Genomic DNA, 56,757 nt, shown 5'->3' on the forward strand with positions numbered 1-56,757 from the left:
ACACCAGACCCCGCAAGGTCTTGGACTACCGCACCCCAGCTGAAACACTCCAAGACATCATCGGTGTTGCACTGACCCCCTGAAGCCACCCCCGGATCCGGGATCGAGGGCGCGGATCTCAGGGTTGGACGCTCGTACCACCGGAACAGGGCCACAACAGCCGACGGCCCGGCACCCCATCGGGTGCCGGGCCGTCGTGCGACTGCTCGGATCAGGCCTTCTTGACGGCCTCGCGGACGATGTCCAGCTCGTCGGCGATCTCCTGGGGCAGCTTGTGACCGAAGCTCTCCAGCCAGTTCTCCAGGCGGGGCAGCTCGTCGGCCCACTCGTGCGGCACGTAGCGGGTGCACTCCTCGACGACGTCCTCGCCGATGCCCAGGCCGTCGATGTCCAGCTCGCCCTTGCCGGGGACGATGCCCACCGGGGTCTCCTGGCCCTCGACCTTGCCCTCGAGGCGGTCGATCATCCACTTCAGGACACGGCTGTTCTCGCCGAAGCCGGGCCACAGGAACTTGCCGTCGGCACCCTTGCGGAACCAGTTGGTGTAGAAGACCTTGGGCAGCTTGTCCGCCTCGGTCTTGTCGCCCATGTCCAGCCAGTGCTGCAGGTAGTCACCGACGTGGTAGCCCAGGAAGGGCAGCATGGCCATGGGGTCGCGGCGCAGCACGCCCACGGCGCCCTTGGCGGCCGCGGTGGTCTCCGAGGAACAGGTGGCACCCATGTAGACGCCGTGCTTCCAGTCGCGCGACTGGGTCACCAGCGGGATGGTGTTCTCGCGACGGCCACCGAAGATGATGATGTCGATCGGGACGCCGTTGGGGTTGTTGAAGTCCTCGGACAGGATCGGGCACTGCTCGATCGGGGTGCAGAAGCGGCTGTTCGGGTGCGCGGCCTTCTCGTCAGGACGGCCACCCTCCGGGCCGTTCTCCGGGGTCCAGGAGCGGCCCTTCCAGTCGGTGAGGTGCGGGGGCTTGACGGTGGTCATGCCCTCCCACCAGACGCCGCCGTGGTCGGTGAGGGCCACGTTGGTGAAGATGTTGTTGCCCTTCTCGATGGTGCGCATCGCGTTCGGGTTGGTGGCCGAACCGGTGCCGGGCGCCACGCCGAAGAAGCCGTTCTCCGGGTTGATGGCGTAGAGCCGGCCGTCCTGGCCGAAGCGCATCCAGGCGATGTCGTCGCCCAGGGTCTCGACCTTCCAGCCGGGGATGGTCGGGTCCAGCATGGCCAGGTTGGTCTTGCCGCAGGCGCTCGGGAAGGCGGCGGCGATGTGGTAGCTCTTGCCCTCGGGGCTGGTGAGCTTGAGGATCAGCATGTGCTCGGCCATCCAGCCCTCGTCACGACCCATCACCGAGGCGATGCGCAGGGCGTAGCACTTCTTGCCCAGCAGGGAGTTGCCGCCGTAGCCGGAGCCGTAGCTCCAGATGGTGCGCTCCTCGGGGAAGTGGACGATGTACTTGATGTCGCTGCACGGCCAGGCGACATCCTTCTGGCCGGGGCGCAGCGGCATGCCCACCGAGTGCAGGCAGGGGACGAACTTGGCCTCGCGCTTGGTCATCTCGTCCAGGGCGGCCTTGCCCATGCGGGTCATGACCTCCATGCTCAGCACGACGTAGGCGCTGTCGGAGATCTCGACGCCGAACTTGGGGTCCTCGGCGTCCAGCGGGCCCATGCAGAAGGGCATGACGTACATGGTGCGACCGCGCATGCAGCCGTCGTACAGCCCGACCATGATCTGCTTCATCTCGTCGGGGTGCATCCAGTTGTTGGTGGGACCGGCGTCCTCCTCCTTGGCGGAGCAGATGAAGGTCTGGTCCTCCACGCGGGCCACGTCGTCGGGGTCCGTGCGGGCGTAGATCGAGTTCGGCATCTCGGAGTCGTTCAGGCGGACCACGGTGCCGCCCTTCTCCAGCAGGTCGACGAGCTCGTTCCACTCGGCGTCGGAGCCGTCGCAGTAACGGATGGCCTCGGGCTGGGTGAGGGCAGCGGTCTCGTTCACCCAGTCGACGATGGACTGCAGCTTGGGGACCTCTCCATGGACGGGGATGTCCTTGACGTCCTTGCGATCGAACGTCTCGCGCTCGCCGTCCTCCTGGTAGACGACGGCGTCGGGGTTCACTCCGGGATACATGCTCACGTCTGGTGCTCTCCTTGTACTTCGGTGTACTTGGTGGCGCATCAGACCAGTAGTTCAACTGGTTCCAAATAAGACCACCGGGATGGGTTGTATCATTGCCCATCGGTGGAATTCATGTCCACTCGGGCGCCCGGGGTCGGTCGGCGGCGTCGCTGGGCTCGATTTGTGTCCCCGGCGGGGCGGGGGTAGAGTTACTACTCGCCCGCAAGGCACTGCACTCGTGGCTCAATGGATAGAGCATCTGACTACGGATCAGAAGGTTGGGGGTTCGAGTCCCTCCGAGTGCGCAACAGGATGCAGGAGGCTCGCAGCGCAAGCTGCGGGCCTCCTGTTCTGTGTTGTGGGAAATATCACAGGACCCGTTCCGCATCACGGGACGCCAGGGATCACCCCTCGACCCGCTGCTCCTCGGAGGCCGGCTGGTGCCTCGACGGCTACCCGCGCGCCGCTGCGTCCCTCCTTGTCCTCCCATCCCGCGGCTTGTTCTTCACCTCGCGCCCCGGGAAGGACGTTGCGCCGGCACTACACGCGCGACGCTGCATCCGGGGCGCGACGTTGCGCTTGGGGCGCGACGTGGCTGCCGGGGCGCAGCCAGTCGACCTGGTGCTGCCCGGGGTCCCGGATGTCCCTCGTCGACGGACGCAGCGTGCCCCCAGCGGGAGCCCACGGGGGAGTGGGCCTCTGCTGGGGGCACGGCCTGTCTGACGCGGGTTGCCGGGTACTGGCACCATCCCTGTCCCTGGGCGCCTCGTGAGCGCCGTCCGGATGTCGATCCGCCTGGCCTCGTGGGCCCGTGCGGTGGCACCAATCTCGCTCCGCGAGGGCAATCTGGGCAACAACCGGCAAAGAAATTGGTCACATTGCGCAGAATCAGGCCCAAGACCTGCGACAGACTGGTCACATCCTGTAGTCGCAGTGGTCAGGAGGACTGATGTACCAGCTCGACGAGACCGACCGTCGCATCCTCGCGGTGCTCGACGAGGACCCCCGCATGCCCGTGCTGCTGCTGGCCCAGAAGACCGGCCTGGCCCGCGGCACGGTGCAGGCCCGGCTGGAGCGCTATCGCGAGCACGGCATCCTGCGGCTGGCCTCCACCCGGATCCAGCCCGCCGCCCTGGGCTGCGGGCTGGCGGCCACCGTCTCCGCCGAACTCGACCAGCACCAGCTGGAGCGGGCCGTCGAGGCACTGCGTCGCATCCCCGAGGTGCTGGAGTGCTTCGCGCCGGCCGGCGGCACCGACCTGCTCTGCCGCGTCGTGGCGCGCGATCCCGACGACCTCTACCGGGTCAGCGAGGAGATCCGGCTGTGCCCGGGCATCCTGCGCACCTCCACCAGCGTCTTCCTGCGCGAGGTGGTGCCCTACCGGGTGCGGCCCTTGCTGGAGGCCGACCAGCCCGCTGCGGGGCGGGGCGCACCGGCGCGCCGCTCCTCCGCCCGCCAGGCGGCAACGGGAGGTTCGGCACGCAATCCGGCACCGCGTCGCCGCGGTTCGGGGCCCACCCGCACCTAGACTTGTGGGCGGGCGTCGCGGCGACGCCCCGAGCGAGGAAGTGGCCCCATGAGCACCATCATCTGGCTGGACCAGGCCGCCGAGGCAGCCCTGCTGGGAGGCAAGGGCGCCAACCTGTCCGAGCTGCTGCGGGCCGGTTTCCCAGTGCCCAACGGCTTCGTGGTCACCACCCGCGCCTACCGCGACTACCTCGATGCCCACGAGCTGGACGAACCGCTCGCGCGCGCCGTCGCGGCCGGTGACGACGAGGCCGCACGCGCCCTGTTCAGCGCGCCGTTGCCGGCCGACCTGGCCGCCCAGGTGCAGCAGGCCTGGCAGCAGCTGGGCGGCGGGCCGGTGGCCGTGCGCAGCTCCGGAACCGCCGAGGACCTGCCCCAGGCCAGCTTCGCCGGGCAGCAGGACAGCTTCCTCAATGTGCACGGCGCCGAGCAGGTCTGCGATGCGGTGCGGGCCTGTTTCGCCTCGCTGTGGACCCGGCGCGCGGTGGCCTACCGTGCCCGCCACGGCCTGGCCGAGAGCCCCGTCGCGCTGGCCGTGGTGGTGCAGAAGCTGGTCCCGGCCGAGGCCTCCGGCGTGATGTTCACCGCCAGCCCCACCACGGGAAGCCCTGACGAGGTGGTGATCCAGGCCGCCTTCGGGCTGGGGGAGAGCGTGGTCCAGGGCGGCGCTGCAGACACCCTGGTGGTGCGCGAGCGCGAGGTGGTGCAGCGCGAGACGGCGGACAAGCACTCCCAGAGCGTGGTGGCCGAGGGGCAGGGCGTCACCAGCCAGCAGCTGCCCCGGGCCCGGCGCCGTGAGGGGGTGCTGGACGACTCTGCTGCCGTCGAGCTGGCCGAGCTGGGGCGTCGCGTGGAAGGGCACTTCGGGTGCCCGCAGGACATCGAGTGGGTGCGCACCGACGGCGTCTTCGTGCTGGTGCAGTCACGCCCGGTGACCGTGCTGGCCGGCGAGGTCGGCCCGGTCCCCGAGGACTGGCCGGTCGACGACGAGAAGGCGATGTACGTGCGCGCCTCCATCGTCGAGCAGATGCCGGACCCGCTCTCGCCGCTCTTCGCGGACATGGTGCGTCCCGCCGTCGCCGAGTCGCTGCGGGAGGTGCTGGCCACCTACTTCGACGACACCACGCTGCAGCCGGGCGACATGGACCTGCCCACCATCAACGGCTATGCCTACTACCGCTACAGCCGCGAGGGAATGCTGCGACTGCTCAAGAAGAGCCCGCAGGCGATCGCCGCGGTGGCCGGGCGCAGCGAGTACAACGGCGAGAAGCTGTGGAACCAGGCGCATCCGCACTACGCCGCGCTGGTGCACGAGTGGGAGTCGAACACGCTGGACCACCTGTCCAGCCAGGAACTGCTCGACGGCGTGCAGGAGCTGCTCGACGCGGGTTGCCGCTACTACTCCAGCGTGCAGGCGCTGATCCCGCTGGCCGCCAGCGCGGAGATCCCCTTCGTGAAGCTCTACTCCACCGGCGCCCGCCATGCCGACGACCCGCCCGCCGAGGTCTTCCTGCTGGGCTTCGAGTCGCGCCCGATCCAGGCCGAGAGCTCGCTGTGGGCGCTGGCGCAGTGGACCCGCGGCCAGCAGCAGCTCGCCGACGCCCTGCGCCAGGGCCGCCCGCTGGGCCAGCTCGACGGCCTGCCCGGAGCCGAGGAGTTCGGACACCGGCTCGAGGCGCACCTGGAGCGTTACGGCCACACCGTCTACAACCTCGACTTCATGGTGCCGGTGCCGGCCGACGACCCGGCGCCGCTGCTGGAGACGCTGCGCTGGTACCTGTCGGGCCACGGCGAGGATCCGCAGGCCAGGCTGGCGCGGCAGGCCGAGGCGCGGCGGCAGGCCGAGGCCGGGGTGATCGACCGGCTGGACCCGGCCCGCAAGGCCATCCTCAAGCCCCTGCTGGACAAGGCCCAGCACCTGGCGCCGCTGCGCGAGGACGCGCTGGCCGACGTGGGTCTGGCCTGGCCGGTGATGCGCCGGATGCTCGCCGAGCTGGGCCGGCGGCTGGTCGACGTCGGCACCCTGCAGGACTCCGAGGAGGTCTACTGGCTGCACCTCGACGAGCTCACCGACCTGGTGGGGCGCCTGGACCGCTTCGAGGGCGACCAGCCCAGCCGCGCCGCCGACATCGCCGCCCGACGCGCCACCTGGCGTGGCCAGCGTGCCGCCACCCCGCCCCAGCTGCTGCCCCGCAATGCCTGGTACCGGATGTTCCACCGTTTCATGCCCGCCATGCAGGACCAGCAGGCCGGCCCCGTGATCCGGGGGCTCGGCGCCAGCCAGGGCCGGATCACCGGCCCGGTGCGCCTGCTGCGCGGCCCGGAGGACTTCGAGCGGATGGAGCCCGGCGACGTGCTGGTCAGCCCCATCACGACCCCCGCCTGGACCCCGCTGTTCGCGATGGCTGCCGCCGTGGTCACCGACGTGGGCGGCCCGCTCTCGCACAGCTCCATCGTGGCGCGCGAGTACGGGATCCCTGCCGTGCTGGGCACCGGTATCGCCACCCGGCGGCTGCGTGACGGGATGCTGGTCACCGTCGACGGTGACCGGGGCACCGTGACCCTGCCGCAGGGTGAGCAACCCATCGAGACCGGGTTCCGGCCGAAGGTGCCGTACAAGTTCGCGATCGGCGCGGCGGCGGCCGCGGCCGCCATGATTGCCCGGAGGGTGATGTGAGGCGCGGTGCCGCGGCGCTGGCCGTGCTGGTGATCGTGCTCCTGTCCGGGTGCTCCGACGAGCCGGAGCAGACCGAGCCGACGCCGAGCGGGCCCGGCCAGGTGGAGCTCGGCTACACCGTGCCCGCCGGGATGAAGGAGGTGACCGTGCCCGCCTCCAGCCCCAGCGGCGGCATGCGCTACGACATCAAGCTGTTCACCGGCTCCGACGGCTGCGAGCTGCGCGCGGTGCGCCTGCTGCTGCCCAAGGGGGACGGCACCCAGGACACCGATGCCACCTACAACATGCTGGGTGCCGTGATGGAGGCCTCCGGGGTGACGCAGTTCAAGACCGAGGGGCTGGCCGTGGCCGGCAGGCCCGGTCCGGTGCCCGCGCTGGCCATGGAGGGCAGCTCGTCGGCGCTGGACCTGCGCGCCGCCGGCCGGATGAGCAATGACTCGCTGCAGGGCTTCCAGCTGGTCTACGGCTGCCCGCGCGGCAAGCTCCAGGAGGAGACCTGGCACAACCTGCTCACCACCATGACGGTCGACGGCTTCACCGGATCCATCAAGCAGGACTGACCCCCCCACCCCTGGGGGTGGCCTGCTGCGGACCTGGTCGGGGGCGGGTGGCCGCGTGCTGTAGGAAGACACAGTGAACGTGCCCGACCTGACCTACCTGGTGGTGGGATTCGCCCTTCTGCTGGCCTCCCTGCTACCTGCCGCGCTGCGTCGGCTGCCGATGTCGGCGCCCATGGTGCTGGTGCTCTTCGGCGTCCTGCTCGGCCTGACGCCGGTGCCCGACGACTGGGTGGACCCGATGGCCCATCGCGCCGTCGTCGAGCACCTCACCGAGCTGTGCGTGCTGGTGGCCCTGATGGGCGTCGGGCTGGCCCTGGACCGCCCGATCAGCCTGCGACGCTGGCACACCTGGCGCGACTGGTCGGCCTCCTGGCGGCTGCTGCTGGTGGCGATGCCGTTGACCATCGCCGGAGTGGCCCTGGCGGGCTGGGGACTGATGGGCCTGGCCCCGGCCAGCGCGCTGCTGCTGGGTGCGGCGCTGGCGCCCACCGACCCGGTGCTGGCCAGCGACGTGCAGGTGGAGGGGCCGACGGCCGGCGTCGGTGCCGAGGAGCTGGACGAGGAGCACGAGGTGCGCTTCGGCCTCACCGCGGAGGCGGGCATGAACGACGGCCTGGCCTTCCCCTTCGTCTACGCGGCGATCGCCTGGGCCGGTGCGGGGGCCTTCGGGAGCTGGGCCTGGCACTGGCTGTGGTGGGACCTGCTGGCCCGGGTGGCGCTGGGCGTCGGTGCGGGTGTGGCCGTCGGCTGGCTGCTGGGTCGGCTGGCCTTCCGGCCCCCGCGTCGTGAGCTGCGACGGGTGCTCACCGGCGAACCGCTGCTGGCGCTGGCCTGCCTGGCGCTGTCCTACGGTGCCGCGGAGCTGGTGCACGGCTACGGCTTCCTGGCGGTCTTCTGCGCCGCGGTGACGATGCGCTGGATGGAACCCGACCATGCCCACCACCAGGCCATGCACGAGGTGACGGAGCGTCTGGAGCGGCTGCTCACCCTGCTGATGCTGCTGCTGATCGGCCTGGCCCCCACCAGCGGTGGGCTGGTCCACCTGAGCTGGTCGGGGGTGGCCGTGGGGCTGCTGCTGGTCTTCGTGATCCGTCCGCTGGCCGGTTGGCTCTCGCTGGTGGTGCGCAGCCGGCGCGAGCGCTCGGCCGGACGTCGTCTGAACCGCCGCGACATGGCGGTGACGGCCTTCTTCGGCGTGCGCGGGATCGGCACCATCTACTACCTGGCCTATGCCACCGGGCAGGCCAGCTTCGAGGGCATGGAGTCGCTGTGGACCACCGCGGCCTTCACCATCGTGCTCTCGGTGCTGGTGCACGGGGCCCTGTCCGGGCTGGCGATGGACTGGCTCGAGCGACGCAACCGCGTCGTCACCGGATGACCTCAGGCCCTCAGCCGTGGAGGGTCCGTCCCGGTCGCTGCGGGCGGGCGTCACCGCCGCGTCGGGCCAGCTCGGCCTCGGCGGCCTCGCGGCCACCGGACTCCAGCGCGGCCATCCGGGTGGTGGCCTGCCAGTGGAGCCTGCCGTCGCGACGGGCGGTCACCTGCAGCTCGCCGAGCTGGGCCTCGAGGGCACCGGGTGCCAGGCGGCCCTGCTCCACCAGCGGCACCGGCAGCACGAAGGCCTCGGCCAGCGGGCAGTACGCGTCCACCTCCAGCTGCCAGCGACGGCTGCGGCCGCGCAGCCGCCAGTGTCCGTCGGCCACCTGCGCCGTCACCGGGCTGGTGCCGGGATTGCCCAGCCGCACCTGTTCGCCGTCGGGGGTGCGCAGCACCAGGGCTGTCACCTCGGTGGTGAGCCGCGCATCACGCCCCGGCCGACCCAGGTGGATGGTGCCGCCGGCGAAGGCCAGGCAGGCGCTCGGCTCGTCGAAGCCCTGCGCCTGGCCCCACCACCAGTGCACCGGGAAACCGCCCCGGCCCCAGTTCTTCTCCGCATAGAGCTGCGAGCCCTCGAACCGCCAGTCGACGCCGGGAGCGGTGAAGCTGCCGTCCACCCGGCCGCCCAGTAGCCACGGGTGCCAGTACTGGTTCAGCCGCGGCACCAGCTGGAAGAGGCTGGAGCCGCCCAGCCGTCCCTGCCAGTCCACCTGGTCGGACAGGTCCACCCGCAGCCGGGCCTCGCCGATCCGCACGTCGAGGTGGTGACGGCTGGCGCGGAAGTGGCCCTGTTCGCCGAAGAGGTCCAGGTCCATCCCGGGGCCGGCGTGCACCCGGTCGAGCCGGGCCGTGGCCAGGGCCGTCGCCGGGTCGGCACCCATCCCGACGATCCCCCACGGCGCACCCCGCTGTGGCGTGCACAGGCCGGCCAGGGCGAAGACCACGCGTCCGGTGCCGGGGTCGGTGATCCGCCAGAACCAGCCGTCCATGCTCACCCCGCGGGCACCCACCAGGTCCCCGCCGGGCAGCTCGGCGCCGCTGGCGCGGTAGCGGCGTCGCAGGTGGTCGCCCAGGGTGCTCCAGGTGTTCACCTGGCCAGCCTAGGGTTGGCGCCAGCGCCACGGCACCCCCCGTCGCGGCGGGACAGGAATGGACGATGACGAGCATCTGGGCCCACCGGGGCGCCAGCAACCAGGCGCCGGAGAACACGCTGGCCGCGATCACACGTGCCGTCGAGCTGGGGGCCGACGGCGTGGAGATCGACGTGCAGCGCAGCGCCGACGGGCAACTGGTGGTGATCCACGACGAGACGGTGGACCGAACCACCAACGGCAGCGGGCGCGTGGTGCAGCTGGAATGGCCGGAGCTCAGCAGGCTGGATGCCAGCGGCGGGGACGAGCGCTTCACGGGGGAGCGGTTGCCCCTGCTGGAACAGGTGCTGGAGCTGCTGGCCCCCTCCGGCCTGGTGCTCAACGTCGAGCTGAAGGACTCCGTGGAGCGCTACCCGGGCCTGGACCTGCAGGTCGACGCCGCGGTGCGGGCCGCGGGCATGACCGGCAGGGTCTGGCTCAGCTCCTTCAACCACGTGGCCCTGGCCGCCACCCGCGACGCCGCGCTGGGACACCCCATCGGTCTGCTCCACGAGACCACGCTGTGGCGTCCGGAGCGCTATGCCGCCGACTTCGGCGCCCAGGCCCTCCATCCCCACCACCGCACGCTGCACGAGCCGGGGCTGGTGGACCGGATCCACGAGGCCGGGCTGCGGGTGCACCCGTGGACCGTCGACGCGCCCGAGGACCTGCGCGCGATGTTCTCGCTGGGCGTCGACGCGGTGATCACGAACCACGTGGAGCGGGCGCTGGAGCTGCGGGGCTGAGCCGCAGCGGGCAGGGGCGGGTGGATAGGTTGTCCCCATGGTCGACAACCCCTTCAAGCCCGAGCTGTGGGACGAGGTCCCCGGCTTCGGCTTCACCGACATCACCTACCATCGCGCCAAGCAGGTGCCCGCCGTCCGCGTGGCCATCAACCGGCCCGAGGTGCGCAATGCCTTCCGGCCGCACACCGTCGACGAGCTGTACACCGCGCTGGAGCATGCCCGCACCAGCGCGGATGTCGGCTGCGTGCTCCTCACCGGCAACGGCCCCAGCGCCAAGGACGGCGGCTGGGCCTTCTGCTCCGGCGGCGACCAGCGGATCCGCGGCAAGGCCGGTTACATGGCCGAGTCCGACGCCGGTGCCGCGGCCAACGACGGGTCCGCGAAGCCGTCGCCGATCGACCAGGCCAAGCTGGGCCGGCTGCACATCCTCGAGGTGCAGCGCCTGATCCGTTTCATGCCCAAGCCCGTGATCGCCCTGGTCAACGGCTGGGCGGCCGGCGGTGGTCACTCGCTGCACGTGGTCTGCGACATGACCCTGGCCAGCGCCGAGCACGCGAAGTTCAAGCAGACCGATGCCGACGTCGGCTCCTTCGACGCGGGCTTCGGCTCGGCCTACCTGGCCCGCCAGGTGGGGCAGAAGGTGGCCCGCGAGATCTTCTTCCTGGGCCAGACCTACGATGCCCAGCGCGCCTACGAGATGGGCACCGTCAACAAGGTGGTGCCGCACGCGCAGCTGGAGGACGAGGGCCTGGAGTGGGCCCGGCTGATCTGCGGCAAGTCGCCCACCGCCCAGCGCATGCTGAAGTACGCCTTCAATGCCATCGACGACGGGCTGATCGGCCAGCAGGTCTTCGCCGGCGAGACCACTCGCCTGGCCTACATGACCGACGAGGCCGTCGAGGGCCGCGACTCCTTCCTGCAGAAGCGCGATCCCGACTGGTCCGACTTCCCCTACTACTACTGAGCCGACCTTCCGCTGCGGCCCGACGAGGGCGGGTGGCGCAACAATGTCACGGTTTGGTGGGGGTACTCGCCCACCAAACCGTGACACTGTTCGCGGCGGGGGTCCTCACAGCCCCAGGAAGCGCAGCAGCGCTCCCTCGCCGCTGACCTCGACCGGATGGGGCGGGCGCACGAGGTCCTCGGGGTGGAGCACCACCCGGTGCTCCACGCGGGCCACGTCGCCGTCGGGGTGGAGGCTGCGACGGCTGCCATTGGGTCGGTAGCCCACCGCCCGGCTGACCCCCTGCGAGCGCCGGTTGCCCTCGAAGTAGCCCGAGGTCATCTCCACCGCGCCCAGCACGTCGAAGCCGAAGGCGCAGACCGCCTGGCGCATCAGCCGCCCGATGCCCCGCCCCTGGTGCTCTCGGGCCAACCAGGAGCCGGTCTCGATGGAGCGCACCACGGCGAAGTCCTTGGCGCTCATGTCCTGCACGCCCACCAGCCTCCCCTCGTGGCGCACCGCCAGCACCAGGTGCCAGGCCTCGGCGCGGCTGGAGGCGAAGCAGTCGTAGTAGAACTGCAGGGTGTTGCGGGCCAGGCGTTCGCCCTCCAGCTCGGCCCACCGGTTCAGGAAGGGCAGCTCGGCCGGCTCGTAGATGCCCGAGCGGATCAGCTCGACGATGGCGGGCACGTCCGCCTCGCGCACGTGGCGCAGCTCCAGCGGCCCGCAGCCGAGGTGCAGCCCGAAGGGCGGGTAGATCTGTTCCAGCGTCTCCATCGGCCCATCCCATCGTCCCGGAAGCGTTGGTGCCACTGCTTTTCCACGGACAAACCACCCTGTGGGGCGATGTCTGACGCGTCGAGGCTGCCTAGGGTGGCGCCATGACGCAGAACATCCAGCCCGAGCAGCCCGCCGTGGACCCGCAGCAGGCCGTCCAGGCCCTCGACGCGGACCAGGGCGTCGCGCCCGGCACCGACGCGGTCGGACGACCCTCCACCGGTGTCCCCGCCCCGGTCCAGCAGAACCCGCAGCAGGCCGACCCGGCGCAGCCGGCCGGCACCGGCCAGCAGGCCGCCGCTTCCCAGGGGCGGGCCCAGGGTGAGGTGATCGGCCAGGGCGCTCCCGGCGAGAATTCCAGCCAGATCAAGGATCCCGAGCAGTGGGCCACCGGCGACGAGCCGATGACCGACTCCCAGCGCTCCTACCTGGACAGCCTGGCCAAGCAGGCCGGCGAGACGCTGCCGGGCAACCTCACCAAGGCCCAGGCCTCGGAGCAGATCGACCGGCTGCAGCAGGCCACCGGACGCGCCCAGAACTGAGTCCGGGCCACGGCGCCGCCGCTGGTGCCGGGCACCCCGCGGGCTCAGCCGATGATGCCGGGCACCCGTCGGCCGTCCTCCAGATAGGTGCAGCTGCGCGTCTCCAGCCCCACCTTCATCCGGCGGGCGATGGCGGGGCGCAGCATCTCCATCGCCTCCGGCACGGTGACGAAGCGGTACTCGCTGATCTCGCCGCGCTTGATGCGGATGGTGGCGGCATCCTCGGCTGCCACCGTGCCGCAGTGGAAGAGCAGGCGCATGCCCATCTGGCGCCCGTCGCTGTGCGGACGGGTGTCCACCACCACCATCCGGCCGCGGCTCACCGGCAGCCCGGTCTCCTCCCGCACCTCGCGACGGCAGCACTGCCACGGGCTCTCACCGGCCCGCATCGAGCCGCCCGGGATGCTCCAGCCGGACTTGTAGCTGGGCTTGACCACCAGCAGCTTGCCCTGCCCGTCCAGCAGGATGGCGCCGCAGGAGACGGGGACCAGAGGAGAGGGGTGCCGGCTGCTGCCGTTCGGGGTGGCCACGGGCCCAGCATGCCGCACCTGAGAGCCAGCCCAAAAGCCGGTTCGGACACCGTTGTGGAGCGGTGCCGCCGGAGAGTTAGCATCAACCCTGGGCCGCCCACTGGCCCCAGAAGGAGAATCATGAACCAGCCTCGTCCTCGCGTCGTCATCGTCGGATCCGGCTTCGGCGGGCTGTTCGCGGCCAAGGCCCTGGCCGACGCCGATGTCGACATCGTGATGGTCGCCAAGACCACCCACCACCTCTTCCAGCCACTGCTCTACCAGGTGGCCACCGGCATCCTCTCGCCCGGCGAGATCGCGCCCGCCACCCGCGAGATCCTGGCCGACCAGAAGAACGTCCGGGTCCTGATGAGCGAGGTCACCGCCGTGGACCTGCCCACCCGCAAGCTGCGGGCCGAGGCGCTGGGCAATGTCACCTACATCAAGTACGACTACCTGATCGTCGCCGCCGGCGCCGGCCAGAGCTACTTCGGCAACGACCAGTTCGCCGTCTTCGCGCCGGGGATGAAGAGCATCGACGACGCGCTGGAGCTGCGCGCCCGCATCTTCGGCTCGCTCGAGGTCGCCGAGCTCACCGAGGACGCCGAGGAGCGCAAGCGCCTGCTCACCTATGTCGTCGTGGGCGCCGGCCCCACCGGCGTCGAGATGGCCGGCCAGATCCGTGAGCTGACCAGCAAGACCGTCGCCAAGGACTACCGCAACATCGACCCGCGCGAGGCCCGCGTGCTGCTGCTCGACGGCGCCGACCGCGTGCTGCCTCCCTTCGGGGAGCGACTCAGTGCCAAGGCCAAGGCACAGCTGGAGAAGATCGGCGTCGAGGTGAAGCTCGGCGGCATGGTCACCGACGTGGACGCGAACGGTCTGGAGCTCAAGTACAAGGACGGAAGCACCGAGCGCATCGAGGCCGGCTGCAAGGTCTGGGCCGCCGGCGTGCAGGCCAGCCCGCTGGGCCGGATGATCGCCGACCAGAGCGAGGCGCAGGTGGACCGCGCCGGGCGCCTCGAGGTGGAGCCCGACTGCTCCGTCCCCGGCCACCCCGAGGTCTTCGTGGTGGGCGACATGATGAGCCTCGACAAGCTGCCGGGCGTCGCCCAGGTGGCCATCCAGTCCGGCCAGTACGTGGCCCGCAAGATCGCCGGCGAGGTCTCCGGCAAGCCCGTCACCACCCCCTTCAAGTACTTCGACAAGGGTTCGATGGCGGTGATCAGCAAGTTCGGCGCCGTGGTGAAGATGGGCAAGCTGGAGCTGACCGGCTTCGTGGCCTGGGTGGCCTGGCTGGTGCTGCACCTGCTCTACATCGTCGGCTTCAAGGCCCAGGTCAGCACCCTGCTGCACTGGATCATCGCCTTCCTGACCGACTCCCGGGCGGAGCGCACCACCACGCGCCAGCAGATGGTGGGTCGCCTCGCGATCCAGCAGCTGGGCGACAACTTCAAGCCCACCATCACCGCCTCCCTGGACCCCACCCAGGTGGACCAGCGGGTGGGGGAGAAGAACCGGCGAGAGGTGCGCCCTCAGGAGCTCTGAGCACCCCGGACGCGAACAGCCCCGGACCCCGTGCAGGGGGTCCGGGGCTGTTGCCGTCTCGGGCGTCACCGCCGCCTCAGCGGGGCGGTGCCGTGCGTCAGTCGGCCAGGCCGTAGAGCCGGTCGCCGGCGTCGCCCAGGCCGGGCACGATGTAGCCGTGCTCGTTGAGCTTCTCGTCGACCGCGGCCACCACCAGGGTGCAGGGCACGTCGAGGTCCTCGACCAGCTTGCGGAAGTTCTCGATGCCCTCCGGGGCGGCGAGGATGCAGATGCAGGTGATGTGGTCCGCGCCGCGGTCCACGAGGAACTTCACGCAGCCGCCCAGCGAACCGCCGGTGGCCAGCATCGGGTCGAGCACGTAGCACTGGCGGGCGGACAGGTCCTGCGGCAGGCGCTCGGCGTAGGTGACCGGCTGCAGCGTCTCCTCGTTGCGCACCATGCCCACGAAGCCCACCTCGGCGGTCGGCATCATGTGCATCATGCCCTCGAGCATGCCCAGGCCGGCGCGCAGGATGGGCACCACCAGCGGCTGGGGCTTGCTCAGTGCCAGGCCCTTGGCCTCGGCCACGGGGGTCTGCACCGTGACCTCGTCCACGCGCACCTCCCGGGTGGCCTCGTAGCTGAGCAGGGTGACCAGTTCCTCCACCAGGGCACGGAAGGTGGGGGAGTCAGTCTTCTTGTCCCGCAGGAGGGTGAGCTTGTGGGTCACCAGGGGATGGTCGAGTACGCGCAGTTCCACGTCCCCAACTGTGGCACACCCGCGGTGGTGGGGGCAGCCAGGGGTGCCTCGGCGGGCTGGATGACCCGGCCGTTCCAGTGCTGCTCGAGGTGGTCTTGGATAGGCTGGACGGGTCTGCGAGGATGACACTGCAGCCAACGGCCAAGGAGGAATCGTGTGCCCGATCGACGATGAGGTGGACCCCTTCGAGGCTGGCGACACGACGCCGTCTCCCTACCTCGACGAGGACGTCGACGACTTCGAGATCGACGAGGTCGACGACGAGGACGACGAGTCCGACGACCTCGATGACGACGAGGACTCCGATGATGATGACGAGGACCTCGACGACTCCGACGACGACGATGATGACGACGAGGACGATGACGACGACGAGGATGATGACGACCTCGACGACGCGCTCCCGAACGAGATCGACATGGTGGTGGCCATCTACCGGGAGGACGGCGAGCCGGTGGCCGTGCCGATGGCGCTGGACCTGGCGAATGACCTGGACGAGCTGATCGACCAGCTGCGCCGCATCCCCGGTGATGCCGGGGCCACCGGCCTGGTCTCCATCGCGGGCGAGTTCTTCGTGGTCGTGCGGGTGCGCGGGCGCAATGTGCAGGTGCTGCTCAACGACTCGGTGGCCGCCAACGACTGGCCGATCGCCCGTGACGTGGCGGACTTCCTCAACGAGGACATCCCCGATCCCGACGACGACTCCGAGCTGATCGGTGACACCGGGATCCTTTCCGACCAGGGCGTCAGCGCCTTCGACATGGAGAACATCGCCGAGGACCTGGACGAGGAATCCGACGAGCTGCTGCGCCGGCTGGCGCGACGGATGAAGTTCGGGCCCCAGCTCGACAAGGCCGTCGCCGCCCAGAAGCACTGAGGGTGGCCAGCCGCTGGGACCGGGCCATGGGCCTGGCCCTGGAGCAGGCTGCCGCGGCGGCAGCCCATGACGACGTGCCGATCGGCGCCGTGGTGCTCGGCCCGGACGGCGAACTGCTCGCCCGGGCCGGCAACGAGCGCGAGCTGCACGGCGACCCCACCGCCCATGCCGAGGTGCTGGCGCTGCGTCGTGCCGCCGAGCAGGTGGGCGAGTGGCGGCTGGAGGGCTGCACCCTGGTGGTCACCCTGGAGCCCTGCACCATGTGCGCGGGGGCTGCCGTGCTCTCCCGGGTGGAGCGGATCGTCTTCGGCGCCTATGACGAGAAGGCCGGCGCGGTGGCTTCGCTCTTCGACGTGGTGCGCGATCCCCGGCTGAACCACCGCCCCCTGGTGAGCGGCGGGATCATGGCCGAGCCCTGTGCCGCGGTGCTGCGCGACTTCTTCGGCCGCCGGCCGGGCGCCTCCCCGGCCTGATCGCGGTCGGGTCTGCGGGCAGCAGCGGCATCGGGGACCGGACGACGCTCGATTGGCGTCCGCCCCGCCCACAGGTCTACGCTTGTCCACGGTGACGTGTCTGAGCGGCCGAAAGAGCTCGCCTCGAAAGCGAGTGTGGTGAAAGCCACCGAGGGTTCAAATCCCTCCGTCACCGCCAATCAGGAAGGCCCCGGAATCCACTGGATTCCGGGGCCTTTCGGCGTTCTGGGGGATCAGGCGGGGACGGCCTCGTCGGAGACGATCTCCTCACCGGAGCGCATCACGGCCAGCTGGCGCTTCAGACGGCGCAGCACCAGCGGGGCGTAGATGGCCAGGAAGACCACCGAGCCGGCCAGCAGCTCCAGGAAGGAGCGCAGCCGCAGGCTCTCCACCAGGTGCATCTTCTCGACGGTGTTCACCACCAGCCAGCAGGCCGTGGCGGCGGGGATGCAGGCCAGCACGGTGGGCACCATGGCGCCCAGCACGTCGCCCAGGCGGGCACCGGCGCGGTGCACGGCCCACAGGAAGATCGGCATGGCCACCAGCAGGGCGGTGACGATCTGCGCGCCGGCCGCACCATGGGTGCCCCAGCGCTTGGTGGCGACGTAGGTGAAGCCGAACAGCGCAGCGGTCCAGCCGATGTTGGCCCAGAGCACGCCACGGGAGTCACCGCGCGCGAACAGGTAGCCGGTGAAGGTGTCGAAGATGACGCGGATGGCGCCGTACATGCCGATGATGGCGAGCAGGGAGACCGCGGGCAGGTAGGCGGGCTTGTACAGGAAGAGAATCACCTGGCGGCTCATCACGGCCAGCATCACGCCGATCGGCAGCGAGGCCATCCAGGTGATGGAGGCGCCCAGGGTCAGCGCCGGGTCGCCCTTCCTCGGGTCGGAGCGGCTGAAGGCCGGCAGGGCGATGGAGCGCACCACGATGCCCAGCACGGAGACCGGCCAGTTGGAGATGTTGGAGGCCAGCGTGTAGTTGCCCAGCGCCACCTTGCCCTTGAGCGGGGAGACGACGATCCGGTCCACATTGCCCAGCAGCACCTGCAGCAGGTTCGCGCCGGCGACGGGCGCGCCGAAGGCCAGCACCGGGCGCACCAGCGAGCGCTCCCAGCCGAAGTCGGGGCGCCAGCGGGTGTAGTAGTACATCATCGAGATCTGGCAGGCCTGGCCCACCACGGCACCGATCGGCAGCGCCATCACGCCCATCGACGTGGTCACCAGCAGCAGCAGCGACAGCCCGTTGCTCACCACGAAGTTGACCATGTTCAGCACGAAGAGCTTCTGCTGCTCGATGTTGCGCACCAGGATCGCGTAGGGGACCATCCCGATGCCGCTGAGCAGCACCGACAGCGCGTAGACCCGGATCAGCGGGGCGCTCTCGGGCACCTTGAGGGCACCGGACAGCGGTTCGGCCAGCGCGACGATGAGCAGCGTGCCCATGGCGCAGAAGAGCAGGCCCAGCGTCGCGGTGGTGGGGATCTTGCGGCGCAGCGTCTCGTCGTCGGAGCGCACCAGGTCCGAACCCAGACCCATGTCGGCGAAGGTCAGCGTCATCTGGCCCACCATCATGGCGATGGCGAAGACGCCCAGCTGGTCCGGCGAGACCAGGTTGGCCACCACGATGCCGACCAGGAAGGTGCCGGCGCGCGAGATGACATTGCCGATCATCGACCACTTGGCGCCCTTGGTCACGGCACCGGCGAGGTCCTCCTCGACGGCGGCCGACGAGGTGGGGTCGAGCTCCTCCTGGCCAGTCTCGATGGCGCCGTCAGGGCTCACCTCGGATGGTGTCCGCTTGCCGTCCACTGCCACGCTGGTGCCTCCAGAATCGATGCTGCTGCCAGACCAGCATGCCTGACCCAAGCTGAGAGGCCGCGATGAAGATCCGCGGCGCCGGCCGTCGCAGGCCGCGCGACAAGGGGCGGAAGCCCTGCATGGCGACGGACGGGGTCTGGGATGATGGAGCGTGCCCTTCATCGACTTCACCATGCTGGTCGGTGCTGTCGTCGCGCTGGTGGCGGTCTTCGCCGCCCGGCTGGGCTCGCGGCTCGGGCTCCCGGCGCTGCTGATCTTCCTCTTCCTGGGCATGGCCATGGGCAATGCCGGCCTGGGCATCCCCTTCTCCGACGCCGATCTGGCCCACGGGCTGGGCTTCGCCGCCCTGGTGCTGATCCTGGCCGAGGGCGGCTTCACCACGAAGTGGGCCAACATCCGCCCGGCGATCGGGCTGGCCGGCATGCTGGCCACCGTCGGGATCGGCGTCAGCATCGTGCTGATGGCGCTCTTCGGGCACTTCCTGCTGCACCTGCCCTGGCCGATCGCCGTCCTGCTGGGCGCGGTCACCGCCCCCACCGACTCCGCCGCCGTCTTCGCGGTGCTGCGCGGCGTGCCCCTCCCCACCCGCGTCAAGGCGACGCTGGAGGCCGAGTCCGGCCTGAACGACGCCCCGACGGTGCTGCTGGTGGCGGCCGCCTCCGAGCTGGCGCTCGGCCATGCCCCCGAGCACGGCTACGGATGGGTGCTGCTGGAGGTGCTCTACGAGCTGGGCGGCGGCATCGCGCTGGGGCTGCTGCTGGGAGCCGTCGGCGTCTGGGTGCTGCGACGCATCGCGCTGCCCAGTTCCGGGCTGTACCCGCTGGCCGCGATGAGCTGGGCGATCGCCACCTACGGCATCGGGGTGTGGGCCCACCTGTCCGGCTTCGCCGCGGTCTACGTCTGCGCCGTGGTGCTGGGCAACGGCAAGCTGCCGCACCGCCACGCCACCCGCTCCTTCGCCGAGGGCATCGGCTGGATCGCGCAGATCGGGCTCTTCGTGATGCTGGGCCTGCTGGCCGACCCGGGCCGGATCGGCTGGCGGGCGGTGGCCACCGGCATCGCGGCCGGCCTCTTCCTGACCCTGGTGGCGCGCCCCGCCTCCGTGGTGGCCTCCACCAGCTGGTTCCGGATGCCCTGGCCGGATCAGGCCTTCCTGAGCTGGGCCGGCCTGCGCGGGGCGGTGCCGATCATCCTGGCCACGGTGCCGCTCAGCGCGCGGGTGCCCAATGCGGACCTGCTCTTCGACGTGGTGCTGGTCTTCGTCATCGTCTTCACCAGCCTGCAGGCACCCACGCTGCCCTGGGTGGGCCGCCGGCTCGGCCTGACCGACCCCAACGGCGCCTCCGACGTGGACATCGAGGCGGCACCGCTGGACAAGATCTCGGCCGACCTGCTGCAGATCCGCATCCCGGAAGGCTCCCACCTGTCCGGTGTTCGGGTGCGGGAGCTGCGCATGCCGCGCAATGCCGTGGTCTCGCTGGTGATCCGCGAGGGCAATTCCTTCGCCCCGCATGGCGAGAGCCGGCTGCGCTCCGGCGACGAGCTGCTGATCGTGACCCCTGGTGCACTGCGCGTCGAGGTGGAGCGTCGCCTCACCGAGATCGGCCGAGGCGGCCGGCTGGCCCGCTGGAACGACGGCCTGGACTGACGGGCGGGCCGGGCCCGCTCCTCGGCAACAGCCAGTGGGCACTAGCCTTCCGCCCATGGCTAGCACCCCCACGCGCCGCGGCGCCCCCATGACCCTGATCACCCTGGCCGGGGTGCTGGCGCTCTGCGCCTGCGGTGGGATGACACCGCCGATGCCGGAGCCCACCCCCGACCCCGACGCGCTCGTCGCGGTGACCAGCCAGGGCAACCAGGGTGCCGTGCGTGAGGTACTGGTGAGGCAGTCGGGCGAGGCCAGCTGGCGGCTGGAGTGCGGTGGGCGCGGGGAGCTGGCCTGGTCGATCGGGGTGGAGCGCGGCACGATCGACGGCCAGGGTGGCGAGATGACCTGTCCCGGCACCACGGTGGGAAGAACCTCCAGCTGGCTGCGGGGGACCAGGTGACCCTGTCGCTCACCGTCACCGATGGAGAGCCGAAGGCATTGCTGGAAGTGGTGAAGAAGAAGTAGCCCGGAGGGGCGGATCAGCTGGCGGGGGTGGCGATCGCCGAGGGCGAGGGCAGGCAGACCGTCGGGCTGGTGACCGCGATCTGGTGCGGTGCCTTCGGGTTGAAACCGGTGGCGGCATTGCCCACCCGCACCTCGACGGTGTGGTCGGCGCGGCCGTCGGCGGTCACCTTCGCGCCCTTGAAGAAGCCGGCCACCAGCTTGACCTCGGGATTGTTCACGTCGGCGCCGATGATCTGGGTGGCGCCCACCTCGACCTCGGTGTTGCCGGTCTTGGCGATGGTGAAGCCGGCGCCCCGCAGCTGGGTGGCGACGATCTTGGCCAGGCCGGACTTGGAACCGCCGTTGTAGACCTGGACCGTGACCTGCTTGGTGGTCAGTGCCTTGCCGACGTTCTGGTCCACGCACGGCACCAGCGGCGGCGGGGGCGGCGGGGCCACGACGTTGCGGTAGCCCCAGCGGGCCCCGAGGATGAGGATCGCGAGCAGCGCGAGCAGCGTGATGGGAGTGCCGAACATCCGCACGTACCGCTGCACTGGTTCTCCTCGGGTCTTGCCTGGTGGGCCTGTTGGGCTGCTCCCCGTGGGGGAGTGATCGGGTGAAGCCTACTTGAGTTCGAGGACGCGGGCGTGCATGGTCTGGCGCTGCTGCAGCGCGGCGCGCAGGGCCCGGTGCAGCCCGTCCTCCAGGTAGAGCTCGCCCCGGAAGCTGACGACATGGGCGAACAGGTCGCCGTAGAAGGTGGAGTCGTCCTCGAGCAGCGCCTCGAGGTCGAGGGTGCGCTTGGTGGTCACCAACTCGTCCAGCCGCACCTGGTGCGGGGCGATGGCGGCCCACTGCTTCTGCACGTAGCCGTGGTCCGGGTATGGCCGGGAGTCGCCCACTCGTTTGAAGATCACGGCTCGAGCCTAGCCTGAGCAGGACCCGCTGCCCGGCTTTGGGGCGCAAGGCGATGGCGTGGTGGACAAAGGTTCAGCCCTCCGCCGCCCCGCTCCCCGCCACGCGGGGCCGTGCTCGCCGCCCGGCAGCCCCGGCCGTGTGACAACCTTGGGGGCATGACTGAAGCAGCAAGCGAGGCCGTCGCCCAGATCACGGCCGGCTACACCTTCGACGAGCCCGCCATCGAGCTGGGCGTGCTGGTGGAGGGCGGGTCCCCCGTCCCCGAGGCGAAGGTGCGCATCCCGCTGGGGATGCTGAACCGCCACGGCCTGGTGGCCGGCGCCACCGGTACCGGCAAGACCAAGACCCTGCAGCTGATGGCCGAGCAGATCAGCAATGCCGGCGTGCCGGTCTTCGCCGCCGACATCAAGGGCGACCTGTCCGGGCTGGCCAGCGCCGGAACCAGCTCCGACAAGCTGCTGGAGCGCACCGGTGCGATCGGCCAGGACTGGCAGGGCGTCGCCAACCCGGTCGAGTTCTACTCGCTGGGCGGCCAGGGCCACGGCGTGCCGCTGCGCGCCACCGTCACCAGCTTCGGGCCGCTGCTGCTCAGCAAGGTGCTGGGCCTCAACCCCACCCAGGAGTCCTCGCTCGGACTGGTCTTCCACTATGCCGACACCAAGGGCCTGCTGCTGCTGGACCTGGAGGACCTGCAGGCGCTGCTCACCTTCCTCACCAGCGACGAGGGCAAGGCGGAGCTGAAGGGCATCGGCGGGCTGTCCAGCGCCACCGTCGGCGTCATCCTGCGCGAGATCATCACCCTGTCCGACCAAGGTGCCGAGGCCTTCTTCGGCGAGCCCGAGTTCGAGACCGCGGACCTGCTGCGTACCGCCCAGGACGGTCGCGGCATCATCTCGCTGCTGGAGCTGCCCAACCTGGTGGACCGTCCCGCCATGTTCTCCACCTTCCTGATGTGGCTGCTGGCCGAGCTCTTCCACGACCTGCCCGAGGTGGGCGACGTGGACCAGCCCCGCCTGGTCTTCTTCTTCGACGAGGCCCACCTGCTCTTCGACGGCGCCTCCAAGGAGTTCCTGGACTCCATCGCGCAGACCGTGCGGCTGATCCGCTCCAAGGGCGTCGGCGTCTTCTTCGTCACCCAGACCCCCAAGGACGTGCCCGACGACGTCCTGGCCCAGCTCGGCTCGCGGGTGCAGCACCAGCTGCGGGCCCACACCCCGAACGATGCCAAGGCGCTCAAGCAGACCGTCGCCACCTTCCCGAAGAGCCACTACGACCTGGCCGAGACCCTGCAGCAGCTGGGCATCGGCGAGGCCATCGTGACCGTGATGGATCCCGACGGTGCCCCCACCCCGGTGGCCTGGACCCGGATGCGCGCCCCGCAGTCGCTGATGGCGCCCACCCCCGACGACCAGCTCGACGCCGCGGTGAAGGCCAGCAGCCTGCAGGCCAAGTACGGCACCGAGGTGAACCGGGAGTCCGCCTACGAGGTGCTCAATGCCAAGATCCAGGCCAGCGCGGAGGCTGCCGCCGCGGAGGCCGCCGCCAAGGAGCAGGCCAAGGTGGAGAAGGCCCAGCAGGCCGCCGAGCGCGCCAGCGCGCCACGCGGCCGCGCCCGCGAGGAGAAGGGGATCGTGCAGGAGGTGGTGGGCTCCAGCGCCTTCAAGCAGTTCGCCCGCTCCGCCGGCCGCGAGATCGTCCGCTCCCTGTTCGGCACCCGCCGCCGCTGACCCGGCGGCGCCCCACGGGGTGCCACCGCCGGCCCGCACCAGCGAGGAGGCCACGACCCGTTCGGGTCGTGGCCTCCTGCCGTTCGTGGCCTCAGTGCTTGCGGTGGGGCAGCACCATCACCGGACAGATGGACTGGCGCACCACCTGGCGGGCGGTGGAGCCCAGCAGCACGCCGGCCAGCCCGTTCGCGCCGCGCGAGCCCACCACCACCAGTTCGGCCTCGTGGGAGGCGTGCACCAGCACCTCACCGGGCCGCCCGACGCTGACCCGGGTCTCCACGGCCACGTCGTCGCCGGTGCGGGAGACCTCGCGGGCCACCATCTCGCGCAGGTCCTCGTCGAAGGCCTTGGTCATCGGCTGGTACATCGACGTGTCCAGGGCCGGCAGGCCGGCCGAGAGCGCCGGGTCGTACTCCCAGGTGTGGATGGCCAGCAGCGTGCCATCGATGCGCCGGGCCTCGGCCAGTGCGGCGCGCAGCGTCTCGGTGGACTGCGTCGCGTCCTCGATGCCCACCACGACGGTGCCGCGTGCCCGGTCGTCCTCGGCGATGCCGGTCTCGGGGACCACCACCACCGGGCCACGGGCCTGCGCCACCAGGTGCGCCGAGACCGAGCCCATCGCCATCGCCCGGGCCGCCCCCAGGCCGCGGGTGCCCACCACCACCAGCTCGGCCTGCTCGCTGGCCCGCACCAGCTCCAGGGCGGGCTCGGAGTCGTCGACCATCACGGTCTCCAGGTCCAGCTCCCCGAACTCCTCGCGGACCACGGCCTCCGCCTCGGCCAGGTTCTTGCGGGCGGCCTCGGTGACCTGGCGGGTGAATTCGTCGACGCCCTGCCGCATGGCGGCGAAGACGCTGCCGCCGCGGCCCGGGACGCGCAGCGGGGGAGTGACGAGCAGGACGGTCAACCCGACCCCGGTGGTCTGGGCTCGTCGAGCGGCCCAGCGGGCCGCCACGTGGGACTGTGCGGAACCGTCGATGCCCACCACGATCCGGCCGGCGGTCCTGTAGCTGTCAGTGCTCATCGCGCGCTCCTCTGCGTCCGTCGTGGGCGCTGCCGGAGGGCCTCGCCCTTCGCCTCCATCGTAGTCCCGAGGAGCGCTTGAGGGGCAGGAAAAGACTGTCCTCAGCGGGGGAGGCCAGCGCTCAGGAGGGCAGCTTGCGCTGCGATGCGTCGGCGCGCACCAAGTCGCTGATCCGCTGCGACTCACGGGTCAGTGTCGCCACGTCCATATCCCCTTCCAGGAAGGCATTCCACAGCGCCTGGTGGTCATGGTTGGTGCCGTAGCAGTGGGTGAAGCGCCAGGAGTAGACCTGTTGCCCGGCGGCGGCCAGTGCCTCCAGCTGGGCGGCCAGGCCGGGGCGTGGATCGGCGGGCACCGCATCGCGCACCACGCTCACCAGCTGGTTGACGGCCGAGTAGCGGGTGGCCCAGCTGCGGCTGAACAGCTGGCGCAGCATCTCCCGTGCTGCTGCCGGATCCTCGCAGCGTCCGGGCAGGATCCACGGGTCACCGGGGCCGGCATGGAGGGCGGTGGCGGGCATCGCGGCACCGGGGCCCAGGGCAGGATCGGGCACCAGGCCCAGGTCGAAGCCGTCGGCCAGGTCCAGGCGGGCCAGCAGGGCACCGGCGGCCGGCACCAGCAGCACCTCGGAGTCCTGGGACCAGGCCCGGACCGCCTGCTCCCACGGACGGGACGAACCGCCCGGCTTCAGGAAGCCCTCCTGGACGCAGCTGCGCAGGCAGTGCAGGGCGTCCTGGACGCCCTCCTGGGCCCAGCCGTCGCTCTGCAGCTACTCCAGCCGGGCGAGCAGGCCGGTGCCGTGCTGGCGGGTGGCGGCCGAGATGGCCAGCCGCTGGAACCAGGTGGCGACGTCGCGTCCCCAGGTGAACAGGTACTTGCCCTGGGTACGCGCTGCCGCGCCCAGGCTCAGCAGCTCCTCGCAGGTGGTGGGCGGATGCCAGCCGTGCTGGCGGAAGAGTGCCCGTGAGTACCACAGGCCGTGCACCTGCCAGGTGGCCGCCAGGCCGCGCACCTGGCCGTCGGCATCGGTCTGCACGGTGCCGGGACGCAGCGACTCCCGCAGGGTGCGCTGGTCCACGCGCGCGGCGAGCACCGGTGCCAGATCCGCCAGCTGGCTGCCGAGCTGGCCCAGCCCGAGCTCGTCGGGGCCGGTGTTCAGCACCAGGCCGGGTGGGACGGCGTCGGCACGGAAGCGGGAGGTCAGCTGCCCGGCCAGCTCGGCCGTGCTGGTGGCGCGCAGCTGCAGCGAGGGGGTGGAGCGCCCCGCCGCGGTACCCAGCCCGTCCAGCCAGCTGGGAGAGAACTGGTCGTCCACCCACAGCTCCACCCGGGAGCCGGAAGGTACTCCGAAGGGGTTCTGCGCGGTGCTGGCGACGCTGGAGGGGGTGGCCGGGCCCACCGGCCCGGGGCCGGGCTCCCGGCGGCAACCGTTCAGGCCACCAGCCAGCGTCACCGCGCCCAGACCGGCCAGCAGCTGGCGTCGGCTGGCCCTCACCACTTCCAGCTGATCCCGTGGAAACGGCCCAGGGCTGGCTTGTCGACGATCAGGGCGCAGGTGCCGTTCGGGTGCGGGGCCACCATCCGGGTGGGATCGGGCTGGTCGACGCTGGGATCCTCCGCGTCGGCGACCGGACCGATGCCCCAGACCTGACGCGGCCGGGGGCCCAGGAAGTTGAGCGAGAGGGTGACCCGGCCGGTGGGCCGGGTGAACTTCACCAGCAGGCAGTCACCCGGCTCGTCGTGGGAGACCCAGGAGCGGGTGCAGAACTCGTGCACCTCGCCGCGGCGCAGGGTCCGGTCGAAGTGGAAGCGGGTGAGGTGGGCGTTGCGGTCCTCGGCGAGACGGCGGTGGTGCTGCTCGATCCAACCGCCCCACAGCGCCTCGGTGTCCAGGTCGAAGGTGCCGGAATTGTTGCTGAGCTGCAGGCCGTAGCCGTCGCAGCCGTCCACCAGGGCGCGCACCCGGCGCACCAGCAGGATCTCCTCCGGGGCGCGGTGCTCCCGGAAGGTGTAGGCATAGGTTGCCTCGAGGATCTCGTAGGGTCCCGACAGCTCGAAGGGCGGGTGCGCCCCCGGCCGCCCACCGCGGCGGTACCAGGGCTCCAGGTGAGGGACCCACTCCGGCAGCTTCTCGTTGATGGCCGCCCAGAGCCGTGCCGAGGGGTTCTCGCGGCCGACCTCGACATTGGCCAGCGTGGAGCGGGCGATCACACGGTCCAGGCTGTCCACCAGGTCCTGCTGGCGCATGCCGGCCGCCACTCGCTGGTGGCGCAGTGCCTGTCCGAAACCCTCCACCCAAGCCATGCTCGCATGCGGCGGGGGTCAGGCGTCAGTCCCGATGGGACCGTCTTGTTCAGTTGGTCGGTGGGCCACCGCGGGTGGTTGTCTGACCAATCAAGGCAAACAAGGGTTGACGAGAACAATCCCGCAAATTTGTGTTCAACGCATGATGTATTAGTGTTGTCAGTCGGTCCAAACGCAAAAAGTATTGAACAAGGAGTGCCTGTGAGCGTGCTGTCGGCGGCGACGCTGCTGTGGTTGGTGATGGACCCGCTCGGCAACGTGCCCTTCTTCATGACCGCGGTCAAGAAGGTGGCTCCTGAGCGACGCCAGTGGGTGATCGCGCGGGAGCTGCTGATCGCCCTGGTGGTGATGATCGGTTTCCTGTTCGCCGGCAAGGGCCTGCTCTCCGTGCTGCACGTCAGCCCGGAGGCGCTGACCGCCGCCGGCGGGGTGATCCTGCTGCTGATCGCCCTGCGGATGGTCTTCCCGACCCCCGAGAACACGCTCGAGGAGGTCGGTCTGGGCGACGAGCCCTTCATCGTGCCGCTGGCCGTCCCCTACACCGCCGGCCCCTCGCTGCTGGCCATCGAGATCCTGCTGATGAGCCAGGAGCCGGAGCGCTGGCCCGCCTGGCTGCTGGCCCTGCTGCTGGCCTGGGCCGGCAGCGCGGTGATCCTCTACCTGTCCGGTTACCTGGAGCGAATCCTGGGTGACCGGGTGCTGCTGGCCATGGAGCGGCTGATGGGCATGATCCTGGTGATGATCGCCATCCAGATGCTCTTCAGCGGCATCCAGGAGTTCTTCAAGCTCTGAGCCCCGGCTCAGAGGTGGCCCGCCAGCACCTGGCGCGAGCTGGTGCCCGGCAGGGTGATGGTGACCTCGTAGCCGCCCTGCTGGTGGCGCACCGCGAGGGTGCGTCGCGTGAAGGGCGCCAGCGTGATGCTGCGGTCAGTCTGGACCCCGTCGGCCACCAGCGCCCGCAGCTCGAAGCGGTGGGGGTTGAACAGGGTGGCACGCCCGCCGCGACGCGATGCGCGCAGCCGGACCTCCAGCTGGGGTTCCCCGTGGCGGCCCTCGATGTGGCGGTAGCCGCCGAAGGGGCCGTGCAGGCTCAGGTCGAAGCCCTCGGGGCACTGCCAGGCGGCCTTCAGCTCCCGGTGCGGCCCGACCGTGTGGGTCGAGGGGGTGGACTCCAGCGTGAAGGAGCGGGCGTGCACGGTCAGTGGCACGTCGTCGTGGTTGGCCAGCGAGGCCACCAGCGTGTGCCCCTGCAGCGCCAGGTCGATGTGGCTGCCGGCGGACGGCCGGACGGTGCCCTGGCTGCCGAGCACGGACGGAATGATCGTGAGAACGGACATGTTTTCTCCCCCGAGTGAGACTGCCTCCCACTGTGGAGCGTAGAGATGGTGGGGGCCGGTCTCCAGGGTGAACCGGATGCGTCCGCCGGGTGAACTCAGGGCTTCGTCAGGCTGGGCAACGGTCGGTCAGGCGGTCAGGTCGGGCTGGGCCGGCACCGGCTCGGCGAACTCCTCGGTGCGGCGTCGGGCCAGGAAACCGGCGAGCAGCACGATCATCAGGGTGGCCAGCGGCATCACGGTGAGTGCGGCGCGGAAGCTCAGGTGGTCGGACAGGGTGCCCACCAGTGGCGGCCCGACGAAGAAGGTGAGCCGCAGCATCCAGTTGACGATGGTCAGCCCCGACCCGGCGGGCAGCCCGGGCAGGTGGTGCGCGGTGTAGTAGACCGCCGGCACCAGCGTCGCCACGCCCCAGCCGGCGCAGGCGAAGCCCAGCAGGGTCAGCGGGACCGACGGGAAGGCCAGCGCCAGGCCCATGCCCACCGTCGCGATGGTGCAGCCCAGTCGCGCGGTGTTGCGGTCGCCCAGCGCGTCGACCATCCGGTCGCCGGCGAAGCGTCCGACGGTCTGCGCGCCCACCAGGCAGACGATGCCCAGGCCTGCCACGGCAGGGGTGGCGTGCAGCGAGTCGCGCAGGTAGAGCGCGCTCCAGGTGAAGCCGGAGTCCTCGATGCTGGCGGCGAAGGCGCCGATCGCGCCCAGCGCCAGCAAGTGCAGCATCAGCTGGCGGGGGATGCGGGAGCCGGCCGCGGCCGGCTCGTGCTCCTCGACGACCGCCGGGTCCGGTCCCTTGAGCAGGAAGGGGCGCAGCGACAGGTTGACCGCCAGCATGATGGCCGCCGCCACCAGGGCGTGCCAGGGCAGTGCCAGGTGGATCCCGGCGAACCAGGCGCCCAGCAGGCCGCCGCACACCGCGCCCAGGCTCCACCAGGCGTGGAAGGAGTTGTTGATGGAGCGCCCGTAGAGGGTCTGCACCCGCATGCCGTGGGCATTCATGGCGATGTCGGTGTAGACGTCGGTGGCACTCATCGCCACCAGAGCGAGGGCGAAGAGCCAGGCGTGCGGGGCGTTGAGCACGCAGCAGAAGAGCAGGATCTGCATCACCTGGGCCCAGGTGGCCACCCGGGCCGAGGTGGAGGCGCGCATCACGCGGGCGGTGAAGATGCCGGCCAGCAGGCCGCCGGCCGGCCCCATGGCCACGGCCAGGCCGAAGAAGGTGTTGGTCAGGTCCAGGTTGTCGCGGATCTCCGGGTAGCGCGGCATCATCGACGACAGCGTGGCGCCGTTCAGCCAGAAGAGGGCCGCGACGGCCCAGCGGGCGCGGCGTACCGGCATGGCGGGTGTGGTGGGCATGGGGTCCTTCGGCGGCGGTGACGAGAGCTGCGACCATGGTAACTGACCGGGTGGTAGCTGCTCGGGGAGCGGGTGGCCTCCGCTTCAGCGGCCAACCTGTTGTTCGACTGAGCGATCTGCTGATTTCCCTTGTCCCGCGGGGATCTCGGGGTTTACTTCTGCGTGCAAGCACAGCACGACGAAATGCCGGTCCGCCGGCATCCACGGTCCGCAAGGACCCCTTCTCGGGGGAGGAGGAGCCGCACGGGCGGCTCGCAGGAACCCCGCCCGAGTCGTTCGTCGCCCGCTCCCTCGGCCGATCTGCGGATGGCAGGCGGTCCGACGACTTGCCGCCAGGCGTCCCCGGACGCCGGGGCTGCCAGGCCCTTGATCCTGCACGACCATGTTTCGGCCCGCCGTCACCCCGGCGGGCCGAAACTCGTCCGGCCGCCGTTGGGCGGGTGTGCTGGACTGGAGGCAGGAGGTTTCCCATGGCATCACCGCTCGAGAAGGTCCGCACCCACGCCGCGGACTTCCTGCGCGCCCGCGTCGCAGGCCCCGACGCGCAGGAGCGCGCCCACCGGATCTGGGGCGTGGCCGGTGAGCGCCGCTTCAGCCCCGCGGACCCGATCTGGCAGGTGAACCAGGACCCTGCCATGTATGCCGGCGGCGTCTGCGCCCTGTTCCTGCAGTCCCTGCACCCCGGCCCGATGAAGGCCGTCGCCCAGCACGACAACTACCAGTCCGATCCCTGGGGACGGCTGCAGCGGATCAGCAACCACATCGCGGTGACCACCTACGCCCCGCTGCCCGACGTGGAGCGCCAGTTCGCGGTGGTGCGCGCCGTGCACGACCGGGTCAGCGGCGTCGACGACCTCGGGCGGCCCTATGCCGCCAACGATCCCGAACTGCTGCGCTGGGTGCACGTGGCCGAGACCTGGAGCTTCCTGACCGCCTACCAGCGCTGGGGCCGCGGCCACCTGGACGCCGCACGCGCGGACGAGTACGTGGCGCAGTCGGCCGAAGGTGGAGCCGCGCTGGGGGCCACCGGTCTGCCCCTCGACGTGGCGGCCCTGGAGCAGCAGCTCGAGGACTTCCGCCCGCAGCTGGCCTGCACCCCCGATGCGCTGGAGGTGGTGGACTTCCTCACCCACCGGGCCCCGCTGCCGGCCGTGGCCCGGCCGGGCTACCGGATGGTGATCAGTGGGGGCAAGGCGCTGCTGCCGTCCTGGGCGCGCGAGATGCTGCAGCTGCCCACCGCGCAGCGTGTCGTGCGCTCGCAGGCCGTGCTGGGACGGGCCGCGACCTCCCTGGTGGGCTGGGCGCTGGTGGCACCGGACGGCAGCCACGACCGGCTGCGCTGAACCGTCGCCGGTGGCGCGCCTCGCCCGGGACGGCTGACGACGCGGTCCTCGCAGGCCCTGGTCAGAGGTCGACGGGGCGCTGCGGCAGGATCTCGCGCATCTGGTCCAGACCGAAGAAGTCCACCACCGCCCAGGCATTCATCCAGCCCGCGTTCGGGTCGGCGCCGTTGTCCAGCAGGATGCGCACCGAGCTCTCGTCCTGCACGAACAGGGCGCAGGCCAAGGCGGTCTGGCCGCGCTGGTTGGAGCGGTTGGGGTCCGCGCCGCGTTCCAGCAGCGCCGCCACCAGCTCGGGATGGACGTTGTAGGCGGCCAGGATCAGCAGGCTGTCGCCCTTGTGGTCGGTCAGGTTGACCGGGATCCCGGCATCGACGAGGGCCAGCAGTCGCTCGGACTCGCCGGCTCGCGCCAGGTCGAAACAGCCGTTCAGGAGTTCCAGCTGTTCGTCGGTCAGTTCGGGGGCCTGGTCGTCGGACATGTCACCAACCTAGCCGCCCGCGCAACGGTGCCGGCCACCGGTGTCCAGCGCCGGTCGGCGCGGCGCCCTCGGCTGTCACCGGTTCAGGGGACAGGCCGGGGCTCGCGGCAGCGCCTGGCCTCGCCTGAACCGGTGCGGCAGGAGGCACCGGAGCACCCGGGCGCGTGCCGCCTCGGGGGAGGCCACGGACCCGTGCCGTGACGCCACCGCCGCCCGTGGACGCACCGCCTGCCGCACCGGCCCCGCGCCGGGTTCAGCTCTCGAAGTAGCCGTCGCGCTCAGCATGGCCCAGCGCATCGGGCACCCCGTTGACGGTGCGGCCCAGCTGGCGGTACTTGCCGGAGACCCGGCGCAGGTAGGTGTCCACGGTGGAGTCCGAGGCGGGCGGGTTCATCAGCCGGCCCACCGACTTGCGCGGGATGCCCTGGTGCAGCAGCTCCAGCACCTCGATCTCGCGCGGGGCCAACCGCGGGGTGAGGGTCTCGTCCTTGATCAGCACGTGGGCGAGCTGGGAACTGACCGCGAACTCGCCGGCGGCTGCGGCCCGGATGGTGCGGATCAGGCCGTCGATCGGGTCGTTCTTGAGGGCCAGGCCCAGGGCGCCGGCCGCCATGGCGCGTCGGATCGGCAGCGGGCGCAGCTCCGCGGTGTAGACCACGCTGGGGATGCCGAGCTCGTCGAGCTGGGCCACCACGCCGGGGCCCTTGAGTCCGTCCTTGAGCTGCAGGTCCACCAGCACCACGTCCACCGGCTGCTGCCGGATCCGTTCGAAGAGCACATCGGGCTCCGTGACGGCATGCACCAGCAGCAGCTCGCCGATGGAGGCCGACTCGACGGCCTGCAGCCCGGCCAGGACGACGGGATGGTCGTCGACGGCGGCGACGCGCAGGGTGGGCAGGTTCATCGCGTGGTCACCGCCAGCCGGACGAAGTCGGGATCGTGGTCCATGTGTCCTCCAATGTCGTGCATTCTATGGTTCCAGTTCCGTGTCTGCTCGGCGCTCGCCTCCAGCACGACGGCCGTGACGGCTCCGCCGCCCGAGCTGAGGGTCACCATCTGGCCGGGCCGGACCGGCCGGCCGAGGCAGAGCGCCAGCAGCGTGGCCGTCTCCAAACTGGCGGGACCGTCCTGGTGGCTCAGCGAGGACTGCACCTGCCAGCCCTCCGAGCGCAGCCGTGCCAGGTGCTCGCTGAAGCCGTGGTGGCCCGGACCCAGCAGCAGCTCGTCGCGCACCGAGGACTCCATCGAGCGGGCGGTGGTCCGCACCTGGTCGTCCGCGGCGGACAGCTCCCCGGCCGCCACGGCGCGGATCATCGGCAGCGCGTCCTGGGTGACCCGGTCCGACCAGAACTGCTCGATGCTGGCCACGTGGCGCAGCCGGGCGGTCGCGTCGCGGGCCCGCTCCACGCGTCGCTGCTGCCGCTCGGCATGGGCCGCGATCCGCTGGGCCAGCAGCATGGCCGCATAGATCACCACCACGATCATCGAGGTGGCCGCCACCGAGCCGACAAGGTGCTCGCTGGTGTAGCCCGTGCCGAAGCGACCCACCAGGCTGACCACCATCAGCAGTGGCAGGGCCAGTCCCATCGCCATCGCCACCGGATTGGAACGGGAGTGCATGGCGAGCTGGACCATCGGCGTGAGGCCCCAGGCCATCCAGAAGAAGTACATGCTGGCCGGCTGCTGCGGCACGGTCATGATGTTGACGAACCAGGCGGCCAGGGCCACCCCCAGCATCAGGGCGACGGCCGGCAGCGAGAGGCCACGATCCGGCAGCCGCAGCGCATTCCACACCCCGATGGCCAGGCAGAGCACCGTGAGCGCCACGAGCGGCCCCGAGCCCGGCAGCTGGGGGGCCAGCAGGGCGGTCATGCAGGCGGTGGAGACCATGCCCGGCCAGGCGCAGGCCACCAGGATGCGTCGGGTGGCGGCGGCAGAGTGGTCGGCCAGCCGCGGTGCCCGCACCGCGGGACCGGCCTGCGGCCACAGCAGGGTGACGACGGTGCCCTCGCCGGGGGCGGAGGTGACCTCCGCCTGCCCACCGATGTCATCCATCCGCTCCAGCAGGGAGTGGCGGATGCCGAGCCGGCCACGAGCCTGCCGGCTGGTGTCGAAGCCCCGCCCGTCGTCGCTGACCACCACCCGGCAGCCGTCCTCGCCCCAGGCGTCGAGCCGCACCGTGGTGCGGCGGGCCTGGGCATGGCGCTCGACGTTGACCAGTGCCTCGTGGGTGGCGGCGGCGATGGTGGTGGCGACGGCGGCGGGCAGCTGGGGCGAGCGACCCTGCACCCGACCGGCCAGCCGCTGCAGCACCGGATCGTCCTCAAGCTCCTCGTGCAGCCAGACCGCGCGGGGCCGGCCGTCGGGGCGGTCCAGCTGCTCCAGGGTGTCGCGGCACTCGCGCACCGCCTGCTCGGAGGCCACCAGCTCGCGGTCCTCGCCGATGGCGTGCAGCGCGTGCAGGACGTGGTCGTGCAGGATCCGCGCCGCCTCTCGCCGGCCCTCGTGCTCGGCGCGCTGCGCGGTGTGGACGCTGCGCAGCTGCTGGATGCGTTCGTTGGCCCGGTCGTGCTCGCGGGCCATGGTGCCCAGGCCGCGGCCGAACAGGAAGAGCAGCACCGGGGGCTGCACCACGAAGACCTCGTCCACGGCCAGCAGGGGCGTCATCCGCCAGAAGAACAGCGGGCCCATCAGCTCGATGGCGACGGCCAAGGGCACCGCCGGCAGCAGGTAGCGGCGGTACTCGCGCGGCTCCAGCACCGCCATGGCGTGGGCCAGCACCGGGATGGACCACCAGCCGGGGCAGTACAGGTCGCTGGGATGGAAGAGGTCTCGGTGCGGCACCAGCAGGGCCATTGTGCCCAGCAGGCCGGCCAGCTCGACCACCAGGACCAGGCGTGAGCGCAGCCGCAGCAGCAGCGCGAGCGTGGTCAGCGCCAGGGTGGCCAGCAGCAGGAGGTGGCCCCAGCGGCCCGGCTCCCGCAGCACCGGCGGGGTCCCGGCCAGGTCCTGCAGCGAGAGCACCGCCAGCAGCGGGACGGTGGCCAGCCCCACCCAGCGCAGGCACTCCTGGACCGCGCCCAGCCATGAACGGGCCCCGGGCGCCGCAGCGGGTGCGGGCTCGTCGGGCTGGGCAGGGACGGCGGGGGTCGTCACTGCGGGGAAGCTGGTCACGAAGGTCCTTCGTCGGCAGAACCGAGGGGAGCGAACCGGTCGGCGGGGGAGGTGGAGACGGGAGCGGCGGCGGGGAAGTCGGCTCCTCGTCCATCCTTGCAGCACCGCAAGCCCATCCCAAGCAGGAAAGCCTGACGATCAGCTGCCGACTGTCCCGCACCCCTCGCCGGAGGCTGGGGCGGACGACCAGGCGGCCTCCCGCCGGGCGTGACACGATGGCGGGATGGTCTGGGTGCTCGGGTGGACGGCGCTGCTCCTGGCGGGTGTGCTCGCCGGGCTGTGGTGGCGCGAGCGCCGGGCCCGACAGGCCGCCGAGCGGCAGCTGGAAGAGCTGGAGCTGCTGGTGCGCCAGCGTCTGGAACGTCCCGACGTCTTCGGCCACGAGGTGCGCACCCCGCTGGCGCTGATCAGCGGCGCGGCGGAGCTGCTCGCCGAGGAGAGCCCCGGCCCGCTGAACGCGTTGCAGCGTGAGTTCGTGCAGACCATCGCCACCAATGCCCGCCAGGTGGTGGGCATGGCCGAGGACCTGCTGGTGGAGGCGCGGCTGGCCTCCCAGCTCTTCGAGCCGCATCGCGTGCCGGTGGACCTGCGGGTGCTGGTGCGTGAGGCGGTGCGCGAGGTGCGCCGGATCAACACCACCCGGATCGACCTGGTCAGCCAGGGCACGCCGCTGGTGGTGGACGTCGACCCGGACCTGATGCGCCAGGCGCTGTGGAACCTGGTGAACAATGCGGTGCGCCATGCCGGCCCCGAGGTGTGCGTCACCGTCGAGCTGACCCGCGGCGAGGGCGAGGCCGTGGTGCAGGTCTGCGACGACGGCGAGGGGATGTCGGCCACCGAACGCGAGCAGCTCTTCGAGGCCTATGTGGTGGGCTCCTCGCGACGCCCCGGGACCGGGCTGGGCATGATGATCACCCAGCAGATCGTCGGGCTGCACCAGGGACGGATCCTGGTGGACAGCGCACCCGGCCAGGGCACCGCCATCTTCCTGGCGCTGCCGCTGCACGAGGTCGAGGAGGACAGTGATGGGCGATGACGCGCCCCGGGTGCTCGTCGTGGACGACGAGACCCAGATGCTGAGCATCGTGGCCTTCGCACTGGAGACCCAGGGCTTCCAGGTCACCACCGCCCGCAGCGCCGAGGAGGCCTGGAGCCGGCTGCGCCAGGAGCACGTCGATCTGCTGGTGCTCGACGTGACCCTGCCGGGCGCCTCCGGGGTGGAGCTGTGCCGTCGGGTCCGCACCACCTCCGAGGTACCGGTGATGATGCTCACCGCGCGCACCACCGAGGACGACCGGGTCAAGGGCCTGCTGGCCGGCGCCGACGACTACGTCACGAAGCCCTTCAGCCCGCGCGAGCTGGCGCTGCGCGCCCAGGCCATCGTGCGTCGCACCGGTCACCTGCGGGTGGGTGAGGGCACGGTGGTGAACGGGCCGTTGGTGATCGAGACCGATCGCCGTCGCGCCCGGGTGGGCGAGGAGGTGCTGCGGCTCACCGACGTGGAGCTGCGCCTGCTCACCGCACTGGCGCGGCGCCCGGGACAGGTGGTGGGCTGGTCGGAGCTGCTCAACGAGGTCTGGTACACCGGCGAGCACGCCGGTGGCCGGGAGATGATCAAGACCACTGTCTACCGGCTGCGCCAGCACCTGGGCCCGGAGCGCGACTGGATCACCGCCGTGCGTGGGGCCGGCTACCTGATGCCGCTGCTCGAGGCGGCGGACTGAGGTGCAGCCCACGGCTCGCCGGTTGCTGCGCCCGGCCCTGCTCTGGCTGCTCCTGCTGGGTCTGGGCCTGGCGGCCGTCGGTACCCAGCACGGCCGTCCCCAGCTGCGGGTGGTGTGCAGCTCCATCGAGGACCTCTGCCAGGAGTGGGCGCACGACTTCGCCAGCAGCCACGGCGTCGAGGTCTCGATGGTGCGGATGAGCAGCGGCGAGGCGCTGGCCCGGATCCGGCGCGGCGGCGAGTTCGACCTGTGGCACGGCGGCCCCACCGACTACTACGAGGTGGCCCGCGACGAGGGCCTGTTGCAGCCCTACGCCTCGCCCGAGGCGGCGGCGGTGCCGGCCCCGTTCAAGGCCTCCGACGGAGCGTGGACCGGCGTCTACCGCGGCCTGCTCGGCTTCTGCTCCAACCGCCAGGTGCTGGACCGGTTGGGCGTGGCCGTGCCCCGCACCTGGCAGGACCTGCTGGACCCCCGGTTGGCGGGCCAGGTCTCGATGCCGGACCCGCAGACCTCGGGCACCGGCTGGACCGTGCTGTGGACCCAGCGGGAGCGCACCGGCAGCAGTTCGGCGGCACTGGACTACCTGGTCCGGCTGGACCGCAACGTGCTGCAGTACCCCAGCTCCGGCACCGCCCCGGCCGGCATCGCCGGACGCGGCGAGGCGGCCGTCGCCATCACCTTCACCCAGCACTGCGTGAAGGCGCACGACGAGGGCATGACGGACCTGGTGGTCAGCTACCCGCGCGGCGCCACCGGCTACGAGGTGGGCGGCGTGGCCGTGCTGGCCGGCACCTCCCAGCCCGACCTGGCCCGCCGCTACGTCGACCATGCCGTGGGGCGCCGGGCCCAGGAGCTGGGCCGCGCCACCAGCTCGCGCCAGCTGCCCACCCGGCCCGATGCCGTCACCGACGCCCGCCTGGAACTGCCCGCCGGTACGCAGGTGGTGCAGGGCGACCCGATCCGCGCCGCCGCCCAGCGCGAGGAGCTGCTGCGCGGCTTCCGCGATCGGGTGCTGCGATGAGCCCGCGCCGTCGGGCCGCGCTGGCCTGCCTGCTGCTGGTCCTGCTGCTGCTGGCGCTGGTGACGCCGGTGGCCGCCACCGCCCTGGGCAGCCGGGGCCGGGCCGCCGCCGTGACCACCCTCTCGGCGCAGGCCCCGCTGCTGGGCAACACCATGCTGCTGGGCGTCCTGCAGGCCAGCCTGACCCTGCTGCTGGCCTCCCGGATGGCGCTGCTGGCCACCCGCCGGGCCCCCGGCCGCCGCCTGGTGCACCTGGCCTGCCTGGCGCCGCTGCTGATGCCGCCCTACACGATGGCGCTGGCGCTGGTGGTGACCGCCGGTCACAACGGGCTGCTGCGACGCCACGGCGGTGAGCTGCTGCCCAGCGTCTACGGGCTCGGCGGGATGGTGGTGGCCGGTTCGCTGTCCCTGCTGCCCCACGCCTACCTGGCGCTGCTGGCCGCCGAACGCGCCGTCGACCCCGGCCTGGTGGAGGCGGCGCGCAGCCTGGGCCTCAGCCCCGGGCAGGCGCGGCGACGCGTCGTCTGGCCCCGGCTCGCCGCCGTCGCGGCGGCCACCTGGCTGATGGTCTTCGCCGAGGCGATCACCGACCTGGCCAATCCGTTGGTGCTGGGCGGTGGCTACGAGGTGCTGGCCAGCCGCGTGCAGCTGGCCGTGGTGGCGGAGTCGGACCTGCCGGCCGCTGCCTCGGCCGCACTGCTGCTGAGCGTGCCCACCATCGTGGTCTTCTTGCTGGGCGGCATGGTGGGGGCACGTCCCATCGCCGTGCGCGGCCTGGTCTCCCTCAGCCGGGCGCCGGCCCCCGCGCAGCGGGCCCGCCCCGACGAGGTGGTGCTCGGCTGGCTGGTGGCCGGAGGTGTGCTGGCCCTGCTGGGCTCAGTGATGGTGGGCGCCGTGGTGCGCGAGATCGGCGTCGACGACCGCCCCACCGCCGTTCACCTGGCCGACGTGGTGGCCGGCCCGCACACCGTCGCGCTGGGCAACAGCCTGTTGCTGGCCCTGCTGGTGCTGCCGCTCTGCGGCGGCCTCGCGCTGCTGCTGGCGTGGGCACTGCGCTGCGGCCCCGAGCCGCTGCCCGCCCCGGCGCGGCTGGCTCGCCGGCTGCTGGGCGTGCTGGCGGCGCTGCCCGGCGTGGCCGTCGGGCTGGCGCTGTTCATGGTGCTGCTGCGACTGGCGCCCAACCCGTCGACCGCCTGGCTCGACCCCTTCGGCTGGGGGGCTGCACTGGCGGTGGCCGTGGTGCACCTGGTGCGCACCCTGCCCGGCACGGTGCAGCCGGTGCTGGACGCCCTGGACCGGCGCGGCCAGGAGCTGGACGAGGCCGCGCGGGTGCTGGGCGGCAGCCGCCGGCAGCGGTCGCGGGTGGCGCTGCCGGTGGTCGGCGGCGCCCTGCTGCCGGCACTGGTGGCGAACTTCAGCCGTACCCTGACCGCTGTGTCCTCGGTGATCCTGCTCAGCAACTCCCACGTCCCGCTGCTCAGCGTGCGCGCCCTGGTGGAGAGCGGCTCGGGGCGGGTGGGCAGCGCCTGCGCCATGGCGGTCTGCCTGGCCGCGGTGACGGGAGCGGTCACCCTGGTCTGCGCTCCCGGGCGGGGGCGGCCATGACGCTGCAGGTGCGCGGTCTGGGCCGTCGGCTCGACGGCCGGTGGCTGGTGCACGGCGCCGATCTGGAGCTGGAGGCCGGCCGCACCCTGTGTGTGGTGGGTCCCTCGGGCTGCGGGAAGACCAGCCTGCTGCGGCTGCTGGCCGGGCTGGACCGGCCCGATGCCGGCAGCATCGTCGTCGACGGCCGGGACGTGACGCAGCGTCCGGCCGAACGGCGGCCGGTGGCGATGGTCTTCCAGTCCGAGACGCTCTTCCCGGAGCTCACCGTGGCGCAGAACATCGGCTTCGGGCTGCAGGCTCGTCGGGTGCCGGCGGCACGCCGTGAGGAGGCGGTGGAGGTGGCCCTGCTGCGGCTCGGCCTGACCGGACTGGGCGATCGCCTGCCGCACCAGCTCTCCGGCGGCCAGCAGCGCCGGGTGGCGGTGGCGCGCTCGCTGGTGCTGCGGCCACGGGTGCTGCTGCTCGACGAGCCGATGGGCGGGCTGGACGAGATGAGCCGCGCCCAGCTCTCCCGCCAGCTGCGCACCCTGGCTGCCCGCGGCCTGTCCCACGGCGGCGGCACCGCGGTGGTCCACGTCACCCACGACCAGGCCGAGGCCCTCTCCTCCGGGGACCTGCTGGCCGTGATGGACCAGGGGCGGATCCTGCAGCAGGGCACGCCGCGCGAGGTCTTCACCCGCCCGGCCTCGGCCCGGGTGGCGGCCTTCCTGGGACGCTCCAACTTCCTCGACGTGGACCTGTTGGGCGCCACCGGCCGGCCCGGCGCGGCGCAGGCCAGGGTGCACGTGCTGGGCCGCGACCTGCAGGTGGCCTGCCACGACGAGCTGCTGGGCGCCGCCCCGGGAGGCGCCAGCCTGCTGGTGCGCCCCGGTTCGGTCCAGCTGTCGCCGGCCCCCGAGGCCCCGGTCGCCCGGGCCCGCGAGGTGCACGGCGACGTCGGGATCGTGCAGCACGTCGCCTACCTGGGCGACCACCTGGATGTCGTGGTGGAGACCGAGCGCGGCACTGTGGTGGCGGCCTGCGCCCCCTCGGCGCGCTGGGTGGCCGGCGACGGGGTGCGGGTGCAGGTGGTGGGCCAGGAGTGCTGGGTGCTGGCCCGGCAGCGCTGAGGGGCCGGGCGGCCTCGACGCCCGGATGGTGCCCGCGCCGGCCGACGTGAGTCACCCGGATGGTCACAGCCCCGGACGTCACAGCCCGGACGATCACAGCCCCGGACGGTCACAGCACTGTGACCAAGCGTCACCGTCGCGGACTGCCGGCGGCCGGCGGCGTTGCACAGGATGAGGGGGTGAACAGCGACGTTCCCGCGTCGCCCTGTCCCGAGACCTGGAGAACGACATGTCAATCACCCAGACCGAGCCGCGACGCAGCTGGCTCGCCAGTCCGCCGCCGGCGCCGCGGCTCAGCGAGAGCGAGCAGGCCGCCCGCTACCCGTCGATGCGCCTGCGCGTCTTCCTCGGCATCTTCCTCGGCTATGCCGGCTTCTACCTGATCCGCAACAACATCCCGCTGGTGGCCACGGTCCTGATGGACCAGGGCAAGCTCGACAAGGTCGACATCGGCATGATCGCCAACTCCGCGCTGATCGCCTACGGCTTCAGCAAGTTCTTCATGGCGACGCTGTCCGACCGGTCCAATGCGCGCTACTTCCTGCCGCTCGGCCTGGCCCTGTCGGCCCTGGTCAACCTGTGCATCGCCTTCATCCCGGCGCTGAGCGCCAGCGTCGCGGTCTTCGTCGTCGTGATGTTCGTCAACGGCTGGTTCCAGGGCATGGGCTGGCCTCCCTCAGGCCGCGTGCTGGTGCACTGGTTCAGCACCAACGAGCGTGGGTGGAAGACCGCCATCTGGAACTGCGCCCACAACGTGGGCGGCATGGCCGTCGGCGCCCTGGCCGCACTGGGCCTGTCGATCACCTCGAACCAGTGGCAGGCCGCCTTCTGGCTGCCCGCGCTGGTGGCGCTGGCCGTGGCCGCGATCGCCTTCGTGCTGATCCGCGACACGCCGGAGTCCATCGGCCTGGCGCCGATCGAGGAGTACCGCAACGACCCGGCCAAGGTGGAGACCACCGGCGCTGAGAAGCTCAGCTACTGGGGCACCATCGCCAAGCACGTGCTGCTGCGGCCCACCATGATCTACCTGGCGCTGGCCAATGTCTTCGTCTACGCACTGCGCTACGGCGTGCTCTCCTGGACCCCGACCTACCTCAAGGAGGTCCACAAGGTGTCGGTGGCCAAGGGCATCGCGGGCTTCAGCCTGTTCGAGCTGGCCGGCATCTTCGGCACCCTGGCCTGCGGCCTGGTCTCGGACAAGCTCTTCAAGGGCAACCGCACCCGCACCGGCATCGCCTTCCTCACCGGCGTCGGCATCTTCCTGGTGGCCTACTGGCTCTCCCCGGTGGGCACGCCCTACTGGCTGCTGATGGTCTACCTGTTCTTCATCGGCGGCTTCATCTACGGCCCCGTGATGCTGATCGGCCTGCAGGCGCTCGACATGTCGGCCAAGCACGTGGCGGGCACCGCCGCCGGCTTCACCGGCCTGTTCGGCTACGTGATCGGCGCCACCATGGCCTCCACCGGTGTCGGCTGGGTGGTCAAGCACTACGGCTGGAGCACCACCTTCGCGGTGCTGACCGCCTGCGTCGTGGCCGCCATCGTGCTGATCGCGCTGGTGGGCCCGGAGGAGAAGCGACTGATGGAGTCGCACCGCCTGGCCAGCAACCGCTGACCGCAGCACCCGTGACCGGGTCGTCCACCGCAGAGCGCGGTGGGCGCCCCGTCGTGCATCTGGGGCGGTGGCGTCTGGTCGTCGTCCCCGGCCAGCGGCTCGCCGGCTCCTTGGCGTGCTGCCGTGATGGGTCCTGCAGAGGGGCTCGTCATCACGCCCGGTGGCGTGCCATCGCGGCTGGCGCGTGCGGATCACGGCCGGTGGGTTCGCATCGCGGCTCGCACGTTCGCATCACCCCTGCTGCAACAGGGGTGATCGGCACCTTCGCGCCGTGACCTGCTCGCTCGCTGCGACGGGGTGAGGAGCTGGGAGGAGCTGGGTGGTGCGGGCCACGGGGACCGTCGTGACGCGGATCGCCCCCGGGTGGTCGTCATCGCGGCTCGCACGTTCGCATCGCCCCTGCTGGAACAGGGGTGATCGGCACCCTCGCGCCGTGACCTGCTTGCTCGGTGCGACGGGGTGAGGAGCTGGGAGGAGCTGGGCGGTGCGGGTTCCGACCCACAGGACGGTGCAGCGGTGGGTCAGCCGATCCGCTGCCCGGTCAGGCCGGTGGCGGTGCTGGTGGCCGGGCGCAGGCCGGTGGCGGTGACCCCGCGGGTGGTGAGCTGCCCCGACGGCGAGAGCGCGGTCAGCACTCCGCTGCGGTGCGAGGCCACCTGGTAGGAGCCCCAACCCTGGCCCACCTGCCGGCCCGAGCCGAGCAGGCCGGTGGCGGTGGTGGGGTGGAGCAGCAGCCGGCCGGAGGAGTCGACGCCCAGCAGGTCGGCGCGGGAGTCGCCGGTGACGTCGCCTGGGCTGGTGACCTGCACCAGTCGGCTTGAGGCGACCAGCTGGCGGCCCTGCGTGAGGCCCGTGCGCGAGAGGTTGTACTGCACCACCCTGCCGCCCGAGAAGACCGCCACCAGATGGCGCTGGGCACTGGGCGCCTGCCGCGGCCCGGAGTCGGTCAGCGAGCGGGCCGCACCCCAGCCGTTGCCCACCTGTCGTCGTGCTCCGAGCCGGCCACCGCCCGTCGACGGGTAGAGGAAGAGCCGGCCGTCGGCATTGCTGCGGGCCACCAGCTCGGGCCAGCCGTCGCCGGTCAGGTCGTCCAGCTGGGTGAGCAGGCCCATGCCCAGCCAACCGTTGCCGACGGCCCTGCGGCTGCTCACCACCCCGGAGGCCGAGAGGCTGTCCAGCCACAGGGCGCCGCCGCGGTCCACCCGGTACTGCTGCGAGGTGGCGGGCAGGTCCTTGAAGTGGATGAAGCCATTGGGCCAGCGCACCGAGCGGGTCAGGGTGCTGCGGTGGAAGCTGTTGTGGTTGTCGCGGTTCATCTCGCTCACCAGCACCGAACCGTCCGGGTTGACCGCCTCGACGTAGGCGACGTGGCCCACAGATCGGTCCCAGTAGGCCACGGCCCCCACCGCCGGGATGGAGTCCACCCGGATCCCGGCGCGACGGGCGGCGTCGTCCCACCGGCCACCATGGCTCCAGCGCTGGCCGCGGTAGCCGATGTTGGTCATCGGCACGCCGCTGCGGGTGTTCAGCCGGTGCGCCACCCAGGAGACGCACTGGCCCTGGAAGAAGTCCCACCGGTCGGGGACACAGCCGGTGAGATCGCCGGGCACCTCGGAGCAGTCCTTGGCCAGGGGATGGGGATAACCGTGGTAGCTGTTCGCCAGGCCGGTGCCCGCGGTGGTGGCAGCCTGCGCCGAGGCAGCGCCGGTGAGGCAGGCGGCCACCAGGCTGCCGCTCAGCGCCAGGGCGGCGCCGAGGCGACGGCGGATGGAAGGGGCTGTGTGACGGGCAGGGGTCATGGCGGTGCTCCGGAGGGCGCCCGGGGGTGGCGCGTTCCCGAGCGATTCTTCCCTGCCGCTCAGCTGCTTCTCACCCACTGTGCGGACATCTGACCAGATCTTCAGCAAGGGGGCGCACCGTGCGGGGCCATAGGCTGGGCCGGTGGACCTGACCAGCGCGAGCGAGGAGCTCTACTCCGGCCTGCCGGAGGACTTCGTCGCCCGACGCAAGGAGCTGGCTCGCCAGGCGCGCGCGGACAAGGACCGGCCGCTGGCCCAGGCCATCGAGGCGCTGCGACGTCCCAGCCGGGGCGCCTGGCTGGTGAACCTGCTGGCCCGTCATGCCACCGACTCGCTCACCGAGCTCTTCGACCTGGCCCCCTTGCTGGCCGAGATGCACACCACCGGTACACCCGAGCAGCTGCGCGAGCTGGGTGGCCTGCGGCGACGCACCGTGATGGCCCTGGTGCAGCGCGCCGTCGAGCTGGCCGGGCTGCGCGGCCACCACGCCACCGATGCCACGCGCTGGGAGGTTCAGACCACCCTGGAGGCCGCGCTGGCGCACCCGGAGGCGGCGCGCCAGGTGCTGGCCGGTTGCCTGGTGGCCACACCCGAGTCCGCCGCCAGCTTCCCCTTGGAGCTGTTCAGCGAGCCGGGGCAGGGTCTGGGTGCGGGACGTGTCACCCCTGCGACGAAGCATTCCGAGCCGGCGACCATCGCGGAGCCGGCCGGGCAGAGCGGGCCGGAAGCGGCCGCCGAGAGGCCCGTCGACGAGCAGCCCGTGGCGCCGGTGATCGACCTGGCCGCGGCGGCCCGGCAGAAGGCGGCCCGCGAGCGCGTCGCCCGGCTGCGGCGGGCCGAGGGTGACGTGGCCCGGGTGCAGGCCGAGCTGGAGACCGCGGAGCGCACCCGGGACCAGGCGAGTGAGCGCGAGGCCGGTGTCCGACGGGAGGTCGAGCAGGCCGATGGGCAGCTGCAGGAGCTGGGTCGCGAGGCCGAGCAGGTGGCTGCCGAACGCGCCGAGCTGGAGTCGCGCCTGGCCGCCCTGGCGGAGCGCGAGCAGGAGCTGGCCGCCCGACGCGCTGAGGCCGAGGCCCTGGCAGAGCGCCACCGGGCCGAGGCCGAGCAGGCCGCCACCGAGGCTGCTCACAGCGACGAGGTCGCCCGTGGAGTGGCGGAGCGGCTGACTGAGCTCACCGCTGCGCTGACGGCGTTGCAGGCCGAGCGGGACTGAGCACGCGCATCCCCTCCGTCAAGAGCACGTGAGTACGGCGTGTCCGCTCCGTCGCGGGCTAGTCTTCCGCCGCCGCGATGTCCAGTGGAGGGGCAAAGGCGGGGTGCTGTCACTGAGCCTGATACGTGGTCAGGTGTGCAGTCGCTCACCGTACGATCTGCCTCATGGGGCAAGTCGTGATGAGTGAGGAGGCCCGGGGCCGTGACCTCGGTGCATTGAAAGGGCACAATCAACGCGTCGTGGCGGACGCCATCAGACGCAGCCCCGGTGGCATCAGCCGCACTCAGATTGCGGAATTGACCGGACTCACGCCCCAAAGCGTCGGAAACATCGTGCGTCCGCTGATGCAGCAGGGCCTGGTGATCGAAGCGGGTCGGTCAAGTTCTGGTGGTAAGCCGCGGGTGTTGCTGACTCTGAACCCGGCGGGCAGCTACACGGTAGGTGTCCACCTGGATCCGCAACAGCTTGAGATCGTGCTGTTTGACTTGTCGGGCGAGGCCGTGGATCGGACCGTGCGGCCGACTCCTCGCAGTGAGCAGCCCCAGAAGGTCATCGACGCAATCGCCCGACGGATCCAACGTCAGCTCGACCAGGCTGGCATCGGACGCGACCTCGTCTGCGGCGTCGGTCTGGCTGTTCCCGGTCCGATAGACCTCGCACGCGGCATCATGATCGACCCGCCGCTCATGCCGAGCTGGCGCAATGTCTCGATTCGCCAGATGCTCGAAGAGCGACTCAACATTCCAGTGGTGATGGAGAAGGATGTGCTGGCCGCAGCCTTGGGTGAGCTGTGGCTGACCAGAGCCCCCGAACCGCCCAGCTTCGTGTTCGTCTACCTCGGGACGGGTACAGGGCTGGCATTTGCCCAAGCGGGACGGGTTATGCGAGGTCGGACAGGTAATTCCGGCGAGATCGGCCACATCATGTCGAGTAGGCCGGCCGAGATCTGCCCGCACTGCGGGGGCACGCACGTGGGCCTGTCGCTGTCGCCCTATGAGTGGGTTCGCGAGGGGCAGCTGGCAGGAATCTTGCCCGATCTGGGTTATTCTGCGGGCCGCCGTCGCATCGAAGAGCATGCCGCAATGCTGGTTGCCCGCGCGGCGGCGGGGGAGCCCGAGGCCCGTTCGGTGATGGAACCGATCGCCTTCTCGCTAGCACAGTTGGCGTCGGTGGCCAGTGACCTGCTCGACCTCGATGAGGTGGTACTGGGTGGTCCCTATTGGGTTGAGCTTGCCGAGTGGATGACCCCGCTGGTGCAGCGATCCGTGAACGAGTTGACCGTCCTCCACTCGGTCAGGCCGGTGCGAGTCCGCAGCTCGATCCGCGCGGAGGATGTCGGCGCGGTGGGGGCGGCGTCCCTGGCGATGGAGAGTTTCTTCCTTACTGCGTGAGGACCGGCGCAGTCGCGGACATGTCCTGCTGGGGGTGCTCACGATCCCACCCTTGACGACTCTTTAGAAAAAGCTTTTACTAAGGCGCACGGACCGTTCGCAAAGGAGCCATCATGGACCGTCGCCATTTCCTGACCCTCTCGGCTGCCCTGGGTGCAGCCGGCACCTTGTCTGCCTGTGGAAGCAGCGATTCCGACACTGGCGCGGGAGCGCAGGCCACAGCGGCCGCCACCCCGGGCGTCATCAAGGTCGCCTACCAGAAGTACGGCAACTTCACGCAGATCGATTCGCTCTTCAAGGACGTGAAGAAGATCTTCGAGGCTGAAAACCAGGGCAGCAAGCTCGAGCTGATTCCCATCGAGGCTGCCCAGAACGACTACATCACCAAGCTCGCGCTCATGAACCGCAGCGCGGACACCGCCCCCGACCTGATGTACGAGGACTCTTTCATGGTCCGCTCCGACGTCGATGCTGGCTACCTCCTCAAGCTCGACGACTACCTCGCCGGCTGGCCAGACTGGGGTCAGTTCGTCGACGCTGCCAAGGAGGCTGGCAAGGCGGACGACGGTGGCATCTACGGCGTCTCGCTCGGAACAGACACCCGCGGCATCTGGTACAACAAGCAGGTCCTCGCAAAAGCAGGCATCGCAGCCGAGGGCTGGCAGCCGAAGGACTGGGATGAGCTCCTCACGGCAGCCGAGGCCATCAAGGCCAAGGTTCCCGGTGTCATGCCGCTCAACGTCTACTCGGGTAAGCCGAATGGCGAGGGCTCGGTGATGCAGGGCTTCGAGATGCTGTTGTACGGCATTGAGGGCGGCACGCTCTACAAGGAGGACGAGAGCAAGTGGGTCGTCGGCTCCCAAGCCTTCAAGGACTCGCTGGCATTCATCGAGCGGATCTACACGTCCGGGCTGCCCCCAAGCCACAGCAGGCCCTCGACTCAAATATCGGCAGTGTCGTCAGCGGCCAGTGGATTCCGAAGGGCAAGCTCGCCATCAATGTCGACGGCTCGTGGATGCCAGGCAACTGGATGCCCAAGGGCAATGTGCCGTGGCCCGAATGGGAGAAGGTCATGGGCTGGGCAGCGATGCCGACCCAGAAGGGTCAGGGGTCGGGCAAGGTCTCGATGTCGGGCGGCTGGCTGCTGTCGATCGGTGCGAACTGCAAGAACCCCGGTCTCGCCTTCAAGGTGATGGGCATCGCGCTCGACAAGAAGCACGCGCTCATGAACTACATCAACAACTCCCAGATTTCGGTGCGCAAGGACTGCTCCGAGGACGCGGAGTACTTGGGAGCCAACCCGTCCGTGAAGTTCTTCACCGACTTGGTGGCCGACACCAAGTTCCGTCCTGCCACCGCCGACTACCCCGAGATCTCCACGGCCATCGCCTCGGCCATGGAGGCCGTCATGACAGGCCAGCAGTCAGTGGATGAAGCTGCGGCAGCCTATGACAAGGCGGTCGTCGAGCAGGTCACCGAAGAGAACACCGTCAAGGGCTGATCTCGTGCAGCGCCACGGATCAGGTGTGGTGCGGGCAGTGCCTCTGCTGCCCGCACTCGCCCTTCTCGCCATCTTCCTTGCCGGCCCGATCATCTGGGCCCTCTACAGCTCATTCACCAATGTCGCGCTGACCGGGCGGTTCGCGTTGGATCCACGATTCGTGGGCCTGGCCAACTACAAGCGCCTGCTGAGTGACCCTGTCTTTCCCAAGTCTGTGTGGCTGACCGTCCTCTTCGTGGGACTGTCTGCGGTGGTCGGGCAGAACCTGCTCGGCATCGCGCTTGCCGCCATGATGCGCAACGTCGACAAGGTCACACGTGCCATCGTGGGAACCATCGTCGTGGCCGCGTGGATCCTTCCGGAGATCGTCGCCGCATTCTGCCTCTACGCCTTCTTCAGTGATGGCGGGACGCTGCAGTCGGTGTTCGGGCGCATCGGCATCCACCTGCCGAACATGCTCTATGACCACCCGATGACCTCGGTGATCCTCGCGAATGTCTGGCGGGGCACAGCCTTCTCGATGATGGTCTACGCGGCTGCGCTGGCCGATGTGCCGCCCGAACTGACCGAGGCTGCGGAGGTGGACGGGGCGAGTTGGTGGCAGCGCACCTGGAATGTCGTGCTGCCCACCATCAACCGGTCGATCGCGACCAATCTGATGCTCACGACCCTGCAGACCCTGTCGGTCTTCACCCTGATCTGGGTGATGACGGCCGGTGGCCCGGGCACCAACTCGTCCACCCTGCCGATCCTCGCCTACCAAGTGGCCTTCAAGAGCGCCAAGGTCGGTTATGGGACGGCTATCGCGACGGTGATGTTGCTCATCGGGGCCATCTTCTCCATCGTCTATATCCGCATGCTGCGTACCGGGGAGGCCAAGCAATGAGCCGCACACTGTCACTTGCCAGCCCCAGCAAGACGCCGAGCCGAATCCTGAGCACCATCGCCTTGGTGGTTCTCGGACTGGCCTTCCTGCTGCCCTTCCTGTGGCTGGTTCTGGCTGCCTTCGACCCCGCCGCGACGCTGACCGCCCGCGTGCCCGACAGCCCGTCGATGGAGAACATGACGAAGGTCGCCAACGCGGACACCACTGGTATGCCGCTCCTGAACTCGGCGATCTTGAGCTTCGGCACTGCGCTGCTCACGGTCATTGCCGCGGTGCTGGCGGCGTACCCCCTGTCGCGCTATTCGACCCGCTTCAACCGGGGCTTTTTGAACGCGGTGCTCTTCGGCACCTGCCTGCCGATCACCGCGATGATGGTGCCTGTCTACGGCCTGTTCGTCCGGCTGAAGCTGCTCGACTCCATGTGGGGAACGATCGCATTCCTCGCTGCGACCTCACTGCCGATGGCCATCTACATGACGAAGAACTTCATGGATTCCGTGCCGATCTCCCTCGAGGAAGCGGCCTGGGTCGATGGGGCGACAGCCATGAAGACCCTGCGCACGGTGGTCATCCCGCTGATGCGCCCCGGCATCGCCGTCGTGTTCATCTTCGTGTTCGTGGGCGCCTGGGGGAACTTCTTCGTCCCGTTCATCCTTCTGCTCTCCCCGGAGAAGCAGCCGGCCGCGGTCAGCATCTTCGGCTTCTTCGGCCAGTACGGTGCGGTCGCATATGGCCAGCTGGCTGCGTTCTCCCTGCTGTACGCGATTCCCGTCCTCGTCCTCTACGTGTTCGTCCAGCGTGTGCTCGGCGGAGGGTTCAACCTCGCCGGCGCCGTCAAGGGCTGAACAACCAATCTGCTGGAGACTCTCATGCACACCATGGCTGCTCGCACAGAGCACCGGATCCGCCGTTTCATCGACGAACGACTCTTCCCTCAGATCTACCGAGACCGCGTCCCGCTGGAGGTAGCGGTCTGGGCTGCGCCCGACGAGCCCGTCCCCTTCGCCGAGGCCAGCGATCAGAACTATGAAGCCTTCGAGGTCGGCTCTCGCTGGGGCAAGCCGTGGGGGACGACGTGGTTCCGCGTCCGGGGTGAGGTGCCCGCCGATTGGCACACCACCGACAACTGCCGCGTCGAGCTCGACATCGACCTGGGATTCACCAAGACCATGCCCGGCTTTCAGGCCGAGGCGACCGCGTGGACCCCCGAGGGCCGCATCATCAAGGGCATCGAGCCGTTCAACTCGTGGGTGCCGGTCGAAGGCGAGCAGGTGCACGTCTTGGTCGAGGCCGCCTCGAACCCCAATGTCAGTGAGCAGGGCTGGATCGTACCCACGCCCATGGGCGACAAGGCGACGGCCGGCGACGGTCCGCTGTACACCCTCATGTGCGCTGACGTCGCGCTGCTCGACGAGCAGGTCTACGAACTTGCCCAGGATGTCGTCGTCCTCACCGAGCTGATGATGGAGCTGCCCGAGAGCTCGACCCGGCGCCTGCAGATTCTCGCCGCGCTCGAACGGATGCTGAACACGGTCAATCCCTTCGACCTCGCATCTACCGCTCAGCAGGGGCGAGAAGTGCTCGCGCCCGTCCTCGAAAAGCCTGCCCACATGACGGCCCACGAGGTCTACGCCACTGGGCACGCGCACATCGACTCCGCCTGGTTGTGGCCTACGCGCGAGACCCGCCGCAAGTGCGCTCGGACCTTCTCCAACGTGCTCGCACTGATGGACCGTGACCCAGATGCGGTCTTCGCCTGCTCGTCTGCCCAGCAGTACCAGTGGATGAAGGAGGACTACCCGGAGCTGTTCGAACGCATCCGCGACCGGGTGGCCGAGGGGCGCTTCGTTCCGGTCGGCGGCATGTGGGTCGAGTCGGACACCAACATGCCCGGCGGCGAGGCGATGGTGCGCCAGTTCGTCGAGGGCACGAACTTCTTCATCGACGAGTTCGGGTTCGAGCCGAACAACGTGTGGCTGCCCGACAGCTTCGGCTACTCGGCGGCCCTGCCGCAGCTGGCCCGTCTGGCCGGCAAGAAGCACTTCCTCACCCAGAAGATCAGCTGGAACGACACGAACAAGTTCCCGCACCACACCTTCGAGTGGGAGGGCATCGACGGCACGCGCGTGTTCACCCACTTCCCGCCCGTCGACACCTACAATGCCGAGATCCGCGGCGCCGAATTGGCAAAGTCGGAGCGGCAGTACCTGGACAAGGCGCACTCCACGAAGGCGCTGATGCCTTTCGGGTACGGCGACGGAGGCGGTGGCCCCACCCGCGAGATGATGGCTCGCGCCCGGCGGACGTCCAACCTCGAGGGCTCGCCCAAGGTGAAGGTCGTTTCCCCGGAGGTGTTCTTCGCCGACTCGCAGGCCGAGTACACGAACCCGCCGGTGTGGCGCGGCGAGCTCTACCTGGAATACCACCGTGGTACCTACACCTCGCAGCACGAGACCAAGCGCGGCAACCGTGAGTGTGAGCACCTGCTGCGCGAGGCCGAGCTGTGGTGGTCGACGGCGGTTGTCCGCACTGGTGCCGAGTATCCGCGTGACGAACTGCAGCAGATCTGGCGACTCGTGCTGCTGCAGCAGTTCCACGACATCCTGCCCGGATCGTCCATCGCCTGGGTTCACCGGGAGGCAGAGTCAAACTACGAGTCCCTGCGCGATCGCCTGCGTAACCTGATCGAGCGGGCGATCGGTGTGCTGGTCGGGGATTCCCAAGAGTCCGAGGGGTCGAGGGGGCTGCTCGCGTTCAATGCCAGTCCCTTCGAGCAGTGCGGCATCGCGCCACTGTCGGCCGGGGTTCCTGACGAGCGTGCGTCCGCCGGCTTCGATGCCAGCGGACGACTCGAGACCGCCGGACTGTCGGTGCAGGTCGACCTCGGGAGTGGACGCATCACGTCCTTGGTCGACCGGCGCGCCGGACGCGAACTCGCGACCCCCGCAGAACCGATGGGGCAGGTCGTGGCGCACCAGGACATCCCGAACGAGTGGGACGCGTGGGACATCAACCACTTCTACAAGGACGTCCGGACGCCGCTGGAGGCCGAGTCGGTCGAGGTGCGGGACGGTGAGGTGGTCGTGACCTACCGGCTACCGCATTCGACAATCAGACAAGTGCTGCGAGCTGACGAACTCGGCCTGCGGGTCGTGTTCGACATCGACTGGCACGAGCGCCAGACCCTGATCAAGTGGTACTTGCCGGTGGCGGTGAAGGCCGACACCTGCGCGTCGGAGATCCAGTTCGGGCACCTGCGCCGACCCACGCATGTCAACACCAGCTGGGATGCGGCGCGCTTCGAGACGATCGCCCACCGCTGGCTGCAGGTCGGTGACACCCGCAGCGGGCTGTGGCTGGCCAACTCGTCCACCTACGGCTACGACGTATCGGCCCAAGGGACGAGTGCCGACGAGCCGGTTACCCGCGTCGGGGCCTCGCTCGTGCGTGCGCCGCTGTTCCCCGACCCGGAGGCTGACCAGGGCCAGCACCACCTGGAGTTCGTCATCGGTGCTGGCACGATCGAGGACGCGATCCCTGGCGGTTACGCGGTGAACCTGCCGCTGCGGATAGCATCGGGGTCCGGGACGGTCGATGCGCTGGTCGGCGTCGACAACCCGGCCGTCGTCATCGAGGCTGTGAAACTCGCCGAGGACGGGTCGGGTGACGTCGTCGTCCGGCTGTACGAGAGCCTCGGGGCTCCGGCGGCGGCCGCGGTGAGCGCTGAGTTCGAGACATCGGGCGCGACGCGGGTTGACCTGTTGGAGCGGAAGCTCGGCGGCGTCGACCTGGGGCGGGTCGAGCTGCACCCCTTCGAGGTGGTGAGCATCCGCCTCAAGCGGTGAGCGTGGCGTGAGGGGCACCCCGTCCGAGAGGGCGGGGTGCCTCTCTGCGTTCGCGCGTTCGTCTGTGCGTGTGGACGGCCCGGACAGCACACTCGGCTGGCCACGTGGCACCGGGCTCGACCGACATTTCGACTTCATCACGGTTACACCGAACCCATGGCATTCGTTCACTCGGGGACGCTTCACTGAAGCCATGGGGGGAGCGCTCCCCCCCAGCAGATTTGCCCATTGGTCCGGGCCGCCGGACCTGAGCCCAAGGACTCCCATGAACGCACGCCGTACCACCACACTGCTCGCGGCCCTGACCGTGGCCGCCAGCTTCACTGCCTGCTCCTCCAATGAGGCGACACCGGCCAGCGAGGGCGGCTCGTCGTCCACGGCCGCGGCAGGGGGCGAGGGCACCCTCGTCGTCTACACCAACTCGAACGCCGAGGGTCGAGCCGAGTGGCTGACCGAAGAGGCGAAGAAGCAAGGCCTCACCATCCAGGTCGTCGGACAGGGTGGCGGTGACACCACGAACAAGCTCCTCGCCGAGAAGAACAACCCGGTTGCTGACGTCGTGTTCGGGTTGAACAACGTGTTCTACGAGCAGCTCGAGGCCGCCGACATCCTCGAGGACTACACCCCCAGTTGGTCGGCAGAGGTCGATGCCACCAAGGGCGACGACGACGACAACAAGAGCTACTGGCCCATTGTCGAGCAGGGCATCCTGCTCGTCTACAACACCGACAAGTACACCGAGGCCACCGCGCCCAAGGACTGGACCGACCTGTGGAGCAAGCCCCAGTTCAAGGGCCGATACCAGAGCGAGACGAGCCTGGGCGGCGCTACCACCCGTCTGGTGATGGCCGGCATCCTCGACCGCTACAAGGACGAGAGCGGTGAGATGGGTGTCTCGGACGAGGGCTGGAAGCAGGTGCAGGGCTACTTCGACAACGGCACCCCCGCTGAGAAGGACGTCGACCTGTACTCGCGTATGGCCAAGGGCACCGTCGACATGGGCCAGATGAACTCGTCCAATGTGCCGAAGTGGGAGAAGACCTACAACGTGACGTCAAAGCCGGTCATCCCCTCGGTCGGCGTGCCGTACGCCATCGAACAGGTCGCCCTCGTCAAGGGCACCAAGAAGGCCGACGACGCGAAGAAGTTCATCGACTGGTTCGGCAGCGCAGAGGTGCAGGGCGCGTGGAGCAAGAAGTTCCAGTCGATGCCCGTCAACAAGGGCGCCATCGCCCAGGCGGATCCCTCGGTCGTGAAGTTCCACGAGGGCCTGCCGCAGCAGAAGATCGACTACACCTTCGTGCAGGAGCACATCGACGAGTGGGTCGAGAAGATCGAGCTCGAGTACATGAAGTGAACCTTTGGCCCGGGAGCAGTGATGCTCCCGGGCCCTCCTTCGCGCACCGAGACGCGCGAGAAGACAGACAACAGGCGTCCAGGACGGCCGCCTGACCCCGCAGTCCGCACCGACAGCACGCACGACAAGGACCATGCATGATCACCTACGACGGTGTCGAGGTTCGCTACGGCGACTTCACCGCGATCCCCAAGCTCGACCTGACCATCAACCGCGGTGAGTTCTTCACCATGCTCGGCCCCTCGGGATGCGGCAAGACCACGGCTCTGCGCACCCTCGCCGGCCTCGAGACCCCCAGCGCCGGCGACATCATCATCGACGGTCGTCCTGTGACGAACCTGCCGCCCGACCGGCGCGAGGTCGGAATGGTCTTCCAGAACTACGCGCTGTTCCCCTCGATGAGCGTCGCCGACAACATCGAGTTCGGCCTACGGGTGCGCAAGACGCCCCGCGCCGAGCGCGAGCGCCTGGTGCGTGAGATGGCCGAAGTGGTCGAGCTGTCGAGCGTGCACATGGACAAGAACCTGGACGAGCTCTCGGGCGGCCAGCAGCAGCGCGTCGCCATTGCCCGCGCGCTCGTGCTGCAACCGAAGATCCTGCTGCTCGACGAACCCCTCAGCAACCTGGACGCGAAGCTGCGCCAGCAGATGCGCCTGCAGCTCAAGCGCCTGCAACAGGACGTCGGCATCACCACCGTCTACGTCACCCACGACCAGGATGAGGCCTTGGCCATGAGTGACCGCATCGCAGTGTTCAACAAGGGACGAGTCGAGCAGGTCGGTACTCCGCAGGAGATCTACGACCACGCAGCCACAGAGTTCGTGTGCACCTTCGTGGGGGAGAGCTCGCCGCTGACCCCCGAACTCGTCAAGACCCTGGCGCGTGGTGGCGACCAGGGTGACGGTGTCTCCCGAGCCACCGGTGCCCGCCTGGACGTCGAGGCGGCCAGCTACCTGCGCGAGGAGCGGGCCAAGCTCGAGGGCGCCCCCGGCCGGGCCGGAGTCACCGCGACGGTGGTGGCCCGGCTCTACCACGGCACCCACTCGACCTACGCGCTCGAGACCCACGGCACCCTGCTGCAGTCAATCGTCATCGAGTCCGGGGCCCCTCGCCCTGATGCCGGTGACCAGGTCACGGTGTGGATCGACCCGGCCGACGTCCTGCAGTACTCGGGGTCGGTGGCGGCATGAGCAGCCCCGAGCAGCTCGAGACGCCACCGGTGCTCGTACCCGAGGCCGCGCCGGGTCTCGACCCGGCTGCTGGCCGCACCCGTCGCATCGCCCCAGCCGGCAGCGTGCGCCAGATGATGCGCCAGCCCTTCGTGGTGGTCGTCAGCCTGCTGCTGTTGTGGTTCATCGGCACGATGCTGGTCTGGCCGAACCTCAATCTGCTGGCTGAGACCTTCATCAAGGACGGCGCGCTCAGCACCAGTGCCGTTGAGCGGCTGGGCAAGTCTGCCCGCGCCATGACCTCGCTCAAGCACTCCTTCCTGCTGGCGGTCGCGCTGTGCGTGTGCACGAACCTCGTCGGCGTGTTCATCGTGCTGGTGACCCACTTCTTCGACATCCGTGGGGCCCGGCTGCTGTGGCTGGGCTACGCGACCACCTTCATCTACGGCGGTATCGTGCTCGCGAGCGCGTACAAGATGCTCTACGGCACCAATGGCCCGTTGGGTCGGCTGGTCGCCTCGGTCGTCCCGGGGCTCGGCCCGGGCTGGTTCACCGGTTTCGGGGCGGTCCTGTTCACGATGACCCTCGCCACCACGACGAATCATCTGCTGTTCGTCTCGAGTGCCTTGGCCGGCATCGACGGGCAGATGCTCGAGTCTGCGCGCATGATGGGTGCCTCGACGTCGACGATCCTGCGTCGTATCGTGCTGCCCATGCTGAAGCCGGTGCTGTTCGCCGTCACCATTCTCAGCTTCCTGACCGGCCTCGGCGCCCTCTCAGCACCTCAGGTGCTGGGCGGCCGCGGGTTCCAGACCATCGCGCCGATGATCCTCACCTTCTCTACGACCCGCACGAGCCGTGACATCGCAGCGCTGCTCGCGATCATCCTCGGTGTCGCCACCATGGCGCTTCTCGCGATCTTGACCCGCATCGAGCGCTCTGGCATGTACTTCTCGGTCTCGAAGGTCTCGGCCAAGATCGTGAAGCAGAAGATCCGCAACCCCATCGCGAATACCGTCGTGCATGTGCTGGCCTGGGGCCTGTGGCTGCTGTACGTGGCTCCCGTCGTGCTCGTGGTGCTGTTCAGCTTCATGCCGCCGGATGCGATCGGACGAGGTGAGCTTGACCTGGGACGCATCAGCCTCGACAACTACGCCCGGGTGTTGACCGGCGGCAGTGCGCTCCGACCCTTCCTCGTGAGCATCGTCTATTCCGCGCTGGCCGCACTGATCGTCGGGCTGGCCATGATGATCGTGTCGTGGATCGTGCAGCGCTACCGCAACCCGGTGACCACCGTCCTCGAGGCGCTGCTGCACATCCCGTGGATCCTGCCGGCGACCATGATCGCCCTGGGCCTGATCATGAGCTACGACCACCCCAGCCCGCTGGTGCTCGGACGAGTCCTCACGGGTACCCCGGTGATCCTGCTGCTCGCCTACGTGATCGTGAAGGTGCCGTTCACCCTGCGGATCCTGAAGTCGGCCTTCGCGGCGCTGAACCTCTCGCTCGAAGAGGCCGCCAGCCTGATGGGAGCCGGTCCGCTGACCGTCTTCCGTCGCATCCTGTTCCCGGCCGTCCTGCCGGCTGCGGCGGCCGTCACGGCGCTGAACTTCAACAGCCTGCTCGACGACTACGACACAGCGGTCTTCCTGGCCCACCCCCTGTTCCAGCCGCTCGGTCTGGTGATCCAGGCCAATACGACCGGCCAGGTGGGGCCCGATGCGGCAGCCAACACCTTCGTGTACACCGTCCTGCTGATGCTCATCACGGGCGGTGTCATGTGGCTGGTCTACGGTCGCCAAGGCAAGCGACGCCACCGGCGATGAGTACGCCATCAGAGAGGGTCGAGGTGAGCGGGGCTGGCCTGCCCGTCCCGGGGCGGGTGACCATCGACGACGTCGCTCGCCGGGCCGGGGTGTCACGCACCTCGGTCTCGCGGGCGCTGCTCGGGCAGAACAAGGTCTCCGACCAGACCCGTTCCCGGGTGCGTCAGGCTGCCGAGGAACTCGGCTATGTGCCGAGCGTGGCTGCCTCGACGTTGGCCTCGGGGCGTGGTGACACCCTCGGGTTGTTGCTGCGTGACGCGGCCAACCCGGCCTACGGCCTACTGTTCACCGAACTGCAGAGGTATGGACGTGAGGCGGGCCGCCAGGTCGTCTCGATGACCGTCACGACCGATGAACACGGCCGAGGCCAGGTGGCCGCCCTGCACCACCTCGTGGGTCTGCGGGTTGCGGGGCTGGTGGTCGCCACCGGCGGCCTGTCGACTGAACAGCTGCTGCCCTTCGCCGGCATCTTGCCGATCGTCCGCGCCGGACGCCCGGAGGAGTCGGGCCTGCTGCACGCGGTCAGCTACGACGAGCGCGGAGGCGGCGCAGAGGTTGCCCGCGCGATCCACGCCCACGGTCACCGTCG

The 56,757-nt window shown here is 70.3% G+C and carries 50 protein-coding genes and 2 tRNA genes (1 of these 52 only partly in view); 34 read left to right on the plus strand and 18 right to left on the minus strand.

Translation table 11 applies throughout. The features are described from left to right. Nucleotides 1–211 precede the first annotated feature (211 nt). Nucleotides 212–2,128 carry a phosphoenolpyruvate carboxykinase (GTP) gene (locus ABD073_RS05125; RefSeq protein WP_343873141.1) on the minus strand — a complete coding sequence of 639 codons (1,917 nt, stop codon included), beginning with the start codon at nt 2,126–2,128 and terminating at the stop codon, nt 212–214. Nucleotides 2,129–2,348: 220 nt separating this feature from the next. Here ABD073_RS05125 and ABD073_RS05130 point away from each other — a divergent pair. The 5 genes from ABD073_RS05130 to ABD073_RS05150 all read left to right on the plus strand — a co-directional run bounded on the left by ABD073_RS05130 (nt 2,349) and on the right by ABD073_RS05150 (nt 8,258). Beyond that, nucleotides 2,349–2,421: transfer RNA gene (locus ABD073_RS05130), tRNA-Arg, on the plus strand. A gap of 644 nt (nt 2,422–3,065) precedes the next feature. Continuing rightward, the gene (locus tag ABD073_RS05135; RefSeq protein WP_343872833.1) at nt 3,066–3,644 is read left to right on the plus strand and encodes an Lrp/AsnC family transcriptional regulator; all 579 of its coding nucleotides are present in this window, start codon (nt 3,066–3,068) and stop codon (nt 3,642–3,644) included. 48 nt (nt 3,645–3,692) lie between these two features. Then, nucleotides 3,693–6,320, plus strand: coding sequence for a PEP/pyruvate-binding domain-containing protein (locus tag ABD073_RS05140; protein ID WP_343872835.1), 2,628 nt, complete (start codon nt 3,693–3,695; stop codon nt 6,318–6,320). Further along, a complete protein-coding gene (locus ABD073_RS05145) occupies nt 6,317–6,880 on the plus strand; it encodes a hypothetical protein (RefSeq protein ID WP_343872836.1) in 564 nt (187 codons plus the stop codon). The genes ABD073_RS05140 and ABD073_RS05145 overlap by 4 nt, the downstream gene beginning before the upstream one ends. A 73-nt stretch (nt 6,881–6,953) precedes the next feature. Next, nucleotides 6,954–8,258 carry a cation:proton antiporter gene (locus ABD073_RS05150; RefSeq protein ID WP_343872837.1) on the plus strand — a complete coding sequence of 435 codons (1,305 nt, stop codon included), beginning with the start codon at nt 6,954–6,956 and terminating at the stop codon, nt 8,256–8,258. A 10-nt stretch (nt 8,259–8,268) separates the two neighbouring features. Here ABD073_RS05150 and ABD073_RS05155 read toward each other — a convergent pair whose 3' ends face one another. Further along, nucleotides 8,269–9,348, minus strand: a complete 1,080-nt coding sequence (locus tag ABD073_RS05155; RefSeq protein WP_343872838.1) for a tocopherol cyclase family protein — start codon at nt 9,346–9,348, stop codon at nt 8,269–8,271. A gap of 65 nt (nt 9,349–9,413) precedes the next feature. Between ABD073_RS05155 and ABD073_RS05160 the strand changes: the two genes are divergently transcribed. Together ABD073_RS05160 and ABD073_RS05165 are read left to right on the plus strand one after the other, a co-directional pair. Beyond that, a complete protein-coding gene (locus ABD073_RS05160) occupies nt 9,414–10,133 on the plus strand; it encodes a glycerophosphodiester phosphodiesterase (protein WP_343872840.1) in 720 nt (239 codons plus the stop codon). A gap of 37 nt (nt 10,134–10,170) precedes the next feature. Then, nucleotides 10,171–11,097: a 1,4-dihydroxy-2-naphthoyl-CoA synthase gene (locus ABD073_RS05165; RefSeq protein ID WP_343872843.1), complete on the plus strand. Its 927-nt coding sequence runs from the start codon at nt 10,171–10,173 to the stop codon at nt 11,095–11,097. Nucleotides 11,098–11,202: 105 nt separating this feature from the next. Here ABD073_RS05165 and ABD073_RS05170 read toward each other — a convergent pair whose 3' ends face one another. Then, the gene (locus tag ABD073_RS05170) at nt 11,203–11,853 is read right to left on the minus strand and encodes a GNAT family N-acetyltransferase (protein ID WP_343872844.1); all 651 of its coding nucleotides are present in this window, start codon (nt 11,851–11,853) and stop codon (nt 11,203–11,205) included. 104 nt (nt 11,854–11,957) lie between these two features. Here ABD073_RS05170 and ABD073_RS05175 point away from each other — a divergent pair, with 104 nt between their 5' ends. Beyond that, nucleotides 11,958–12,395 (plus strand): DUF3072 domain-containing protein, encoded by a 438-nt coding sequence (locus tag ABD073_RS05175; RefSeq protein WP_343872845.1) that lies wholly within the window; start codon nt 11,958–11,960, stop codon nt 12,393–12,395. A 44-nt stretch (nt 12,396–12,439) separates the two neighbouring features. Here the strand turns inward: ABD073_RS05175 and ABD073_RS05180 are convergent, their stop codons facing one another. Beyond that, the gene (locus ABD073_RS05180) at nt 12,440–12,925 is read right to left on the minus strand and encodes an NUDIX domain-containing protein (protein WP_343872846.1); all 486 of its coding nucleotides are present in this window, start codon (nt 12,923–12,925) and stop codon (nt 12,440–12,442) included. Between the two features lie 120 nt (nt 12,926–13,045). On the opposite strand from ABD073_RS05180, the gene ABD073_RS05185 reads away from it, so the two are divergent. Continuing rightward, the gene (locus ABD073_RS05185) at nt 13,046–14,452 is read left to right on the plus strand and encodes an NAD(P)/FAD-dependent oxidoreductase (RefSeq protein WP_343872847.1); all 1,407 of its coding nucleotides are present in this window, start codon (nt 13,046–13,048) and stop codon (nt 14,450–14,452) included. 97 nt (nt 14,453–14,549) lie between these two features. Here ABD073_RS05185 and upp read toward each other — a convergent pair whose 3' ends face one another. Continuing rightward, nucleotides 14,550–15,191: a uracil phosphoribosyltransferase gene (gene upp / locus ABD073_RS05190; protein ID WP_343872848.1), complete on the minus strand. Its 642-nt coding sequence runs from the start codon at nt 15,189–15,191 to the stop codon at nt 14,550–14,552. Between the two features lie 244 nt (nt 15,192–15,435). On the opposite strand from upp, the gene ABD073_RS05195 reads away from it, so the two are divergent. The 3 genes from ABD073_RS05195 (at nt 15,436) to ABD073_RS05205 (ending at nt 16,719) form a co-directional block, all read left to right on the plus strand. Then, entirely contained in the window at nt 15,436–16,068 is a 633-nt protein-coding gene (locus tag ABD073_RS05195; RefSeq protein WP_343873143.1) for a tRNA adenosine deaminase-associated protein, read from the plus strand. Between the two features lie 26 nt (nt 16,069–16,094). Then, nucleotides 16,095–16,541: a nucleoside deaminase gene (locus ABD073_RS05200; protein WP_343873144.1), complete on the plus strand. Its 447-nt coding sequence runs from the start codon at nt 16,095–16,097 to the stop codon at nt 16,539–16,541. Nucleotides 16,542–16,631: 90 nt separating this feature from the next. Continuing rightward, nucleotides 16,632–16,719: transfer RNA gene (locus tag ABD073_RS05205), tRNA-Ser, on the plus strand. A 55-nt stretch (nt 16,720–16,774) separates the two neighbouring features. Here ABD073_RS05205 and ABD073_RS05210 read toward each other — a convergent pair. Further along, entirely contained in the window at nt 16,775–18,325 is a 1,551-nt protein-coding gene (locus ABD073_RS05210; RefSeq protein ID WP_343872849.1) for an oligosaccharide flippase family protein, read from the minus strand. 208 nt (nt 18,326–18,533) lie between these two features. On the opposite strand from ABD073_RS05210, the gene ABD073_RS05215 reads away from it, so the two are divergent. Beyond that, nucleotides 18,534–20,009: a potassium/proton antiporter gene (locus tag ABD073_RS05215; RefSeq protein ID WP_343873145.1), complete on the plus strand. Its 1,476-nt coding sequence runs from the start codon at nt 18,534–18,536 to the stop codon at nt 20,007–20,009. Nucleotides 20,010–20,064: 55 nt separating this feature from the next. Continuing rightward, on the plus strand, nt 20,065–20,409 hold the full coding sequence (locus ABD073_RS05220; protein WP_343872850.1) for a hypothetical protein: 345 nt from the start codon (nt 20,065–20,067) through the stop codon (nt 20,407–20,409). 79 nt (nt 20,410–20,488) lie between these two features. Here the strand turns inward: ABD073_RS05220 and ABD073_RS05225 are convergent, their stop codons facing one another. Then, nucleotides 20,489–21,007 carry a LytR C-terminal domain-containing protein gene (locus ABD073_RS05225; protein WP_343872851.1) on the minus strand — a complete coding sequence of 173 codons (519 nt, stop codon included), beginning with the start codon at nt 21,005–21,007 and terminating at the stop codon, nt 20,489–20,491. A gap of 69 nt (nt 21,008–21,076) precedes the next feature. Next, nucleotides 21,077–21,370: a type II toxin-antitoxin system VapB family antitoxin gene (locus ABD073_RS05230; RefSeq protein WP_343872852.1), complete on the minus strand. Its 294-nt coding sequence runs from the start codon at nt 21,368–21,370 to the stop codon at nt 21,077–21,079. Nucleotides 21,371–21,526: 156 nt separating this feature from the next. Here ABD073_RS05230 and ABD073_RS05235 point away from each other — a divergent pair, with 156 nt between their 5' ends. Then, nucleotides 21,527–23,098, plus strand: a complete 1,572-nt coding sequence (locus ABD073_RS05235; protein ID WP_343872854.1) for a helicase HerA-like domain-containing protein — start codon at nt 21,527–21,529, stop codon at nt 23,096–23,098. Between the two features lie 91 nt (nt 23,099–23,189). Here ABD073_RS05235 and ABD073_RS05240 read toward each other — a convergent pair whose 3' ends face one another. The 4 genes from ABD073_RS05240 to ABD073_RS05255 form a co-directional block, all read right to left on the minus strand. Next, a complete protein-coding gene (locus ABD073_RS05240; RefSeq protein WP_343872855.1) occupies nt 23,190–24,122 on the minus strand; it encodes a universal stress protein in 933 nt (310 codons plus the stop codon). A 121-nt stretch (nt 24,123–24,243) separates the two neighbouring features. Continuing rightward, nucleotides 24,244–24,747 (minus strand): hypothetical protein, encoded by a 504-nt coding sequence (locus tag ABD073_RS05245; protein ID WP_343872856.1) that lies wholly within the window; start codon nt 24,745–24,747, stop codon nt 24,244–24,246. A gap of 144 nt (nt 24,748–24,891) precedes the next feature. Then, nucleotides 24,892–25,617: a type 2 periplasmic-binding domain-containing protein gene (locus tag ABD073_RS05250; protein ID WP_343872857.1), complete on the minus strand. Its 726-nt coding sequence runs from the start codon at nt 25,615–25,617 to the stop codon at nt 24,892–24,894. Further along, nucleotides 25,614–26,426: a helix-turn-helix transcriptional regulator gene (locus tag ABD073_RS05255; protein ID WP_343872858.1), complete on the minus strand. Its 813-nt coding sequence runs from the start codon at nt 26,424–26,426 to the stop codon at nt 25,614–25,616. The genes ABD073_RS05250 and ABD073_RS05255 overlap by 4 nt, the downstream gene beginning before the upstream one ends. 201 nt (nt 26,427–26,627) lie before the next feature. On the opposite strand from ABD073_RS05255, the gene ABD073_RS05260 reads away from it, so the two are divergent. Then, nucleotides 26,628–27,218: a MarC family protein gene (locus tag ABD073_RS05260; RefSeq protein ID WP_343872860.1), complete on the plus strand. Its 591-nt coding sequence runs from the start codon at nt 26,628–26,630 to the stop codon at nt 27,216–27,218. An 8-nt stretch (nt 27,219–27,226) separates the two neighbouring features. Here ABD073_RS05260 and ABD073_RS05265 read toward each other — a convergent pair whose 3' ends face one another. Continuing rightward, on the minus strand, nt 27,227–27,763 hold the full coding sequence (locus ABD073_RS05265) for a phospholipase domain-containing protein (protein ID WP_343872861.1): 537 nt from the start codon (nt 27,761–27,763) through the stop codon (nt 27,227–27,229). A gap of 126 nt (nt 27,764–27,889) precedes the next feature. Beyond that, nucleotides 27,890–29,113 carry an MFS transporter gene (locus tag ABD073_RS05270; protein ID WP_343872862.1) on the minus strand — a complete coding sequence of 408 codons (1,224 nt, stop codon included), beginning with the start codon at nt 29,111–29,113 and terminating at the stop codon, nt 27,890–27,892. 470 nt (nt 29,114–29,583) lie between these two features. Here ABD073_RS05270 and ABD073_RS05275 point away from each other — a divergent pair, with 470 nt between their 5' ends. Beyond that, on the plus strand, nt 29,584–30,456 hold the full coding sequence (locus ABD073_RS05275; RefSeq protein WP_343872863.1) for an oxygenase MpaB family protein: 873 nt from the start codon (nt 29,584–29,586) through the stop codon (nt 30,454–30,456). Nucleotides 30,457–30,517: 61 nt separating this feature from the next. Here the strand turns inward: ABD073_RS05275 and ABD073_RS05280 are convergent, their stop codons facing one another. The 3 genes from ABD073_RS05280 to ABD073_RS05290 all read right to left on the minus strand — a co-directional run bounded on the left by ABD073_RS05280 (nt 30,518) and on the right by ABD073_RS05290 (nt 34,108). Further along, nucleotides 30,518–30,934 (minus strand): ankyrin repeat domain-containing protein, encoded by a 417-nt coding sequence (locus ABD073_RS05280; RefSeq protein ID WP_343872865.1) that lies wholly within the window; start codon nt 30,932–30,934, stop codon nt 30,518–30,520. A gap of 253 nt (nt 30,935–31,187) precedes the next feature. Continuing rightward, nucleotides 31,188–31,838, minus strand: coding sequence for a response regulator (locus tag ABD073_RS05285; protein ID WP_343872866.1), 651 nt, complete (start codon nt 31,836–31,838; stop codon nt 31,188–31,190). Beyond that, nucleotides 31,835–34,108, minus strand: a complete 2,274-nt coding sequence (locus ABD073_RS05290) for a sensor histidine kinase (protein WP_343872869.1) — start codon at nt 34,106–34,108, stop codon at nt 31,835–31,837. Before ABD073_RS05290 ends, ABD073_RS05285 begins: the two co-directional genes overlap by 4 nt. 223 nt (nt 34,109–34,331) lie before the next feature. On the opposite strand from ABD073_RS05290, the gene ABD073_RS05295 reads away from it, so the two are divergent. The 6 genes from ABD073_RS05295 to ABD073_RS05320 all read left to right on the plus strand — a co-directional run bounded on the left by ABD073_RS05295 (nt 34,332) and on the right by ABD073_RS05320 (nt 41,181). Next, complete coding sequence (locus tag ABD073_RS05295) at nt 34,332–35,144, plus strand: sensor histidine kinase (protein ID WP_343872871.1); 813 nt, start codon at nt 34,332–34,334, stop codon at nt 35,142–35,144. Beyond that, nucleotides 35,134–35,832: a response regulator transcription factor gene (locus ABD073_RS05300; RefSeq protein WP_343872872.1), complete on the plus strand. Its 699-nt coding sequence runs from the start codon at nt 35,134–35,136 to the stop codon at nt 35,830–35,832. The genes ABD073_RS05295 and ABD073_RS05300 overlap by 11 nt, the downstream gene beginning before the upstream one ends. 1 nt (nt 35,833) lies before the next feature. Further along, nucleotides 35,834–36,853, plus strand: a complete 1,020-nt coding sequence (locus ABD073_RS05305; protein ID WP_343872874.1) for an ABC transporter substrate-binding protein — start codon at nt 35,834–35,836, stop codon at nt 36,851–36,853. Continuing rightward, a complete protein-coding gene (locus ABD073_RS05310) occupies nt 36,850–38,457 on the plus strand; it encodes an ABC transporter permease (RefSeq protein ID WP_343872875.1) in 1,608 nt (535 codons plus the stop codon). The genes ABD073_RS05305 and ABD073_RS05310 overlap by 4 nt, the downstream gene beginning before the upstream one ends. Beyond that, the gene (locus ABD073_RS05315; RefSeq protein ID WP_343872876.1) at nt 38,454–39,566 is read left to right on the plus strand and encodes an ABC transporter ATP-binding protein; all 1,113 of its coding nucleotides are present in this window, start codon (nt 38,454–38,456) and stop codon (nt 39,564–39,566) included. Before ABD073_RS05310 ends, ABD073_RS05315 begins: the two co-directional genes overlap by 4 nt. 229 nt (nt 39,567–39,795) lie before the next feature. Beyond that, entirely contained in the window at nt 39,796–41,181 is a 1,386-nt protein-coding gene (locus ABD073_RS05320) for an MFS transporter (RefSeq protein ID WP_343872877.1), read from the plus strand. A gap of 521 nt (nt 41,182–41,702) precedes the next feature. Here the strand turns inward: ABD073_RS05320 and ABD073_RS05325 are convergent. After that, complete coding sequence (locus ABD073_RS05325; protein WP_343872878.1) at nt 41,703–42,980, minus strand: CHAP domain-containing protein; 1,278 nt, start codon at nt 42,978–42,980, stop codon at nt 41,703–41,705. 142 nt (nt 42,981–43,122) lie between these two features. Here ABD073_RS05325 and ABD073_RS05330 point away from each other — a divergent pair, with 142 nt between their 5' ends. The 11 genes from ABD073_RS05330 to ABD073_RS05380 form a co-directional block, all read left to right on the plus strand. After that, complete coding sequence (locus tag ABD073_RS05330) at nt 43,123–44,193, plus strand: hypothetical protein (protein WP_343872880.1); 1,071 nt, start codon at nt 43,123–43,125, stop codon at nt 44,191–44,193. Between the two features lie 164 nt (nt 44,194–44,357). Further along, on the plus strand, nt 44,358–45,584 hold the full coding sequence (locus ABD073_RS05335; protein WP_343872881.1) for an ROK family transcriptional regulator: 1,227 nt from the start codon (nt 44,358–44,360) through the stop codon (nt 45,582–45,584). A 113-nt stretch (nt 45,585–45,697) separates the two neighbouring features. Next, nucleotides 45,698–46,777 carry a substrate-binding domain-containing protein gene (locus ABD073_RS05340; protein WP_343872882.1) on the plus strand — a complete coding sequence of 360 codons (1,080 nt, stop codon included), beginning with the start codon at nt 45,698–45,700 and terminating at the stop codon, nt 46,775–46,777. Next, the gene (locus tag ABD073_RS05345) at nt 46,777–47,085 is read left to right on the plus strand and encodes a type 2 periplasmic-binding domain-containing protein (RefSeq protein WP_343872883.1); all 309 of its coding nucleotides are present in this window, start codon (nt 46,777–46,779) and stop codon (nt 47,083–47,085) included. The genes ABD073_RS05340 and ABD073_RS05345 overlap by 1 nt, the downstream gene beginning before the upstream one ends. A 37-nt stretch (nt 47,086–47,122) precedes the next feature. Further along, nucleotides 47,123–47,971, plus strand: coding sequence for a carbohydrate ABC transporter permease (locus tag ABD073_RS05350; RefSeq protein WP_343872884.1), 849 nt, complete (start codon nt 47,123–47,125; stop codon nt 47,969–47,971). Further along, nucleotides 47,968–48,816: a carbohydrate ABC transporter permease gene (locus ABD073_RS05355; RefSeq protein WP_343872885.1), complete on the plus strand. Its 849-nt coding sequence runs from the start codon at nt 47,968–47,970 to the stop codon at nt 48,814–48,816. The genes ABD073_RS05350 and ABD073_RS05355 overlap by 4 nt, the downstream gene beginning before the upstream one ends. 24 nt (nt 48,817–48,840) lie before the next feature. Then, nucleotides 48,841–51,816 carry an alpha-mannosidase gene (locus tag ABD073_RS05360; RefSeq protein WP_343872886.1) on the plus strand — a complete coding sequence of 992 codons (2,976 nt, stop codon included), beginning with the start codon at nt 48,841–48,843 and terminating at the stop codon, nt 51,814–51,816. Between the two features lie 265 nt (nt 51,817–52,081). Further along, on the plus strand, nt 52,082–53,173 hold the full coding sequence (locus ABD073_RS05365; RefSeq protein WP_343872888.1) for an extracellular solute-binding protein: 1,092 nt from the start codon (nt 52,082–52,084) through the stop codon (nt 53,171–53,173). A gap of 137 nt (nt 53,174–53,310) precedes the next feature. After that, nucleotides 53,311–54,363 carry an ABC transporter ATP-binding protein gene (locus tag ABD073_RS05370; RefSeq protein ID WP_343872890.1) on the plus strand — a complete coding sequence of 351 codons (1,053 nt, stop codon included), beginning with the start codon at nt 53,311–53,313 and terminating at the stop codon, nt 54,361–54,363. Beyond that, nucleotides 54,360–56,168 (plus strand): ABC transporter permease, encoded by a 1,809-nt coding sequence (locus ABD073_RS05375; RefSeq protein WP_343872892.1) that lies wholly within the window; start codon nt 54,360–54,362, stop codon nt 56,166–56,168. The genes ABD073_RS05370 and ABD073_RS05375 overlap by 4 nt, the downstream gene beginning before the upstream one ends. 56 nt (nt 56,169–56,224) lie before the next feature. Next, on the plus strand, nt 56,225–56,757 hold the 5' portion of the coding sequence (locus ABD073_RS05380; protein WP_343872894.1) for a LacI family DNA-binding transcriptional regulator. Its footprint extends 463 nt past the window's final position; only the first 533 of its 996 coding nucleotides appear in the window; it begins with the start codon at nt 56,225–56,227; its stop codon lies beyond the right edge, outside the window.

This window comes from Luteococcus peritonei (genome assembly GCF_039526385.1).
Taxonomy (GTDB): Bacteria; Actinomycetota; Actinomycetes; order Propionibacteriales; family Propionibacteriaceae; genus Luteococcus; species Luteococcus peritonei.

Bases quoted from the DNA above. Each gene is read 5' to 3' on its own strand.
- ABD073_RS05165 (WP_343872843.1), top strand. From the start codon at position 10,171: ATGGTCGACAACCCCTTCAAGCCCGAGCTGTGGGACGAGGTCCCCGGC.
- ABD073_RS05235 (WP_343872854.1), top strand. From the start codon at position 21,527: ATGACTGAAGCAGCAAGCGAGGCCGTCGCCCAGATCACGGCCGGCTAC.
- ABD073_RS05375 (WP_343872892.1), top strand. From the start codon at position 54,360: ATGAGCAGCCCCGAGCAGCTCGAGACGCCACCGGTGCTCGTACCCGAG.
- ABD073_RS05300 (WP_343872872.1), top strand. From the start codon at position 35,134: ATGGGCGATGACGCGCCCCGGGTGCTCGTCGTGGACGACGAGACCCAG.
- ABD073_RS05295 (WP_343872871.1), top strand. From the start codon at position 34,332: ATGGTCTGGGTGCTCGGGTGGACGGCGCTGCTCCTGGCGGGTGTGCTC.
- ABD073_RS05315 (WP_343872876.1), top strand. From the start codon at position 38,454: ATGACGCTGCAGGTGCGCGGTCTGGGCCGTCGGCTCGACGGCCGGTGG.
- ABD073_RS05175 (WP_343872845.1), top strand. From the start codon at position 11,958: ATGACGCAGAACATCCAGCCCGAGCAGCCCGCCGTGGACCCGCAGCAG.
- ABD073_RS05240 (WP_343872855.1), bottom strand. From the start codon at position 24,122: ATGAGCACTGACAGCTACAGGACCGCCGGCCGGATCGTGGTGGGCATC.
- ABD073_RS05140 (WP_343872835.1), top strand. From the start codon at position 3,693: ATGAGCACCATCATCTGGCTGGACCAGGCCGCCGAGGCAGCCCTGCTG.
- ABD073_RS05220 (WP_343872850.1), top strand. From the start codon at position 20,065: ATGGCTAGCACCCCCACGCGCCGCGGCGCCCCCATGACCCTGATCACC.
- ABD073_RS05255 (WP_343872858.1), bottom strand. From the start codon at position 26,426: ATGGCTTGGGTGGAGGGTTTCGGACAGGCACTGCGCCACCAGCGAGTG.
- ABD073_RS05265 (WP_343872861.1), bottom strand. From the start codon at position 27,763: ATGTCCGTTCTCACGATCATTCCGTCCGTGCTCGGCAGCCAGGGCACC.
- ABD073_RS05345 (WP_343872883.1), top strand. From the start codon at position 46,777: ATGGGCATCGCGCTCGACAAGAAGCACGCGCTCATGAACTACATCAAC.
- ABD073_RS05325 (WP_343872878.1), bottom strand. From the start codon at position 42,980: ATGACCCCTGCCCGTCACACAGCCCCTTCCATCCGCCGTCGCCTCGGC.
- ABD073_RS05170 (WP_343872844.1), bottom strand. From the start codon at position 11,853: ATGGAGACGCTGGAACAGATCTACCCGCCCTTCGGGCTGCACCTCGGC.
- ABD073_RS05310 (WP_343872875.1), top strand. From the start codon at position 36,850: ATGAGCCCGCGCCGTCGGGCCGCGCTGGCCTGCCTGCTGCTGGTCCTG.
- ABD073_RS05160 (WP_343872840.1), top strand. From the start codon at position 9,414: ATGACGAGCATCTGGGCCCACCGGGGCGCCAGCAACCAGGCGCCGGAG.
- ABD073_RS05135 (WP_343872833.1), top strand. From the start codon at position 3,066: ATGTACCAGCTCGACGAGACCGACCGTCGCATCCTCGCGGTGCTCGAC.
- ABD073_RS05320 (WP_343872877.1), top strand. From the start codon at position 39,796: ATGTCAATCACCCAGACCGAGCCGCGACGCAGCTGGCTCGCCAGTCCG.
- ABD073_RS05185 (WP_343872847.1), top strand. From the start codon at position 13,046: ATGAACCAGCCTCGTCCTCGCGTCGTCATCGTCGGATCCGGCTTCGGC.
- ABD073_RS05340 (WP_343872882.1), top strand. From the start codon at position 45,698: ATGGACCGTCGCCATTTCCTGACCCTCTCGGCTGCCCTGGGTGCAGCC.
- ABD073_RS05125 (WP_343873141.1), bottom strand. From the start codon at position 2,128: ATGTATCCCGGAGTGAACCCCGACGCCGTCGTCTACCAGGAGGACGGC.
- ABD073_RS05280 (WP_343872865.1), bottom strand. From the start codon at position 30,934: ATGTCCGACGACCAGGCCCCCGAACTGACCGACGAACAGCTGGAACTC.
- ABD073_RS05360 (WP_343872886.1), top strand. From the start codon at position 48,841: ATGCACACCATGGCTGCTCGCACAGAGCACCGGATCCGCCGTTTCATC.
- ABD073_RS05285 (WP_343872866.1), bottom strand. From the start codon at position 31,838: ATGAACCTGCCCACCCTGCGCGTCGCCGCCGTCGACGACCATCCCGTC.
- ABD073_RS05355 (WP_343872885.1), top strand. From the start codon at position 47,968: ATGAGCCGCACACTGTCACTTGCCAGCCCCAGCAAGACGCCGAGCCGA.
- ABD073_RS05365 (WP_343872888.1), top strand. From the start codon at position 52,082: ATGAACGCACGCCGTACCACCACACTGCTCGCGGCCCTGACCGTGGCC.
- ABD073_RS05370 (WP_343872890.1), top strand. From the start codon at position 53,311: ATGATCACCTACGACGGTGTCGAGGTTCGCTACGGCGACTTCACCGCG.
- ABD073_RS05270 (WP_343872862.1), bottom strand. From the start codon at position 29,113: ATGCCCACCACACCCGCCATGCCGGTACGCCGCGCCCGCTGGGCCGTC.
- ABD073_RS05335 (WP_343872881.1), top strand. From the start codon at position 44,358: ATGGGGCAAGTCGTGATGAGTGAGGAGGCCCGGGGCCGTGACCTCGGT.
- ABD073_RS05215 (WP_343873145.1), top strand. From the start codon at position 18,534: ATGCTGGTCGGTGCTGTCGTCGCGCTGGTGGCGGTCTTCGCCGCCCGG.
- ABD073_RS05275 (WP_343872863.1), top strand. From the start codon at position 29,584: ATGGCATCACCGCTCGAGAAGGTCCGCACCCACGCCGCGGACTTCCTG.
- ABD073_RS05200 (WP_343873144.1), top strand. From the start codon at position 16,095: ATGGGCCTGGCCCTGGAGCAGGCTGCCGCGGCGGCAGCCCATGACGAC.